The organism is Streptomyces sp. MUM 203J, assembly GCF_022414595.1.
Lineage (GTDB): Bacteria > Actinomycetota > Actinomycetes > Streptomycetales > Streptomycetaceae > Streptomyces.
On the sequence record NZ_JADWYO010000049.1, the window covers coordinates 1 to 48,418 of the forward strand.

The window sequence follows — 48,418 nt, forward strand, 5'->3', positions numbered from 1 at the left end:
GCCCGTGCGGGCCGACGGTTCGACCAGCCCGGCGAGCAGCGCCTGCCGCGCGGCGGCCAGCCCGCACAGGGCGGGGCGGTCGGCCGGGTTCTTGGCGAGCAGCGCGTGCACGGTCCGGGTCAGCTGACGCGGAGCGTCGGGCCGCATCTCACCCAGGTGGGCGGGCTGTTCGTGAACGTGCCGGTAGAGCACCTCCGCCGCGTCGGCGCCCGGGAACGGCGGCCGGCCGACGAGCGCCTCGTACAGGGTGCAGCCCAGCCCGTACAGGTCGGCGGACGGCCCCACCGGGTGCCGCAGGGCGACCTCGGGCGCGGTGTAGGCGGCGGTGCCCAGCGGGGCCCAGGCAGCCGGCGGGGTGTCGGGCGGGCCCGACGGCTGCCCGGCGTCCCGCCCGGCCAGGACGGCGATGCCGAAGTCCACGACCTTGACCGTGCCGTCCTCGGTGACCAGCAGGTTCGCGGGCTTGACGTCCCGGTGGACGACGCCCCGGCCGTGCGCGGCGGCGAGCGCCCGGGCCACCTGGGCGCCGAGGTCGGCGACCCGCTCCCAGCCGAGGACGCCCTGGGTCCGGATCAGCTCCGCCAGGCTCCATCCCTCCACCAGCTCCATGACCATGAAGGGCCGCCCGTCCGCCGCGTGCCCGAGGTCGTACAGCGCGGCGATGCCCGCGTGCGACAGGCCGGCCACCGTGTGGGCCTCGTCCCACGCCCGGCGCGCCGCGTCCGGGTCGCCGGGCGGAGCCGCGAGGACCTTGAGCGCGACCTGCCGCCCCAGGGCACTGTCCCAGGCGCGCCACACCTGGCCGGACCCGCCGCTGCCGAGGGGTTCCATCAGGCTGTACCGGTCCGCCAGCAGATCCTCTTGCACCACGAACTCCCACCTGCGCGCCCGCCAGAAGGACCACACTCTAGGCACGCACTGCGCCCCGGGCCGAAGCCGGTCGCGGAGGCGAGGGCCAGAGCGCGGGCAGGCATACGCACAGGGGCGGACGGACCGGAGCCGGTCGCTCCCCCGAGACCGCGGCACCGGCCCGCTCACACCGGCAGGCAGCGGGCGGAGAACGGCCGCACGAGGCCACGCACGGCGGGTACGGACACCCGCGGGTCTCCCCGCCCGGCCATGGCGGCGCGGTCGGCGGCGGTCATCAGCCCGGCGGCCTGACGCCGCATCCGGGTCGAGCACGGCATCGCCCATCTGAAGAACTGGCGAGCTCTCGCCCGCCACCTCGGCCGTCGCGAGCACATCAGCGACACCGTCCAGGCCGTCGCCGGCCTACTGTCCCACCAGCAGACCGCAGACCTGGACCCCCGACGACAGAGGTGAGCACCGGTCCCACCGAAGCCCTCGACGTCTCATCACTTACCGTGCACGAGCTCGTTAGTAGTGCTTCGTTACGTCGAGTGATCTCGCCTGGTGGTGGGCATCTCCCGGTCATGAGGCTTGGGGAGGTGGAACGGCTCCGGGGTGAGTTATCGGAGTTCGTTGCCGATGTTTTTGGGTCGCTTCCGCGGCGGGATCAGCGGCGGTGGGGCGGGTGCTATCTGCGGGGTCTGATGCTGGATGGGCGCCGGAAGTCGATCCAGCCGATGGCCGAGCGGCTGCCGGACGGGAACATGCAGGCCCTGCAGCAGTTCGTGAACCAGTCGCCGTGGGATCCGCTGCCGGTGCGGCGGCGGATCGCCGAGCGGCTGTGTGAGGTGATCACGCCCGAGGTGTGGGTGATCGACGATGTGTCGTTTCCCAAGTGCGGGACCCGATCGGTGGGGGTGGCCCGCCAGTACTGCGGGGCTCTGGGAAAGCGGTCGAACTGCCAGGTCGCGGTCAGCGTCCACGCGGCGACCGACACCGCTTCGTGCCCGTTGAACTGGCAGATCTACCTGCCCCGGGGAGTGGACCGACGATGCGGTCCGTTGCCGGGCGGCCGGAGTCCCTGCCGATGTCGGCCACCAGGAGAAATGGCGCTTGGCTCTCGACCTCCTCGACACGCTCGCCGACTGGAAGTTCATCCCGTCGGTGGTCGTGGCCGACGCGGGATACGGAGCGAGCACGCCCTTCCGCCTGGCGCTGGAGGACCGGGGCTTGTCCTATGTGGTCGCGCTGACGGGCAAGGAGGTCGCTCACGCGGAGGCTGTCGAACCGCACTGTCCGGCCTATGGGGGCTCGGACCGCCGACCCTGCCGCGTTACCGCACCCCGCCGCGGGCTCTGCCCGACCTCGCTGCCGACGTGCCGGCCTCCGACTTCTGCGAAGTCACCTGGCGTGAAGGCAGCAAGGGCCCGATGACCTCACGGTTCGCGGCGCTGTGGGTGCGGCCGGCTGGCAAGCAGGCCCTGCGGGCCGCGCAGGAAGCCGGCGGAGGGAACTACCAGTGGGACGGAGTGCTGCCGGTGCGAACCGTGCTGGTGGAGTGGCCCGCCGAGGAGACGGCCCCGACCGGCTACTGGATCTCGTATCTGCCGCCGGACACGCCCGTCGAGGACGTGGTGCGGTGGGCGAAGATGCGTTGGCGCATCGAACACGACTACCGCGAGCTCAAGCACGGCCTCGGCCTGGACCACTTCGAAGGCCGCACCTGGCGCGGCTGGCACCACCACGTCACCCTCGTCACCGCCGCCCAGGCCTTCCTCACCCTCAGGCGCCTCGACCCAAAAGCCCACACGCCGGCCTGACCCTCTACCAGGTCCTCGACACCCTCCAGTACCTGCTGCAGTGCTGGACCGGCACCTGCACCACCTGCGGCCGGCCCTTGCCCCGCAACAGAACCAGACTCAGAACCTAACGAAGCACTATTAGGCCATGCTGCGTAGATTTTCTACTACCAGCGGGGGATGGCGGCGCGCGGCGCTCAATCGCTAGCCTCCATGCAAAGCCAGTACCTCCGCTGGGTACCTGCCCCACTCCCGATCAGGGTGGGTGCCGCCCGTGAGGCGCATCTCTGGAAAGGAGTCGCAGAGGTGTGCGTCACGCGCGGCATCCGCCGTCGCCGTAGTCAGCGACACGGGAGAAGACATGCTCCGGATAAGTGGAATCACAACCCGCGTGATGGGGCTCCTCGGGGTCGGCAACACTCGCCCGGATACAGAAGGGGGTGGCGGAAATGCTCGCCACGAGACCGTAAAGCGGCCTCCGGGTCGAAGTGCATCTAAATTTAAACTTACTGGGACTATTGCTGCTGCATCCATCGCCCTTGGTCTTGTGTGGAATGCAGAAAGGGTGCTGCTCCACACGGAAGAGATCTACGACAGCGGCGGCCTGTGCGGATATGACGTAGTTCGCACGGTTGACTTCATCGACGACATCTGCACGGAACGTGAAGGGGAATCCGGACAAGTCTCTGCGTGAACCCTGCCTTGAGAGCGGCTTCGCCTGATCAACGAAGCTGTCGCGGCTTCGCCTGATCAACGAGGTTGTGAGCGGCCCGGCCAGATCAGCCGGGCCGTCTCTCGTTTTTGGACGACGGTGTCGTCGACTTCGTTGAGGACACGCAAGTCGAGATCGCAGCGAGTGTCACCAAGTCCCTGTGTATGAACTTCAGCAGCACCTTCGCCAGGTGTGCTCTGTCAATCACGGCCCCGCCATCACAGAGTTCCTGCCGCGCCGTCATCAACGCAGGTAGGTCTGCTGCCACTCCACGGAGGTCATGGTGAGGGCGGCTGCGGCAAGCTGCCGGGCGGAGGCGGTTCTGAGGCCGGCCAGGCTGGTGTCGATCCAGTTCTGGACGTTCTGGTGGCCCTGCTCGCGGTACTCGACGGCCTGGACGAGGCATTCGAGCTTGTCGGCGTCGTGAGCGACCAACACCTCCAGGCTGTCGCCGTTCTCGTACTCCTCGACGACCTCCTGGATGCCGGAGCGCACGGCGGGGTGGGCGGCGGCGAGCTGGTCGGCGGTGACCTGCTCGTTGGAGGCGGCGGTCAGGTAGCGGCGGCCGATGTGGGGGATGTCCCCGACCCTCGTCTCCTGTGTGTCGTGGAAGACACCCATCAGCGCCACCTTGGCCGGATCGGCGCCCTCCATCATCGCCAGCACCGCACCGATCAGGGCGACACGGAAGCTGTGCTCCGCGATGGACTCGGGGTCCTTGATCCCGGCGATCCACCAGCCCGACCGTGCGGCCCGCTTCAACATGCCCATCTCCAGCAGGTATCCGGCGGTCCCGGCGGCCTGCTCGGTGGTCGTCTCGTCGGCGATGGTGCCCTCCCGGTCCGTCAGATGCGGTCGCGGAGAAACTAGTGCACGCCGGCCACTCCGTGCCGGACGCACGACAAGGCCCGGCCGTCGTCGGTCCAGGCGCTGACGGGGCGGCCGTTCGGCACATCCACCGCGCCGGGCACTCGCCCGGGCGCCGGGGCACAACTGTGCCCCGGCCGCGTGGAGCGGCCGGGGCACGGAACCCGGAGTCAGCGCCGTACGAAGGCGCCGGACCTGGTAGGCCCTGTGGGACTCGAACCCACAACCAACGGATTAAAAGACCCCCCAAGATCATGACTACGGATGCTGGTGGATGTCGAGCGATCCTTGCTGCCCTGGTCAGAGCGGTCTGGGCCGGACCACGGTGCCACCTCGTCCAGCCCGTAACACCCCGTCCGCTCACGCATCGCTCACGCACGAGAGGCACTGATACTCCAGTGTGGTTTCGTGATCTTGCTGGTTGCGGCGGGGTGTGGAGACAGGATGGCTTTGTTCACGAGTCGTTTGAAGCCACCGGGACACTTGCCACGGCACCATCATCGAGACCTGCATCGACTCCTGCCGCCTGGCCACCGCCCGCACACGGGCCCGGCGGTGGGCGGAGGCCCTACACCCCTCCGGCGAACGGATTGCCGTGCCCGGGAAGCTGCCCGCCTGGCGGAATGTACCGTAGTCGCCCACTCTGATCGGTTACCGATGTGAACCCTGCGGCCTGCAGCCGTGCGACGTGCTTGGCTCTGTAGCGTCGGCCAGCGACGAGCCCGATGGGTACGAAGGCCATCAGCGCCGCCCAGACGATGCCGGCGATGACCGCGGCGGTGGTGTCCGCGCCGAGCTGGAAACCGAGGCCCACGGCCAACGCGCTGAAGCCGACACCCATGATTACCGCCAGCTGCTTCTCGGTGTACGTGGTGGCAAGGTCGAACGTGATGCGGGACTTGAGAAGCTCGACCTCGTTGGGCACGAGCGGCGGCAGCGCGACCCCGTCGCTCGCCTTCGGATAACGCGCCCAGTTCTGCTCGGCACGCGCCTGGGCCTGCGGGCTGGGGTCGGGCACGATCAGCATCACGAACCCGTTGCCCTGTGGCCCACCGCCCCGCCATGCGTCCGCGTACTCGTACCCGAACTGCTTGGCGAGAAAGGCAAGTCGGGCGAGTTTCTTCATGGAGGCCATGGCGCTGGTGACCTGAACGGGCTCCCCGCTCGCCATCTGCCGCAGCATCTTCCGCACATGCCGGTTACTCACCCGTCGCCTCCTCACGCACAATCCAGACAGTCTTCCACATCGGCATGCTCATGCTGGACAGGGACCGAACCGGATAGATCACGAAACCGCACTGGAGTACTAATGGGCTGACCGCCCCGTTCAGTGCGGTGGCGGTACCGGGTTCAGGGCGTTGCCGACGGTACAGCCGCCCTCTCCAGGCATCCGCTGGATCCGGGACGGCACCCACACCTCGGTGGCGCCAGGGCCCACACGGGCAAGAAGACAGTCCTGCGCGTCGAAGCCGTTGCCCTTTACCGACAGGAGAACGCCGACTCGGCCGCCGTCCGCCCTCACCTCGGTACGGATCGCCGGATGCAGGTCCAGGGCAGCGAGCGCATGGCGCACCTTGGCCTCATCCACCCGTCCGCCCTCCGGCACCTGGGGGAGTTTCGCGCGAAGCTCCTCGTACGGCAGCCGGGGCGGTTCGGGTGGCGGGGCGAAGGTCAACGGAGGGCCACCTGGGCAGTCCACGTCACGGGGATCCTCACGCCACTCCGACTTGGGCGACACCCGCACGGCGAAACAGCGCCGCACAGTGACCTCCTCGAGGTCGACCCATCGGTTGTACGCCGAGCCGGACGTGCGAACGACCACGTCGACGCCATCCCCGTCATGCGTCGAGGAACCCGTCACCCGCAGTACCTCCACCCCATCGATGCCGGAAGCGGAGCGCCCGACCTCCTCCGCCGTGCGCGGACGCTGTCCGTAGAGCCGCTCGCCGGCCTTTCTGGCCACCTCCCGTGCGACGTCCGTCGCCTCGCCCTCGGAGGACTGCACCACCCCGCAGGCGCCGGTGAACAGCAACAGCGGAGCGAGCAACAGCAGTCGGCGCATGCGGCTACTCTTCCGGCGCTGCGCGCGGCAGGCAACCGCTCGCGTACTCAGACCGGTGTGGGCGATCGCACTCAGCCGATACGGCGATCAGACATGGGCGCACCCCGTGAGGTTCCGGCGGCGGGCACACACCCCGAGCTCGGCCCTCAACGGGCGCGGCGAGGCCGCAAACCATCATCTTGGCGGCGGGCCGAACGTCGTCGAGGCGGCCGTGGAGCACGAGCCCCAGGCACAGGTCGATGGAACCAGACCCATGAGACGCCCCATTTCGCACGACGGTCATCGCCGCGATGATGTCCGGTTATGGAGGAACTGGTCGTCGCCCTGGTGGCTGCGGTGTTCGGGCTGGCCGGCACAGTCGTCGGTGCAGTTCTGTCGGCGCGGGCCGCGAAGAAGGGAGCCGTACTCAGCGCACAAGCCACCTTGCAGCAAGTTCGCGATCAAGCCACAGTCGATCAAGCCCACTGGCTTCGGCAACAGCGGCTTCAAGCGTACGAAGGTTTCTTGGCAACATGGGACGAGTGCCTTCGTCGCATCGACTCCGTGGGACTGCCAGGAGACTCCGGATCGTCGGGAATCAACCCGCTGAAAGAGGCTGTCGGCCGCATGACAGAGCGTGCTCGGAGAATCGACATCCTAGGACCGGCCGAGGTGGCCGGGGCGGCGGAAGAGCTCGCCATCAGCATTCGGCGTGACGTGGACATAGCCACCAAGCTGAAGACGCTCACCGAGTCAACGCTTCCGACAGCGACCGAACGCATGACCAACGGAACAACGCCAGCGATCGCAGCCGCTACGGAGGCCATGCAGGAGACCAAGAGGCATATGCGAGAGCTTGTGGCGGAGGCGCACGAAAGCGGTCGACCGCTCCATGAGGACCCGCGGGCGCCAGCGATATTCGAGAGCTTCGAACGAGCCCAGGAACTCGCCAACGCAGCAATCGCTCGCGCGAATGAGGACGGCGACGGGTTTTCCGCATTCCTTGACCAAGCGACTGTGATCGTCGATGAACTGAAGCGCAACCAGGAAGCCCGCGCGGGCATTCGCGAGCGGTTCACGACCGCCGCGAGGCACACGCTCGCTTCCGCAGCTCCATCCGCTCCATAGCAAGGTCGTTCTCGCGTGCGTGACCGCGACCTGCACGTGGGATCCCGCAGCCCTGCCTCGGATGACGAACCAGGGCTGCGCCCGTCTCCTATCGCAGGTAGGTCTGCTGCCACTCGACGGACGTCATGCTGAGGGCGGCTTCGGCAAGCTGCTGGGCCGAGGCGGTCTTGAGGTTGTTGAGGCTGGTGTCGATCCAGTTCTGGACGTTCTGGTGGCCCTGCTCGCGGTACTCGACGGCCTGGACGAGGCATTCGAGCTTGTCGGCGTCGTGAGCGACCAACACCTCCAGGCTGTCGCCGTTCTCGTACTCCTCGACGACCTCCTGGATGCCGGAGCGCACGGCGGGGTGGGCGGCGGCGAGCTGGTCGGCGGTGACCTGCTCGTTGGAGGCGGCGGTCAGATAGCGGCGGCCGATGTGGGGGATGTCCCCGACCCTCGTCTCCTGTGTGTCGTGGAAGACACCCATCAGCGCCACCTTGGCCGGATCGGCGCCCTCCATCATCGCCAGCACCGCACCGATCAGGGCGACACGGAAGCTGTGCTCCGCGATGGACTCGGGGTCCTTGATCCCGGCGATCCACCAGCCCGACCGTGCGGCCCGCTTCAACATGCCCATCTCCAGCAGATATCCGGCGGTCCCGGCGGCCTGCTCGGCGGTCGTCTCGTCGGCGATGGTGCCCTCCCGGTCCGTCAGATGCGGTCGCGGAGAACCTAGTGCACGCCGGCCGCTCCGCGCCGGACGCACGACAAGGCCCGGCCGTCGTCGGTCCAGGCACTGACGAGGCGGCCGTTCGGCACATCCACCGCGCCGGGCACGCACCCGGGCGCCCGGGCACAACTGTGCCCCGGCCGCATGGAGCGGCCGGGGCACGGAACCCGGAGTCAGCGCCGTACGACGGCGCCGGACCTGGTAGGCCCTGTGGGACTCGAACCCACAACCAACGGATTAAAAGTCCGCTGCTCTGCCAATTGAGCTAAGGGCCCGTGACGGGTCATCCCCGAGCATAGCCCGACGGGCGCGGTGAGCCGACCGGGTATCGGACCACGGGGCTCATCCGGCCAGGCCCGACAGGGGGACGGGCCCGGCCACGCACCGGGGTGTCGTGGGCGGGCCCGTCCGAAGGGCTATGGCGTGTCAGCCGTTGCGCTTCCAGCGCGGCTTGTCCTCACGGCGGCCGTAGGAGCCGGTGCCGGCGCCCCGGTGGTCGTCACGGCGGCCGTACGGGCGGTCGTGGCCGCCGCTGCGGTGGTCGCGGTTGAACGGGCGGTCCGCACGGCGGAAGCCGCCGCGGTCGCCGCTGCGGTCACCGCCGCGGGCGTCGCGGTCCCGGCGGTCACGGTTGAAGGGACGGTCGTCACGGCGGTCGTCGCGACGGTCGTCACGGCGGAAGCCACCGCGGTCACCGCGCTCGCCGCCACGGTCACCGCGGTCGTCACGGCGGTCACGGCGGTCGTACGAGGGGCGGTCGTCGCGACGGTCGTCACGACGGAAGCCACCACGATCGCCGCCACGGTCACCACGCTCGCCGCCACGGTCACGGCGGTCGTACGAGGGGCGGTCGTCGCGACGGTCGTCACGACGGAAGCCACCACGATCGCCGCCACGGTCACCACGCTCGCCGCCACGGTCACGGCGGTCGTCACGGCGGAAGCCGCCGCGCTCGCCGCCACGGTCACCGCGCTCGGCCCTCGGCTCGCGGTTCTCGCGGGGCTCACGGGCCGGGGCCTGCGCGGCCTCGCGCTCCGCCTGCTCCGCCGCCTCGGCGATCGCCTCGGCCGGGTCGGCGCCCCGCTCCACGGCAGCACGGGCCACCAGGCGGTCGGCCTCCTCGCGGAGTTCGGCCGCGCGGCGCTGCGCGCGCTCCAGCTGCTTGGTCAGGTCCGCGACCTCACGCTCGGCCTGCTTCGCGGCGTTGCCCGCCGAGTCGGCCTGGACCTCGGTCAGCGAACGGGCGCCGGTGATCTCCGCGACCTCCGGGTCGAACGCCCCGGCGCCGCCGACGATGTGGCGCGAGGCGTCGACGCCCGCGTCCTCCATCAGCCGGAAGATCTGGCGCCGCTGGTGCGGCAGGGCCAGCGACACGACCGTGCCGGAGCGGCCGGCGCGCGCGGTGCGGCCCGAGCGGTGCAGGTAGTCCTTGTGGTCCCCGGCCGGGTCCACGTTCAGGACCAGGTCGATGCCGTCCACGTGGATGCCGCGTGCGGCGACGTCCGTCGCGACGAGCACGTTCACGTACCCGTCCTTGAAGTCGGCCAGCGTCCGGGTGCGGGCGCCCTGCGTCATGCCGCCGTGCAGCGCGTCGGCCTTCACACCGGCGTCCCGCAGCTGCTCGGCGACGCGGTCGGCGCCCAGCTGGGTCCGCACGAAGATGATCGTGCGGCCCTTGCGCGCGGCGATCGCCGCGGTGACCGGGGCCTTGTCCTTCGGCTTCACGATCAGGATGTGGTGGCTCATGGTCGTGACCGCGCCCTGTGCCGCGTCGACCTCGTGGTTGACCGGGTCATTCAGGTAGCGCTTGACCAGGGTCGCGATCTCGTTCTCCATGGTCGCGGAGAAGAGCATCCGCTGACCGCCGGTCGGCACCTGGTCGAGCAGCTCGGTCACCTCGGGCAGGAAGCCCAGGTCGGCCATCTGGTCGGCCTCGTCGAGCACCGCGACCTTGACGTCGTCCAGGGAGCAGGCACCGCGGGTGATGATGTCGCGCAGTCGGCCCGGAGTGGCGACGAGGATGTCGACGCCGCGCTCCAGGGCGTAGATCTGGTTGCCCATCGACGTACCGCCGCAGACGACCTTCATCCGCAGGCCGAGCACGTCGCCGTACGGCTGGAGGGCGTCCGCGACCTGCATGGCCAGCTCACGGGTGGGGGTGAGGATGACGCCGCGCGGCTTCTTCTTCTCGGTGCGGCCACCGGCCAGCGTGGCCAGCAGCGGCAGGCCGAAGGAGAGGGTCTTGCCGGAGCCGGTACGGCCGCGGCCCAGGATGTCCTTGCCGGACAGGGCGTCCGGGATGGTCGCCGCCTGGATCGGGAAGGGCGTGGTCACGCCGTTCTGGGCGAGCTTCCGTACGACGCCCTCGGGCAGGCCCAGGTCCGCGAAGGTGACGGTCGGCTCGTCGGCCTCGACCGTCTCCTGGACGCCGGAGGCCTCCTCGATGGCCTCGTCGACGGCGACCGCGACGGCGGCTTCCTCGAGAACCTCGTCCTCGGACGTCAGGACAGGCTGGTCAGAACTGAAGATGGACATGCGAAATGCGAAACCTTCCGGAGTCTCGGCAGCACGCGCCCGTCAACTCCGTGTTTCGCTGAAGATTCGCAAATCGACCGCCTCTATGCGGTCAGCCACGGCAGGGGGAGAGTACGCGCCACACGCGGCGCTCTTCTGTCTTGGCGCCGGGCAAATGGGATCAAACGATCTACCACCATACGCACCCTCCCCCACTCAGCGCAAACCCGCATCCCGTGTTCCCAGTCACGCGGGCGCGACCTGCGGCGACGCCGCGGGCTCGCTCTGCTTGCCGGACCGGTCGCCGCGCAGGGCCTCGGTACGGGTGTCCGCCGACGGCGACGCGGAAGGCGGTTCCGACGGCTCGGGCTCCGGCGGCTCGGACGACGGGGACGGCGAGGGCTGCGGGGGCTCCGGCGGCGCGTCCGACGGAGACGGGGACGTGCCCGGCGTCGTCCTGTCCGGCGGCGTGGACGTCCCGTCGTCCCCGCCGCCGCTGCCGCCCTCGCCGCCGCTCCCGCCCGTGCCGTCGCCGCCGGGCCCCGCAGGCGGCTCCTGCCCTCCGGGGGAGGGCGAGGCGTCCGGCTCGGGCGCGGCCGACGGGGACGGGGAGGAGGACGGGGACGCCGACGCGCCGGGCGACGGGGAGGCGTCGTCACCGGGCGCGTCGTCCGACCCGCGCCGCCGTTCGTGGCCGCTGCGCGCCTCGTGGTGCCCGCCCGGGAGCGGAGCACCGGCGTCCGCCTCGGCCGCCGCCGCCCCGGACGGGTCCACCGACTCGCTCGGCAGGGGCCGCGAGCTGTCGTCGGACACACTCATACAGCCGCTGACGGAGCCTGCGGAGGCCATCACGGCCAGTGCGGTCACGGCCCATCGGACGGGGGCGGGCATTTGGCGCACGGGGGCACCTCCAGGCGGGGACACGGGATTTCCCTGCCCAACTCCCGCTCACCCGCAAGGGACACGCCCGGACCCCGGTCGGTCGCACAGCTCCCCGGAGGACACCGCGGGGCGGGTACCGCACCCGTCTGCGACAGCCGGGCCGAGCCGCCGCCGGGACGGACCGCGACCGGGGACAATGGGCGTGTGCTGGAGATGACGCGCGAGGCCTTCGAAGAGCTGGTGAGTGACGCCCTGGACCAGATCCCGCCGGAACTCGCGCGGGTCATGGACAACGTGGCCGTGTTCGTGGAGGACGAACCGTCCACGGACGACCCCGAGCTGCTCGGGCTCTACGAGGGGACGCCGCTCACCGAACGCGGCGAGTGGTACGCGGGCGTGCTGCCCGACCGCATCTCGATCTACATGGGCCCCACCCTCCGGTACTGCGCGACGCCCGAGGACGTGGTGCACGAGGTCGCCGTGACCGTGGTCCACGAGATCGCCCACCACTTCGGCATCGAGGACGAACGCCTGCACGAACTGGGCTGGGGCTGACCCCTCCGCCGCGGCGCTCCGCCGACGCGCCGCAGAGCCGCCCCGTACGGGCATAGCCGCGCCCCCGTACGGGCATACCGCCCCAATGGCCCGAGCCGTCGTCCGTGCCACGTACCGGCGCGTCACGCGCGCGCTGCGCCGCGCCGCCGCCCGCCTCACCCGCCCGGCCCTTCCGCCAGGTCCGGTACGGACCGGGGCCACCCCGCACCCCCTCGCACGGGCCCTCGGGCTGGCGGCCGTCGTGCTCGTCGGCGCCTGGCTGGGCCTGCTCGTCGTGGGCACCGTCCGCACCCCCGTCGGGCCCGTGGACACCGGCATGACCCTGCGCCCCTCCCTGAGCGGCGGCACCAAGATCGACGTCCCGCCTCTGGGTGCTCTCGAACTCGACTCCCACACCGCACCCATCCGCCTGGACGTCGACGTCCGCGAACTGGACGCCGCACGCGCGCAGGCGCTGGTCGAGCACCCCGAGCGGCTCTCCGGCCTGCAGGAGGAGATCACCCGGGACGTGGCGAACGGCACCCGCGAGCTGGCCATCCGCTCCTGTGTCGCCGTCGTCTCCGGGGCCACCGCCCTGGGCCTGGCCGTCTACCGGCGCCCCCGCCGGGCCCTCGCCGCCGGCGGCCTCGCGCTCGTGCTGCTGGCCGCGTCGGGCGGTCTCGCGTACGCCACCTGGAACCCGAGGTCCGTCCTGGAGCCGCGCTTCTCCGGACTGCTCAGCAGCGCCCCGTCCGTCGTCGGCAACGCCCGCTCCATCGTCACCGAGTTCGACGTGTACCAGAAGGAGTTGGCGCGGCTCGTCACCAACGTGACCAAGCTGTACGAGACCACCTCGACGCTCCCGGTCTACCAGCCCGACCCGGCCACGATCCGCGTGCTGCACGTCTCCGACATCCACCTGAACCCGCTCGCCTGGCATGTCATCAGCTCGCTCGTGGAGCAGTACCGCATCGACCTGATCATCGACACCGGCGACACCATGGACCACGGCACCGCCGCCGAGAACGCCTTCCTGGACCCGATCAGCGGACTGGGCGCCCCGTACGTGTGGGTGCGCGGCAACCACGACTCCACGGTCACCCAGAAGTACCTGGAGGGCCTGCGCAACGCGCACGTGCTGGACCAGGGCGGGGTGGTGACCGTCGCCGGGGTGCGGGTCGCGGGCATCGGCGACCCCCAGTACACGCCGGACCGGTCGGTGGTCCAGGCGGGAGACGACGCGGAGCGTGCGGCGGGGCGGGTGCTGGCGGAATCCCTGCGGGCGCAGGCGCGGGCGGGCACGCCGGTGGACATCGCGGTCGCCCACAACCCGATCGCCGCGCACCAGACGGACGGCCTGGTGCCGCTCGCCCTGGCGGGCCACATGCACCGGCGCATCAACGAGGTGATGGCGGAGGGCACCCGCCTGAAGATCGAGGGCTCCTCGGGCGGGGGCGGTCTGCGGGCACTCGAACAGGACCCGCCGGCGCTGGTGGAGGCGTCCTTGCTCTACCTCGACCGCGACACGCGGCGGCTCCAGGCGTGGGACGAGATCACGCTGGGAGGCCTGGGGCTGACGTCGGTGGAGGTGGCCCGCCATGTCCCCGACGAAGTCCTGCCCGGTACACCGGCACCGGACGCGAGCCTGAGCCCGACACCCGGTCCGAGCGCCGGTCCGAGTACCGGTCCCGGTCCCGGTCCGGGGTCTGTGGCTCCCTCCCCGTAAACCGTTTTGGCGAACCGTCCCCGCATCCCATATGCTTCTCACGTCCCCGACGCGCTGACGAGGCGCCCAGGCGGGCCCTTAGCCCTCATCGTCTAGTGGCCCAGGACGCCGCCCTTTCAAGGCGGTAGCACGGGTTCGAATCCCGTTGGGGGCACGCATTACCTTGTGCGAGACTAGTGCTCGCACGAAGCTTGGTCCTGTGGAGCAGTTAGGAGTGCTCGCCACCCTGTCAAGGTGGAGGCCGCGGGTTCAAATCCCGTCAGGACCGCTGAGGTTTCACGTGAAACCTCGTGGCTGGGTAGCTCAGTTGGTACGAGCGTCCGCCTGAAAAGCGGAAGGTCGCCGGTTCGACCCCGGCCCCAGCCACCAGCCGAAAGGCCCCGTCTCCGGACGGGGCCTTTCGCCGTTCGTGCCCATGGGTACACCGAACGGGGCCACGAGGACGTCCCCGGGCTTCCGCGGGACCTTGGACCACTCGATCAGCGACGCGTGGGCATGGACCTTCACCGTCACCCCGATGCCGCCGCACCCGGCGGCCTGCCGGACGAGGCACGGCGGCGCTCCGAGGCCGCGCCGCAGGCACACCGCCGAGCGCGCAGGCCCGCTCCGGGGCCTGCCGCTCCCGGTGGTCCAGCAGCGCCTCCGGCACGAGCCGCGGAAGCGGGACGGTCCGTACGGACGGCAGCGTCTTCGGCTGGACCAGCGTCAAGGCGCGCCGTCGGTCCGCTGAAGCGCCCGCTCCACAACCGGGGTGTCCCGGACCGGGTGCGCCGTCCCGCCGGACCGCCGGTGCCGGTGCTGTCCCCGTCGGCGTGCCGGTGTCCCTTCGGCGGAGACGCGGAGGGGGCGCCCCGCGGCGACGGCGGTAACGGGAGCCGCGATACGACGTGGAACCGGGCGGGCCGTCGTGAGGGGGTGAGCCCCCGGAGTGGCCCCGCCCCGCCCACGGGAGGGGAGAGCGGCGCCCGAGAGCCACGGCCCCGCCCGGGCCCCGCGCGGGGCCGGACACCCGGAACCCGGTCCCGGCCGGAGACCCATGGGCACGGGCCCAGCAGGGCAGGGATCACCGGCCCGACCGGCCCCCTGAGCGGGCAGGCCCCCGGGCGGGCCCCAGACCCGAGGCACGGCCCCGGACCGAGCCCCGGACCGGGGCTCGGTGCCTCAGTCGCGTGGGCGACGGCGCCGGCCCCGGGCTCCCAGCAGGAGCGTCGTGACCGCGACCGCACCCAGCAGGAGCGCCCAATCCGGGACCGCACGCCCCACCGACGCCGCCCATTGCTCCGCCGCGAACGTGGCGTCCACCGACAGGGGCCCCGGCAGCCCGGTCGCCCCGTCGAACGCCAGGAACAGCACGCCCAGCAGGATGAAGAACCCACCCGACACCAGGGACGTGGTGTGCAGCTCCCACCGGCGGCCGGCCCGGAGCACCCGTCCCCGCAGCCAGCGCCGCCGCCCAAGTTCGTACCGCTCCCACAGCAGCGCCAGCACGAACAGCGGCACCGCCATGCCCAGCGCGTACACCCCCAGCAGCAGACCCCCGTAGACGGGGCTCCCGCCCAGCGCGGCGACGGTCAGCACGCTGCCGAGGATCGGGCCCGCGCAGAACCCCGCGAGCCCGTACACCAGCCCCAGCGCGTACACGGACGCCGCGGTCGTCGGACGGATCCGGCCGCTCGCCTCCGCCAGCCGGCGCGGGGCGAAGCCGAGCCCCAGGATCTGCGCCACGCCCAGCGCGATGATCAGCCAGCCACCGAGCGCGACCAGCACCTCCCGATGTCCGTTGAAGAAGCCGCCCGCCAGCGAGCCCGCCGCACCCAGCGGCACGAGGGTCGTCGCGAGGCCGGCGTAGAAGATGCCCGTCCGGGCCACGAGCCGCGCCGCGCCGTCCGTCGAATAGGCGAAGAAGGCCGGGAGCAGCAGCGCACTGCACGGGCTCACCAGTGCCAGCAGCCCCCCGAGGAACGCCGCCAGATAACCGATGTCCGTCATCGCGCGCCCGCCGCGGGCGCCGGTGACGCGGACGCCCGCTGCGCCGCGTCCTCGATCGCCGCCCGGAAGGTCTCCAGCGGCTGCGCACCCGCGATCGGCCTGCCGTTGATCAGGAACGACGGTGTGGACGCCGCCCCCAGCCCGTACCCCTCCCGCTGGTCCCGCGACACCGCCTTCCGCGCGGCCTCGCCGTCGAGGTCACGGGTGAAGCGCGTGAGGTCCGCGACCCCCGCCTCCTCCGCCAGGTCCTTCAGCCGGTCCGCCCCGAAGCCCTTCTCCTTCGCCCCCTCCTCGTACGCCGCCCGGTGGAACTCCCAGAACCGGCCCTGCTGTCCCGCTGCCCAGGCGGCGCGCGCGGCCCGTTCGGACTCCTCCCCGAAGATCGGCATGTTGCGGAACTCGATGCGCAGCACACCCGCGTCGACGTACTGCTTCACCAGCTCGGGCTCCGTGTCCCGGGCGAACTTCCCGCAGTAGCCGCACTTGAAGTCGGCGTACTCGATCAGCACGACGGGCGCGTCCGCCCGCCCCTGGGCCAGCCCGTCCCCGTCGTCCCGCCGGGCGAGCTTCTCCAGCTCGGGGAAGACCCCTGACTCCGGCCCCGCGGAGGCGGCGGAGGCCGCCGAGGACGACGCCGGGGCATCCGGCTTCGTCGCCGCGTACGAGGCGAACGCGAGCAGCCCGGCGGCCATCGCCACCCCCGCCCCGATCAGATACGGGGAGGCGGACTTCTTCGCCGGAGACGGCTTCGCGGTGGACTTCTTCGGAGAGGACGACGACGTGGACGTGGGCATGACGGAACTCCTGAGCGTGTCAGTGCGGGAGACAGAGAACGAGAAGGACGAGCGGCGGCGGGGCCGGGCCGCTCGGCTACACGCGCAGGATCGACAGGTCCACGGGGGAGGGCGGTACGAGCGGGGGCGGCGCCCGCTCGGGCGTGATCGCCGTGACCGTCCCGGGACCGCACCCGGCGCCCGGCCCGGCCTTCGTGCCGTACGGGGCGGGCAGCAGCTCGCCCGCCGACATGCCGCGTGGCGGCGCCGCCGGGCTCAGGCCTCCCTCGTCGGACGGCGAGCCGTCGCCGCACCCGGGCGGAAGGTCCGCCGCCACGGCGACAGCCACCGCGTCAGCCGGTGCTCCGCCCACCGCCGGCACCGAGGCCGCCGCGGACGGCCGCACGCACATCAGCGCCACCACGACCGCGAGCACCGACAAGGCCGCCAGCACCGCCCCCGACACCGCCGCGCCACCGCGCCGGTCTCCGGTTCGGGGCATGATCAGGACCTTCCAGGTCGGGTTCGGGTGCGGCTGCCCGAAATGGTACGGGCAAATAGGTTCGCCACTCCCGAGCCGCGGGTGAGATCCTGGGTCACGGTATGTCTACTTCCTTCGCCGACCTGCAGACCCTGCTGGCCCAGGTCTCCCTGCGTGACGCCCACCGCCTCGGCCGCCGTCTCGAGGGCGCCCGCCGCATCCGCAAGCCCGAGGCCAGGCAGGCCGTCCTGGACGAGATCGCCGCAGAGGCGGCGAAGGCAGCCTCCCGTACCGCCGAGCGGGCCGCGAGGATGCCCGCGGTCACGTACCCGGAGCAGCTCCCGGTCAGCCAGAAGAAGGACGCGATCCTGGAGGCGATACGCGACCACCAGGTCGTGATCGTCGCCGGTGAGACGGGCTCCGGCAAGACGACGCAGATCCCCAAGATCTGCATGGAGCTGGGGCGCGGCGTGCGCGGCATGATCGGCCACACGCAGCCCCGCCGGATCGCCGCCCGGACCGTCGCGGAGCGTGTGGCGGAGGAACTCCGCACCCCTCTCGGGGAGACCGTCGGCTGGAAGGTCCGCTTCACGGACCAGGTGAACCCGGACGCGACGTTCGTGAAGCTGATGACGGACGGCATCCTGCTCGCGGAGATCCAGACGGACCGCGAGCTGCGCGCGTACGACACGATCATCATCGACGAGGCCCACGAGCGGTCCCTCAACATCGACTTCCTGCTCGGCTATCTCGCCCAGCTGCTGCCCAAGCGCCCCGACCTCAAGGTCGTCATCACCTCCGCGACGATCGACCCGGAGCGGTTCTCCCGCCACTTCGGGGACGCGCCGATCGTGGAGGTCAGCGGCCGGACGTACCCGGTGGAGGTGCGGTACCGGCCCCTGCTGGAAGAAGGCGAGCAGCACGGGGCCGAGGCCGACCGCGACCAGATCACCGCGATCTGTGACGCCGTCGACGAACTCCAGGCCGAGGGACCCGGCGACATCCTGGTCTTCCTCTCCGGCGAACGCGAGATCCGCGACACGGCGGACGCCCTGCTCAAGAAGAAGCTCCGCAACACCGAGGTGCTCCCCCTCTACGCCCGGCTCTCGCATGCCGAGCAGCACCGCGTGTTCCAGCCGCATCCCGGCCGCCGCATCGTCCTCGCCACCAACGTCGCCGAGACGTCCCTGACCGTCCCCGGCATCAAGTACGTGATCGATCCGGGCACCGCGCGGATCTCCCGCTACAGCCACCGCACCAAGGTGCAGCGGCTGCCGATCGAGCCGGTCAGCCAGGCCAGCGCCAACCAGCGCAAGGGCCGCTGCGGCCGGACCAGCGACGGCATCTGCATCCGCCTCTACTCCGAGGACGACTTCCTCGCCCGCCCGGAGTTCACGGACGCGGAGATCCTCCGCACGAACCTCGCCTCCGTCATCCTGCAGATGACCTCCGCCGGGCTGGGCGAGATCGAGAAGTTCCCCTTCATCGACGCACCCGACCACCGCAACATCCGCGACGGCGTCCAGCTCCTCCAGGAGCTGGGGGCGATCGACCCGGCCCAGAAGGATCCGAAGAAGCGGCTGACGCAGCTGGGCCGCAAGCTGGCCCAGCTGCCGGTCGACCCGCGCCTGGCCCGCATGGTGCTGGAGGCCGACAAGAACGCGTGCGTCCGGGAGGTCATGGTCATCGCGGCGGCGCTGTCCATCCAGGACCCGCGTGAGCGGCCGGCCGAGAAGCAGACACAGGCCGACCAGCAGCACGCCCGCTTCAAGGACGAGACCTCCGACTTCCTGGCCTTCATCAATCTGTGGCGGTACATCCGCGAGCAGCAGAAGGCCCTGTCCTCGTCGGCGTTCCGCCGGATGTGCAGGTCGGAGTACCTGAACTATCTGCGCATCCGCGAGTGGCAGGACATCTACAGCCAGCTCCGCACGGTCGCCAAGCAGATGGGCATACATCTGAGCGACCAGGACGCCGGTGACCAGCAGATCCACGTCTCGCTCCTCGCGGGTCTGCTCTCCCACGTCGGGATGAAGGACGTCAAGGAGGGGGCGAAGAACGAGTATCTGGGTGCGCGCGGCGCCAAGTTCGCGGTGTTCCCCGGCTCGGCGCTGTTCAAGAAGCCGCCGCGGTTCGTGATGTCGGCGGAGCTGGTGGAGACCTCCCGCCTCTGGGCGCGGGTCAACGCGAAGATCGAACCCGAGTGGATCGAGCCGCTGGCCGGTCACCTGCTGAAGCGGACGTACTCGGAGCCGCACTGGGAGAAGGACCAGGCAGCCGTCGTGGCGTACGAGAAGGTCACGCTCTACGGCGTGCCGATCGTCGCTCAGCGGAAGGTCAACTACGGGCGGATCGACCCGGAGATCTCCCGCGAGCTGTTCATCCGCAACGCCCTGGTGGAGGGCGACTGGCGCACCCACCACAAGTTCTTCGCGGACAACCGGAAGCTGCTCACCGAGGTCGAGGAGCTGGAGCACCGGGCGCGGCGCCGGGACATCCTCGTCGACGACGAGACGCTGTTCGACTTCTACGACCGGCGGGTGCCCGACCATGTCGTGTCGGGAGCGCACTTCGACTCCTGGTGGAAGCACAAGCGGCGGGAGACGCCCGACCTGCTCGACTTCGAGCGGGAGATGCTGATCAACGAGAAGGCGGGCGCGGTCACCAAGGCCGACTACCCGGACGCGTGGCGCCAGGGGTCGCTCAAGTTCCGTGTCACGTACCAGTTCGAGCCGGGCGCGGACGCGGACGGTGTGACCGTGCACATCCCGCTCCAGGTGCTGAACCAGGCCGTGGACGAGGGCTTCGACTGGCAGATCCCGGGCCTGCGGGAGGAGGTCGTGACGGAGCTGATCCGCTCCCTCCCGAAGCCGGTCCGCCGCAACTACGTCCCGGCGCCGAACTTCGCGCAGCGCTTCCTGGCCGCGGCCGCCCCGTCGGCCGAGCCTCTGACGGCGGTCCTGGCACGGGAGCTGCAGCGCATGGTGGGCGTGCCCGTGCAGGCCGGCGACTTCGACTGGTCCAAGGTCCCGGACCACCTGAAGGTGACCTTCCGGATCGTCGACGAGCGGCGCCGGAAGCTGGCCGAGGACAAGGACCTGGAGGCGCTGAAGCTGAGGCTGCGCCCGAAGGCCCGGCAGGCCCTGTCGAAGGCCGCGGCGGCCGCGACGGCGGGGCCTTCGGGGTCGGGGCAGTCCCTGGAGCGGACCGGGCTGACCGACTGGACGATCGGCGCGCTGACGCGGGTCTTCGAGACCAGGCGTGCCGGTCAGCCGGTCAAGGCGTACCCGGCGCTCGTCGACCAGGGCGAGACCGTCGCCGTAAGGCTCTTCGACACGGAGGCCGAGCAGGCGCAGGCGATGTGGAAGGGCACGCGCAGGCTCATCCTGCTCAACATCCCGGTGCACCCGGCGAAGTTCGCGTCCGACAAGCTGAGCAACCAGCAGAAGCTCGCCCTGTCCCGCAACCCGCACGGGTCGGTCCAGGCGCTGTTCGAGGACTGCGCGACGGCGGCGGCGGACCGGCTGATCGCGGACCACGGCGGCCCCGCGTGGGACGAGTCGTCGTTCCGGAAGCTGTACGACAGCGTGCGCGCCGACCTGGTCGACCTGACGGTCCGTACGATCGGCCAGGTCCAGCAGGTGCTGGCCGCCTGGCAGTCCTGCGAGCGGCGGCTGAAGGCCACGAACAGCCTGGCCCTGGTGAAGAACGTCGCGGATGTACGGGAGCAGCTGGCCGCGCTGATGCCCGCGGGTTTCGTGACGGCGACCGGGCTGCGGCGGCTGCCCGACCTGATGCGGTACCTGGTGGCGGTGGACCGTCGGCTCCAGCAGATGCCGACGTCCGTGCAGCGGGACACCACACGCATGGAGAAGGTCCATGAGATGCAGGACGAGTACGCGTGGCTGCTGGAGCAGTTGCCCAAGGGCCGTCCGGTCCCGCAGGAGGTCCTGGACATCCGCTGGATGATCGAGGAGCTGCGGGTCAGCTACTTCGCGCACGCGCTGGGCACGGCGTATCCGGTGTCGGACAAGAGGATCGTGAAGGCCGTCGACGCGGCGGCGCCGTGATGACGCGGTCGCCTTGGGTGAGGTCGACCGGGACGTCTGACCTGGGGTACAGTCTCTCTGCGCAGCCACGCAAGAGGCCGCGAAACCTGGTCCTGTGGAGCAGTTAGGAGTGCTCGCCACCCTGTCAAGGTGGAGGCCGCGGGTTCAAATCCCGTCAGGACCGCATCGCATACCGAGGGCCCGCATCATATGGTGCGGGCCCTCGGTCATGCCCGCGCAGATGAGCCGCCCCGGGGTCCGCACAGTGCGGCGCAGCATGGACGCACTCGGCAATTCCCGTCAGGACCGCACCAGATGGCGTCAGCCCGGCGCACCCGTGCCGCCGCCGCGGGCAGCCGCCCCTCCCCCGGGCGGACCTCCAGGACTAGAGGGAGGGCCGCCCCCGGCGGGAGCCGGGCCCCGTGGCCACCGGACCCGCACCCGGCCCGCACCACACGCCGCCACACCGGGCGAGGGCCCACACGGCTCTCCCGCACCTCCCTGCGGCAGACCGGATCGCCGCCCGCCGTCTTGACGCCGCCTCCCCCGCCCGGTACCCCATCAGCAGGGCATCCGCGCCCTTCACCGGAGGTGAACGCGCATGGCGGCAGCCACGGACAGGCACGAGACCCGCGCGCTTCTGCGCGCCCACCTCGCGGCGGCCTCCGGCCGCGCCCCCGGCTACCGCCACATCACCAGGCGCTGCGCCGTCTGCCGCCGTCTCCGTGAGCTGGCAGAGCTGAACGAGCTGGACGGCCTGTCGGCCGGCCTCGCGGACCTGGCCCCTCCCCCGGCACCCGGCGCCGACGTCCCGGAGCCCCGGCGGGGCCACCGGGAGGAACGGCCCAGTCTCCCTTGAACGGCCGCCTGCTGACGCCCCGCCAAGCAGGAGCACCTGCCCTCACAGGGCACCCTCACACTGTGACGGGAGTCACGGAACCTTTCTCAGAAAGCCCCCCGTTTACACCCTCCCTACAACGGGCGCATTTAATACGTGCAATTGCACCGCACCCCAAGCCCGCCCCCGGCGCCGTCCCACCGGCCCCCGGGAGTGCCCGCCGCGCATCCGCCCGGGCACAAAAAGATCGCGCCGGACCCGGCGGAGTCCGACGCGATCGCTGACACCGACCCGTTGGGGCGGGGGCGTCAGTAGAGCTGAAAAGACGGGCGTTCCGAGTTGGGGGACCCGGAGATGCCCGGCGAAACAGGGGGTGTTCAGGCTTTCGTTCAGGCCTCGCTGCGCTGCTGCGGGATGCCCGCCAGCAGGGCGCGGACCTCCGCCTCGCGGTACCGACGGTGACCGCCGAGCGTGCGGATGGACGTGAGCTTGCCCGCCTTGGCCCAGCGGGTCACCGTCTTCGGGTCCACGCGGAACATCGTGGCAACCTCGGCGGGGGTCAGCAGCGGCTCGGCATCAGGGGTGCGAGCGGTCATGAGCGGCCTCCTCGGGAGAACCGACGTTCTCGGTTCTTTCCTCTAAATTCTGCACCTTGACCCGCGTTGCCCGAAATGGCAGACGCGGGCCGAGTCGGTTATAGGACGAACGGCTTGTCCTCGGCACTACAACTACACCATCTGTCCAGCCACGTTCGGCCAAACCGACGGAATTGCCCTCTCAGGTGTCCATCAGCGGCGGAAGCCGATGGACCATGCCATAGCGGACAGTCACGTCACAGTGACGATCAGTCACAGAGCGATCAGGAGCCACCAGACCCCCCATAGCGTGCAATGCTGAGCCTTCCGCCCATAGTTGGACGGAAGGAGCCCTCCCCGGACTCCTTGTCCTATTTTGGCATGAGGTCGGGCGATCAGCGCAAGAGCCGCCGTAAGTGTGATCCATCACCCTTACGTAGACTTGACGCCCTTGTGGATACCTTGCCGCACTTGCCCCGTCAGTTGGCCGACTGAAGGTCCCGCACCGCGCGCCAGCGCTCCGCCAGCCGCCCGTACGCCACCCCCGCGGCCTCGCCGTCCCCGGAGCGCAGCGCGGCGATGCCCTCCGCGACGTCCGCCGCCGACCGGTCACCGGCCAGCTGCTCCGCCGACAGGGCGTGCACCAGGCCGCCGTAGTCGACTTCCACCAGCGAGCGCGGGTGGAACTCCTCCAGCCAGCGCCCCACATCTACCAAACCCTCGGTGAGCGGCCCCTCCTCCATGGCCTCGCGCAGGGTCTTCAGCGCCCGCGCCACCCGCCGCCTCGCCTCCACCATCGGCGTCCGGTACCGCAGCACCGGAGCCTTCCCGCCCCCGCCACCGCTTCCGGTCCCGTCCCCCGGAACGTACTCCCGCTCCTCATCCGCGAAGAGCACGAACCACCGCACCGGCACCTGCCACACCGCGCTCCGGATCCACGGCCGGGCGTCCGGGTTGACCTCCCGCCAGCGCTCGTGGTCCGCCGCCGTCTGCTCCCGGACCACCGGTGGCAGCGCCGCGTCCAGCACCGGCGACGGCAGCAGTCCCGGCAGCTCCTCCAACGCCAGCCACCCGCGCAACCGGGTCCGCCACGGGCACACCACCACCGTGCCGTCCAGCTCCGCCACGAACGCGTCACCGCTCTCGTGCACCGGCACCGGCACCGGCGGCGTCGGCAGCAGGTCGGCCAGGGAGCGGCGCAGCTCGTCCTGGGCCGTCGGGGTCTCCCCCCGCAGAGCCTGCTCCGCGTACTGCGCCCAGTGGCCCCGCTCGGGTTCCGGGAAGGCGTCGAGCGGCTCGTACACCCGCAGGTAGGAGGCGTAGGGGACGGCGAGGGAGGCGTGGGCCGGCATGCCGGAATCCTTCCACGCCCGGCCCCGCCCGTACTCCGGAGAGGTGATCCTGAGCACTGCGGGTTTCCTACGCCCAGGTAGGACTTACTCTCTCTGACGAACGGGTCGCCTCCCCACCCACAGGAGGGACCCGCAATCGCCGCTTCGTACTTGGGAGTCACCACCGTGACCGATGTGACTGACGGCGTCCTGCACACCCTGTTCCACTCGGAGCTGGGCGGCCACGAGCAAGTCGTGCTGTGCCAGGACCGCGCCTCCGGCCTGAAGGCCGTCATCGCCATCCACTCGACCGCCCTGGGCCCGGCCCTCGGCGGCACCCGCTTCTACGCGTACGCCTCCGAGGAAGACGCCGTCCGTGACGCGCTGAACCTGTCCCGGGGGATGTCGTACAAGAACGCCATGGCCGGCCTGGAGCACGGCGGCGGCAAGGCCGTGATCATCGGTGACCCGGACACGATCAAGTCCGAGGAACTCCTGCTCGCCTACGGCCGGTTCGTTGCCTCGCTCGGCGGCCGGTACGTCACCGCGTGCGACGTCGGCACCTATGTCGCGGACATGGACGTCGTCGCCCGCGAGTGCAGCTGGACCACGGGCCGCTCCCCCGAGAACGGCGGCGCCGGCGACTCGTCCGTGCTCACCGCCTTCGGTGTCTTCCAGGGCATGCGCGCCTCTGCCGAGCACATGTGGGGCGACCCGGCGCTGCGCGGCCGCAAGGTCGGCGTCGCGGGTGTCGGCAAGGTCGGCCACTACCTGGTGGAGCATCTGATCGAAGACGGCGCCGAGGTCGTGATCACGGATGTGCGGGAGGAGTCGGTGCGCCGGATCACCGACCGTTTCCCGCAGGTCACCGTGGCCGAGGACACCGACGCGCTGATCCGCACCGAGGGCCTGGACGTCTACGCGCCGTGCGCGCTGGGCGGCGCCCTCGACGACGGGACCGTCGCCGTGCTGACGGCGAAGGTCGTGTGCGGCGCGGCCAACAACCAGCTCGCGCACCCGGGTGTCGAGAAGGACCTCGCGGACCGCGGGATCCTCTACGCGCCCGACTACGTCGTCAACGCGGGCGGCGTGATCCAGGTCGCGGACGAACTGCACGGCTTCGACTTCGACCGGTGCAAGGCGAAGGCCACGAAGATCTTCGACACCACGCTGGAAATATTCGCACGTGCGAAGACGGACGGGATTCCGCCGGCCGCTGCGGCCGACCGGATCGCGGAGCAGCGGATGGCCGAGGCGCGCCGCGGGTAGCAGCGCGCGGCACCGCCCGGAGCGACCACCGAGCGGCGGACGACTGGCGGGATTCACACGCCCGTCGGGCACGCACCCTTGACAGGAGTGCCCGGCGGGCGGCACCGTGCGTCCGCGTCGGTACCTTTACGTGACCGTCTGCGTGACTCTCCGTCCTCGTGCGTTCGTACAGACATGCGTTCGCCCTCAGAGAGACAAGACTCACGCCGGTTCTGCGGGTCGGCCTCGAGAAGAGGTTAAAATCGCAGCTGACCAGCGAGGACGGGGCGCCTTGCCGGTTCGGCTCCGAGGCATGTCATGCGGGCGGCGTACCGTATGGCCGCGGAAGCAGGTACCGTTGAAGCCCTACGGGCCGGTCTCCTCATGGGGAGTCCGTCCCGAATCGTGAACGCGTGTCAAGACTCTGGGGCCGTCGAGCCCCGTCACCGAGGGGGTCGAGCCATGGGGCGCGGCCGGGCCAAGGCCAAGCAGACGAAGGTCGCCCGCCAGCTGAAGTACAACAGCGGTGGGACGGACCTCTCACGCCTGGCCGAAGAGCTGGGCGCATCGACTTCGAGTCAGCCTCCGAACGGGGAACCGTTCGAGGACGACGACGAGGAAGACGACCCGTACGCCCGCTACGCGGAGCTCTACAACACCGACGACGACGAGGACGAGGACAGCAACTCGTCTTCGAAGCGTCGCGGCGCTTGACGCTTTACCTTCCGAACCGGTCCGGGGCTATGCCCCGGACCGGTTTCTGTACTGCTCAGCTCGCGTAGTCGCCGGTCAGGGCGGCACCGCTGGTGCGCTCACCGCGCTCGGTGATCTCGCCGGCGACCCAGGCCTCGACACCCCTGTCCGCGAGGGTGGCCAGGGCCACGTCCACCGACCCGGCGGGCACGACGGCCATCATGCCGACGCCCATGTTCAGGGTCTTCTCCAGCTCCAGCCGCTCGACCCGCCCGGCCGTGCCGACCAGGTCGAAGACCGCGCCCGGAGTCCAGGTGGACCGGTCGATCTCCGCGTACAGGTGGTCCGGGACGACCCGGGCCAGGTTCGCCGCCAGACCGCCGCCGGTGATGTGGCTGAAAGCGTGCACGTCGGTGGTGCGGGTGAGCGCCAGGCAGTCCAGCGAGTAGATCTTGGTGGGCTCCAGCAGTTCCTCGCCCAGGGTGCGGCCCAGCTCGTCGACCCGCTGGTCGAGGGTCATGCCCGCGCGGTCGAACAGCACGTGGCGGACGAGTGAGTACCCGTTGGAGTGAAGGCCGGAGGAGGCCATCGCGACGACCACGTCACCCGTACGGATGCGATCGGGACCGAGCAGCCGGTCCGCCTCGACAGCACCGGTGCCGGCACCGGCCACGTCGAAGTCGTCCGGGCCGAGCAGCCCGGGGTGCTCGGCGGTCTCGCCGCCGACCAGGGCGCAGCCCGCGAGGACACAGCCCTCCGCGATGCCCTTGACGATGGCGGCGACGCGCTCGGGGTGGACCTTGCCGACGCAGATGTAGTCGGTCATGAAGAGCGGCTCGGCGCCGCAGACGACGATGTCGTCCATGACCATGGCGACCAGGTCGTGGCCGATCGTGTCGTACACGCCCATCTGGCGGGCGATGTCGACCTTGGTGCCGACGCCGTCCGTGGCGGAGGCCAGCAGCGGTCGCTCGAAGCGCTTGAGGGCGGAGGCGTCGAAGAGCCCGGCGAAGCCGCCGAGGCCACCGAGGACCTCGGGACGCCGGGCCTTCTTCACCCACTCCTTCATCAGCTCGACGGCGCGGTCGCCCGCCTCGATGTCGACGCCCGCGGCGGCGTAGCTGGCGCCGCCCTCGGCACTCGGGGTCTGAGACATGGGGTTCGGAGCTTTCGTGTCGTCCAGCCGGGTCGTGCGGCTGGGTGGCTGACTGCGGGCCGTACGGACCGCTCGGTGTCGTCGGGTCGGTCGGAGTCGGGAACGGTACGGGAACGGGGGAGGCCCGGGTATGGCGCCGGGGGCGCGGACACGCCCTTCGCTCCCGTGCCCGGGCCGGGCCGCCCAGGTCCGGGAGGACCGCCCTAGGGGCGGCGCAGCGCGTCGGCGGCGGCCGTGGCGGCGGTACCGGCGGCCAGCTCCGTCTCCAGCAGCTGCTTGCCGAGCAGCTCGGGGTCGGGAAGGTCCATGGGGTACTCGCCGTCGAAGCAGGCGCGGCACAGGTTCGGCTTGGCGATGGTGGTCGCCTCGATCATGCCGTCGATCGAGATGTACGACAGCGAGTCCGCGCCCAGCGACTTGCCGATCTCCTCCACGGACATGCCGTTGGCGATCAGCTCGGCGCGGGTGGCGAAGTCGATACCGAAGAAGCAGGGCCACTTCACGGGCGGCGAGGAGATCCGGACGTGGACCTCGGCGGCGCCCGCTTCGCGGAGCATCCGGACGAGTGCGCGCTGGGTGTTGCCGCGGACGATGGAGTCGTCGACCACGACCAGGCGCTTGCCCTGGATGACCTCCTTGAGCGGGTTCAGCTTGAGCCGGATGCCCAGCTGGCGGATGGTCTGGGACGGCTGGATGAAGGTCCGGCCGACATACGCGTTCTTGACGAGCCCGGCGCCGAACGGGATGCCGCTCGCCTCGGCGTAGCCGATGGCGGCGGGTGTGCCCGACTCCGGGGTCGGTATGACGAGGTCCGCCTCGGCCGGGGCCTCCTTGGCGAGCTTCCGTCCCATCTCCACCCGGGAGAGGTAGACGCTCCGGCCGGCGATCTCGGTGTCGGGGCGTGCGAGATAGACGTACTCGAAGACACAGCCCTTGGGCTTCGCTTCCGCGAATCGCGAGGTGCGAAGACCGTTCTCGTCGATGGCGATCATCTCGCCCGGCTCGATCTCCCGGACGAAGCTCGCGCCGACGATGTCGAGGGCGGCGGTCTCGGAGGCGGCCACCCAGCCGCGCTCCAGCCGGCCGAGCACCAGCGGGCGGATGCCCTGCGGGTCGCGGGCGGCGTACAGCGTGTGCTCGTCCATGAAGACGAGGGAGAAGGCGCCCTGGACGTCAGGGAGGACCTTCGCGGCGGCCTGCTCGACGGTGAGCGGCTTGCCGTCGGCATCGACCTGCCCGGCCAGCAGGGCCGTGACCAGGTCGGTGTCGTTGGTGGCCGCCACCTGGGTGGAGCGGCCGTTCTCCTTGGGGAGGTCGGCGACCATCTCCGCCAGCTGGGCGGTGTTCACCAGGTTGCCGTTGTGTCCGAGCGCGATCGACCCGTGGGCGGTGGCCCGGAACGTCGGCTGGGCGTTCTCCCAGACGGAGGCCCCCGTGGTCGAGTAGCGGGCGTGACCGACCGCGATATGACCCTGGAGAGAGGAGAGGGAGGTCTCGTCGAAGACCTGGGAGACCAGGCCCATGTCCTTGAAGACGAGGATCTGGGAGCCGTTGCTGACCGCGATTCCCGCGGATTCCTGACCCCGGTGTTGGAGGGCGTAGAGCCCGAAGTACGTGAGCTTTGCGACCTCTTCACCCGGCGCCCAGACCCCGAAGACGCCGCAAGCGTCCTGAGGGCCCTTCTCGCCGGGAAGCAGGTCGTGATTCAGTCGACCGTCACCACGTGGCACGCCACCGAGTGTAGGCGAGACCGAGCACTGGTCCGAATTGGGGACGCGACGCGGTTACGCCATGCGCCACCCCCGGAAAGCCCCTCACAGCCCCCGCTCCCCGCCCCGCCCCGCTCCCGGGCGGGGGACCCCCGAACCGCAGGTCCAGCCGTCCAGGCACCCCCTGGCGACGGCTGAGGCGTCCCGGATGACACGGAACCGCCGCCGGGCGACGCGCGGCCCGGCCCCCGGGATTCGCCCCCGGATGTGACCGACCTCGCACCCTCCCGGGCTCTGGACGGCCTGATTAGGCGGTTACCGACGGGTTGTCCCCTCTGCCCGGTGCTCGGGGGAGCGCACCGTCCGGGCGTGATCCGGGGTCCGGGGCGGTGCCCCCGTTCGGCGGAGCCGCACAGTGAGCACAGCCGGGAGGGGACGGGGAGGCGGAAGGGGCGGCGGCCTCAGCCGCCCGGGCGGTGAACCCCGTGCCGTCCCCGGCGGTGACCGTCAGCGTGTCGTTCCCGACGCGATAGGTGAGCGGCCCTCCGCGCAGGACGGCGAGAAGGTGCTCCTCCAGTTCCCCGCCAGGGCGGTCGCAGAGCTTGCGGGTGGTCGCGACAGGGCCGAACGTCAGTGTGTCCGGGCGGACGGTGACCGCAGCGGTGAAGGTGTTGCAGCCGAGGCCGCCGTGCGCGGAGCCGTCGGGACCGAGGGTCAGACGGGCCGGCCCGTCCGTGCCGACGGGCAGCGTGGAGGCCCCGCCTCCGGTCAGCAGGCCGTCCACCGTCCAGGTGGTGCCGAGGAGCGCGGCAGCAGGCCGCTCACTGAGCGCGACGGTGTCACCGTCCACCGTCGTGAGCGTGAGCCGGCTCCCGTCCAGCTCGGCCCGCAACGGCCCCCCGGTGAGCAGCGACGACAGCAGATCCTCGAACCGCTGCACCGCGCCCGCGCAGGCCCGCTCCGTCATGGACGGCTCCCCGAGCGTGATCCGGTCACCCCGCAGGCCGGCGTCCGCACCGAACCGGTTGCACCCGAGGAACCCCTCGGCCCTGCTCCGGGTGAACCGGACATGGGCGTCCGTCCGGTCGGGCGCGACGGTACCGGCCCCGCCGACGACGACACGGTCGACGGTCCAGCGGGTGTGGGTGAGAGGAAGGGGCGCGGGCTCGCCACCGCCGCCCGCGCCCGCGCCGCACGCGCCGAGACCGGACAGCACCAGGAGCGTGAGCAGTACGGCGGCCGTGTTCCGCTTCGGGATCCGCATGCCGTTCTGACGGAAGGAGCGGGGTGTCGGTTCCGCGCGGCGGCGCGTCGGTCAGCCGAGCACCGGCAGGTAGGCGGACAGGTCGGCGCGCTCGCCGCCGGCGGTGAGACGCGCCTGGTCGAGCGCCTCGCCCCAGCTCGTCCGGCCGGTGGCCAGCCGGGCCCAGGTCAGCGGGTCGGTCTCGACGACGTTCGGCGGAGTGCCCCGGGTGTGCCGGGGACCCTCCACGCACTGCACCACCGCGTACGGCGGAATCCGCAGCTCCACCGCCCCGCCCGGTGTCCGCGCGGCGAGCGCGTCCGCAAGCAGCCGGGTGCAGGCGGCGAGCGCCTGCCGGTCGTACGGGATGCCGAGCCCGGTCGCGGTGTTCAGGTCGTCGGTATGGACGACCAGCTCGACCGTGCGGGTGACGACGTAGTCGTCCAGGGACAGGGCACCCGCGCCGGTGGCGAGCAGCCGCGAGCCGGGGTGGGCGGCGAGGGCGGCGGTGTAACGCTCCTCCGCGGCGGCGAGGAGGGCGTCCGGGTCCGGGTGGCGCTCCGCGAGTTCGCGTGCGTGCGCGGCGATGTCCGGGGCGTCGGCGGCGATCGCGGGCGGCCAGTCGACCAGCGCGGCGGTCCGCTTCGCGGGTTCCGGCAGTGCGGTCAGCCGGACGACCGCGTCCAGGCTCATGCCGAGGTGGGCGACGACGTCCCGCACGGTCCAGGTCCCCAGCCGGGTGGGCAGCGCGAGCTGCTCCGGCGTCAGTGTCCGGGCGGCGTCCCGCACGTTGCGGAACTGTGCGAGGACGGCGGCGCGGGTCCTGCCGGGGTCGTAACTGCGGGCACGCGTCTTGGCCATGCGCCCGAGGCTACTGGGGCGGGCGTCCCGGCGGTTCCCTCCCCCCCGTACCACCGTGCGGCTCCGCCACAGGGCGGGGCGCCGGCCCCGGCTTCCCACCGGGTGGGGTCGGCCCCACGCCGGCGTGGGCGGCGCCGCCCACGTCTCCGGCCCCACATCCCCGTCCGCGCCCGGCCGTTCCGCGCGCCGGGACGCGGCCGCCGCGCTCCCGGTGGCCGCGTCCCGAACTCCCCGTCCACGCCCGCCGACCCGACGCCGTGGCCCCGCCCGGAGAGCATGCACCGCACCTGGGCCGCACGGACACCCGTGTCCCGGTACCCGGGTCTCCACCGTGCCGGAGCAGGGGGCGGCGGGGCGGCCGTGCTCCTGGCGGCCGTCTCGGCGGGACGCGACAGGGGCCGGTCCGCACGGATGCGGACCGGCCCCTGGAGCCGTACGGACTTCGCTCAGGCGAGCAGCGCCGGAATCGTCGCCTCGTGCGCCTCGCGCAGTTCGCCCAGCGTGATGCCGAACTCGCCCTGCACGTCGACGGAGTCGCCGTCCACGACACCGATACGGGTCGCGGGCAGGCCACGGGCGCCGCACATGTCGGTGAAGCGGAGTTCCTCACTGCGCGGGACGGCCACGACCGCGCGGCCGGCCGACTCGCTGAACAGGAAGGTGAACGCGTCGAGCCCGTCCGGGACGATCAGCCGGGCGCCCTGGCCGCCGCGCAGGCAGGACTCCACGACCGCCTGGACGAGGCCGCCGTCGGACAGGTCGTGCGCGGCGTCGATCATCCCGTCGCGGGACGCGGAGATCAGGATCTCCGCGAGCAGCTTCTCCCGGCCGAGGTCGACCTCGGGCGGCAGTCCGCCGAGGTGGTCGTGCACGACCTGGGACCAGGCCGAGCCGCCGAACTCCCCGCGGGTGTCGCCCAGCAGGTACAGCAACTGGCCCTGCTCCGCGAAGGCCATCGGCGTCCGGCGGGTCACGTCGTCGATCACGCCGAGCACCGCGACGACGGGCGTCGGGTGGATGGCCACGTCCCCGGTCTGGTTGTACAGCGACACGTTGCCGCCGGTCACCGGCGTGCCCAGCTCCAGGCAGGCGTCCGCGAGACCGCGCGTGGCCTCCGCGAACTGCCACATGACGCCCGGGTCCTCCGGCGAGCCGAAGTTCAGGCAGTCGGAGACGGCCAGCGGCTTCGCGCCGGTCGCGGCGACGTTGCGGTACGCCTCCGCCAGCGCGAGCTGCGCGCCCGCGTACGGGTCGAGCTTGGCGTACCGGCCGTTGCCGTCCGTGGCCATGGCCACGCCGAGGTCGGTCTCCTCGTCGATCCGGACGACACCCGCGTCCTCGGGCTGGGCGAGGATCGTGTTGCCCTGCACGAACCGGTCGTACTGGTCGGTGATCCATGCCTTGGAGGCCTGGTTCGGGGAGCCGACGACCCGCAGGACCTGCGCGCGCAGCTCGTCCGGCGTGGCCGGCCGGGGAAGCTTGGCGGCGTCGTCCGCCTGGAGCGCGTCCTGCCAGTCGGGCCGCTCGTAGGGCCGGTGGTAGGTCGGGCCCTCGTGGGCGACGGTGCCCGGGGGCACGTCCACGATCTGCTCGCCGTGCCAGAAGATCTCCAGCCGCTCGCCGTCGGTCACCTCACCGATGACGGTGGCGATGACGTCCCACTTCTCGCAGATCTCCATGAACCGGTCGACGTGCTGCGGCTCGACGATCGCGCACATGCGCTCCTGCGACTCGCTCATGAGGATCTCCTCGGGCGAGAGCGTCGCGTCACGCAGCGGTACGGAGTCCAGCTCGATGCGCATACCGCCGGTACCGGCCGAGGCCAGCTCGCTGGTCGCACAGGACAGACCGGCGCCGCCGAGGTCCTGGATGCCCGCGACGAGCTTCTCCTTGAAGACCTCGAGGGTGCACTCGATGAGGAGCTTCTCCTGGAACGGGTCACCGACCTGGACGGCGGGCCGCTTGGCGGGCTTCGAGTCGTCGAAGGTCTCCGAGGCCAGCACGGACACGCCGCCGATGCCGTCGCCGCCGGTGCGGGCGCCGTACAGGATGACCTTGTTGCCGGGGCCGGAGGCCTTGGCGAGGTGGATGTCCTCGTGCTTCATCACGCCGATGCAGCCGGCGTTGACCAGCGGGTTGCCCTGGTAGCAGGAGTCGAAGACGACCTCGCCGCCGATGTTCGGCAGGCCCAGGCAGTTGCCGTAGCCGCCGATGCCCGCGACGACGCCCGGGAGGACGCGCTTGGTGTCGGGGTGGTCGGCGGCGCCGAACCGCAGCGGGTCGACGACCGCGACCGGGCGGGCGCCCATGGCGAGGATGTCGCGGACGATGCCGCCGACGCCGGTGGCCGCACCCTGGTAGGGCTCGATGTAGGAGGGGTGGTTGTGCGACTCGACCTTGAAGGTCACCGCGTAACCCTGGCCGACGTCGACGACACCGGCGTTCTCTCCGATGCCGACGAGCATGGCGTCGGACTGCGGGGCCTTCTCACCGAACTGCTTGAGGTGGACCTTGCTGCTCTTGTACGAGCAGTGCTCGGACCACATGACGGAGTACATGGCCAGCTCGGCGCCGGTGGGCCGACGGCCCAGGATCTCCCGGATCCGCTCGTACTCGTCCTTCTTCAGGCCGAGTTCGGACCACGGCTGCTCGACGTCGGGTGTCTCGTTCGCGTGCTTGACGGTGTCGAGGCTCATGCTGCGTCCTTTGGTTCCCTCGCTTCGCCCGCTCACGGGGAGACCAGCTTCTTGAGGATCGAGGTGAAGAATCCGAGGCCGTCGGTGCGGCCCGTGCCGACCAGCGGCTCCACGGCGTGTTCGGGGTGCGGCATCAGGCCGACGACGTTTCCGGCGGCGTTGGTGATGCCCGCGATGTCGCGCAGCGAGCCGTTGGGGTTCATGTCCAGGTAGCGGAAGGCGACCCGGCCCTCGGCCTCCAGCTCGTCGAGCGTGCGCTCGTCGGCGGTGTACCGGCCGTCCATGTTCTTCAGCGGGACCTGGATCTCCTGGCCCTGCTCGTAGTCGGCGGTCCAGGCGGTGTCCGCGTTCTCCACCCGCAGCCTCTGGTCGCGGCAGATGAAGTGGAGGTGGTTGTTCCGCAGCATCGCGCCGGGCAGCAGGTGCGCCTCGGTGAGGATCTGGAAGCCGTTGCAGATGCCGAGGACCGGCATGCCCGCCCTGGCCTGCTCGATGATCGTGTCCATCACCGGCGAGAAGCGGGAGATGGCCCCGGCGCGCAGGTAATCGCCGTAGGAGAAGCCGCCCGCGAGGACGACCGCGTCGACCTGCTTCAGGTCCTTGTCACGGTGCCAGAGCGAGACGGGCTCGGCGCCCGCCAGCCGGGCCGCGCGCAGCGCGTCCTGGTCGTCGAGCGTCCCGGGGAAGGTGACGACTCCGATGCGAGCGGTCACGCCTCCTCCACCTTGACGACGAAGTCCTCGATGACGGTGTTGGCGAGGAAGGTCTCGGCCATCTCGTGGATGCGGGCGAGGGCGGCGTCGTCGACGGGTCCCTCCACATCCAGTTCGAAGCGCTTCCCCTGGCGGACGTCCGCGATCCCCTCGAAGCCGAGGCGGGGCAGTGCACGCTGCACCGCCTGCCCCTGCGGGTCGAGGATCTCCGGCTTGAGCATGACGTCGACTACGACGCGTGCCACTGGCACTCCCGGTGGTGTGTTGCGTGGGCGGTTCCCTCAGCGTACCTGCCTACAAATTCTACGCGAGTAGATTTCCAGAGGATCCCACAAATGACGGAGTTGATCACCCCAGGATGCCGACGGCGCGACCCCGCCCGGACGGTCGCGGGATTGTTTTCGGGATTTCCGAGACCCCGGGGGACACGCCCTGGCAATTACCAGGGCTTCCCAATACGGCAACAGCGCTGTACAAAGGATTCCAGAGGGCGAAAGATTTCCCCTCCATGCCCGTTAATCCGGTATCGCCGCACGTCACAACCCTCTCGGTACGAACACCACGGACGCCCGGGAACGTGACGGAACACACAGCCCGAGGCGGCGGAACCGCAGGAAAGGACCGATATCCGTGGCGCAGCGCGTAGTGGTCACACTCTCCGACGACATCGATGGCGGAGAAGCGACGGAAACGGTCAGGTTCGGACTCGACGGTAAGACGTACGAGATCGACCTCAATGACGCGAACGCAAAGAGACTGCGGGAGCTGCTCGCGCCTTACGTGGCGGCGGGCCGCAAGAAGTCGGGCGCTGCCGCCTCGGGGCGGCGGCAGCCGTACCGGCACACGTCCCTGGCCCCGGATCCGGCGGCCGTGCGGGCCTGGGCGCAGTCCAACAAGCTGGACGTGCCGGCCCGGGGGCGGATCCCGAAGCGGATCTACGAGGCGTTCCACGCGGCCCACTGACACGGCGGCGGGAGCCCGGCCGCCCTCTCCCGGCCGGGTCTCCGGGGGCGGAGTTGCGCAGCACCCCCCTTGATCGGCTAGAGTCTGGAGCACGCCGAGGGGCGAGGCCGAAAAGCCCACCTCACGGAGCGTGCGGGTGTAGTTCAGTAGTAGAACATCCCCCTTCCAGGGGGAAGGCGCAGTGTGCGATTCCTGTCACCCGCTCCACATCACATGCCGACCACTCCGGTGGATCAGGTACAGTGGTGTCCGCACCGCTGGTGAAAGCCAAGCGGTCGCACTGCGGACGTGGCTCAGTTGGTAGAGCATCACCTTGCCAAGGTGAGGGTCGCGAGTTCGAATCTCGTCGTCCGCTCAGAGAATGAAGGCCCCGGTCATTGACCGGGGCCTTCATCGTTTTCCCTTTCTCTCATGACATTTGTCATCGCGTATCGCTGACAGTCCGCTCTGCCCGGCACCGCGTCCCACCGGAACGCTGGAGGCATGACCGACGAGACCAGACGGACCGGCGACGGCCACGCGATCCGGGCCGAAGAGCTGCGGCGCAGCTACCACGGGGGCTTCGAGGCGGTGTCCGGAATCGGATTCTCCGTGGAATACGGAGAGATCTTCGCGCTGCTCGGCACGAACGGCGCAGGCAAGACCTCGACGGTGGAACTCCTGGAGGGCCTGGCCCGGCCGGACGGCGGCCGGGTGAGGGTGCTCGGCCACGACCCGTACCGGGAGCGGTCGCGGGTGCGGCCCCGCACGGGCGTGATGCTCCAGGAGGGCGGCCTCCCCTCGGAGCTCACCGCCGCGGAGACCCTGCGCATGTGGGCGGGCTGCACGAGCGGGGCACGGCCGGTGGGGGAAGCACTGGACATGGTCGGCCTCGCCGGGCGCGCAGGGGTCCGCGTCAAGCAGCTGTCGGGCGGCGAGCGGCGGCGGCTCGATCTGGCGCTGGCGCTGCTGGGGCGGCCCGAGGTGCTGTTCCTCGACGAGCCGACGACCGGGCTGGACGCGGAGGGCCGCCGGGACACCTGGGCGCTGGTGCGGAGCCTGCTGGAGTGCGGCACGACCGTCTTGCTGACCACGCACTACCTGGAGGAGGCGGAGACGCTCGCGGACCGGCTGGCGATCATGCATGCCGGGCGGATCGTGGTCACGGGCACGCCCGCCGAGGTGACCGCGTCCCGCCCGGCACGCATCCGCTTCACGCTGCCGCCCGGCGTACCGGCCGCGCGGCTGCCGCTGTCGCTGCGGGCGGCGCAGCCGGAGGGCGAGGGGCGGGTCGAGATCCGGACGTACGACCTCCAGGACGCCCTCAGCCGTCTCCTTCGGTGGGCCGGGGAGGAGACCGTACGGCTGGAAGGGCTGGACGCGCGGTCGGCGTCGCTGGAGGAGGCGTTCCTGGAGATGGCGGAGTCGGGCGCGGACCCGGAGACGGTGGGGGTGTGAGGCCATGACGACACGGACACAGACGCGGCCGGCGACGACGACGGGCGCGCTTGGTGAGGACCGGGCCGGGCCGGCGAGCACGGCGGCGGCACGGCTGGGCGCGCTCGCGCGGGCCGAGCTGACGCTGCTCGTACGGAACCGGACGGCGCTGTTCGTGGCGGGCGCGATGCCGCTGCTGATGACCGGTTCGATCCGGGCGACGCTCGACGAGGTCGGACTGGGGAGGACCGGCCTGACCGTGGCCGAGGCGGCGATGACCGGCGGGCTCGGCATGATGCTGGTCATCGTGGTGTACGTGAACCTCGTCGCGGCGTACACGGCACGGCGCGAGGAGCTGGTGCTGAAGCGGTTGCGCACCGGCGAGGTGTCCGACCTGGAGGTCCTGTCCGGCACCGCGCTGCCGTCGGCGGTGCTGGCGGTGGGCCAGTGCGCGATCATGGTGGTGGCGGCGGTGGCGTTCCTGGACGTCCGGGCGCCGCAGCGGCCCGAACTGCTGGTCGGCGGACTGCTGCTGGGACTCGTGATGCTGGTGGCGCTGGCAGCGGTCACCTCGGGGATGACCCGGACGGTGGAGAGCGCGCAGATCACGACGCTGCCGCTGTTCCTGGTGTCGGCGCTGGGCTCGGGGCTGTTCGTCCCGCTGGAGGTGTTCCCGGAGCGGGTGGCGTCGGTGTGCGAACTGCTGCCGTTGACCGGGGTCATGACGCTGCTTCGGGCGGGCTGGCTCGGGGGCGGCGACACCGCCGGGCTGACCGGTGCGGGGGTGACGGCGCTGGTCTGGACGGGGCTGGCGCTGTACGCGGCGAGGCGCTGGTTCCGCTGGGAGCCGCGCCGCTGAGGAGACGGGCCGTCGAGGAGACGGGCCGTCACCAGGCCGCTGGCGCGGGCCGCGTCCGGTGGGGGAGGGTGGGCGTTTCGACCCGCGCAGGGGGAGGACGGGGGAACATGGCCGGGCTGACGGGCTGGTGGAGCCGCAGGAGCCACCCGGAGAAGGTGGAGCTGTACACCCGCTGGACGTTCCACGGACTGTGCGGGACCGAGGTGCTGCTGTCGGTCCCGTCGGCCCTGGCCATCGCGCTCGGGGCACGGGCCGGGGCCGGGGCGGTCGGCGGATGGCTGCTGCTGCTCGCGCTGGCCCACCCCGTGCTGGTCGGGGTGCTCTGCGCCCAGGCGCTCAGCTGGCAGTTGGGGCGGCGGTCCCGGCCGGGGCGGCTGGCCGTGGCGGTGGCGGTGACCTCCGCGGCGGGCTGCGTCGGCGTGGCCGCCGTACAGCTGTGGGGCGCCCCGGCGGACGCGCAGTTCACGGGGCCGCTCATGGTCGGGTTCAGCGCCTGGGGGGTCGGGGGACTGGCGCTGTGCGTGCTGCAGGCGCGGCGGATGCTGGCGCTGGGGCTGGCCGCCCCGGCGGGGGTGGGGCTGCTGTGCCTGGCGCTGAGGGTGCCGGTGCCGGAGACGGTCGCGTCCACGGTGGGCGCGGGTTTCGGGTCCCTGGTGTTCGCGGCGACCAGCGGGTTCTCGGGCTGGCTGCTGCGGGCGGTGTGGGAGCTGGACGCGGCACACCGGCTCCAGGCACGGCTGGCCGTCGCGGAGGAACGACTGCGGTTCGCACGGGACCTGCACGATGTGATGGGCCGGAACCTGTCGGTGATCGCCCTGAAGAGCGAGCTTGCGGTGCAGCTGGTCCGGCGGGGCTCGGCGGAACGGGCGGAGGAGCAGATGGCCGAGGTGCAGCGCATCGCGCAGGACTCGCAGCGGGAGGTGCGGGAGGTGGTGCGCGGCTACCGCGAGGCGGACCTGCACACGGAACTGGAGGGCGCGCGGGGCGTCCTGGCCGCCGCGGGCATCCGCTGCCGCATCACGACCGGCCCCGCCGATCTGGACCTGACGGCCCCGGTACGCGCGGCCCTCGGCTGGGTCGTCCGCGAGGCCACCACCAACACCCTCCGCCACGGCGACGCCCGCATGTGCACGCTGACCCTGACGGCCCCCGAGGGCGCCGCCCAGGTGATCCTCACGGTCGAGAACGACGGCGCCGCACCTCCCGAGGGCACGGACACCACCGGCCCGTCCGCCGCGTGCTCCGCAGCCGCCGCACCCGCGGGGCCCCGGAGCACGGACACCCCGGGTACTGCCCCGGTCGCGTCCGACACGCCCCTGAGGAACACGGCCCCCGGGGCCGTGCCGGTCTCAGGCGCAGCCGCAGGCGTCCCTCACCCGCGCATCGCGGACGGCAGCGAGGCCGCCCCCGGCACGGACTGCGCAGACACGGCCGGTACCGGCTCGGCGATCGTCGGCACTGCCGCCGCGGGAACGTCCGCCACCGGCACAGCAGCCACCGCCCCCGACCCCACCCCGGGAACGGCCGTCGCAGGTGGGGACGCTCCCCCCACCGCCGCCTCCCGTCCAGCAGGCACCGACGCGCCGGGAACGACCGGGGCGGACGCCGCCAGCCCGACGAGCGCCCTCGCCGCAGCCACCGGCGCCGCCTCAGCCGTCCTTCCCGGAGGCACCGCCACCCCGGCCCCCACCGACGGCACAGCCGCTGTCAGCCCCGTGGCCGCCCCGGACACGGGCACCCTTCGTGCACGCGCCTTCGGAACGGCGGGCACCGGCGGCCCCACCGTCCGCGACGGCGCGGGCACGCCCGGCACGACCGCCGCCGCCGGTCCCCCGTCCGCCCCGCGCCCAAGCACCCTCGGCACGGCCGAGGCCGCCCCCGGAAGCGGCCTGGCCGGATTGCGGGAGCGGCTGGCCGTCGTGGGCGGGACCCTGGAGGCGGGGCCGTTGCCCGGGGGCCGGTTCCTGGTCACCGCCCGGGTGCCGCTGGCACGGAGAGCCGAGCCCCGCAGGGAGCCGCCCCCGGCCCGTGCGGCCGCCGCACCGGGCGAGGTGGCCCGGTGACCGGTCAGGACCCGCGCCCCGCCGCCGTCCGCGTCCTCCTGGCCGACGACGAGCATCTGATCCGCGGCGCGCTCGCCGCCCTTCTCGGACTGGAGGACGACATCGAGGTCGTCGCGGAGGCCGCGTCCGGCCCGGAGGCGGTCGCCATGGCCCGGGCGCACCGGCCGGACGTCGCCGTCCTGGACCTCCAGATGCCGGGCACCGACGGTGTGAGGGTGGCCACATCCCTGCGCGCCGAACTCCCGGGCTGCCGCACCATGATCGTGACCGGCCACGGCCGCCCCGGCCACCTCAAGCGAGCCCTCGCGGCGGGCGCCCGGGGCTTCGTCCCGAAGACCGTCAGCGCCCAGCGGCTGGCCGAGATCATCCGTGCCGTCCATGCCGGAAGCCGCTACGTGGACCCGGAGTTGGCGGCCGACGCGATCGCCTCCGGCGACTCCCCGCTCACCGTGCGGGAAGCCGAACTGCTGGAACTCGCGGCGGACGGCGCACCCGTCGCGGAGATCGCCCAGCGGGCGTCCCTCTCCCCCGGGACGGTCCGGAACTACCTCTCCTCCGCCGTCTCGAAACTGGGTGCCGAGAACCGTCATACGGCAGTACGTCTCGCACGCGACCGCGGTTGGGTATAGTAGGTGCCGCGCCACGGCGCATGCGGACGTAGCTCAGTTGGTAGAGCGCAACCTTGCCAAGGTTGAGGTCGCGAGTTCGAGCCTCGTCGTCCGCTCGGGATCGAAGGCCCCGGTCATCACGACCGGGGCCTTCGGCGTTCCAGGTCGGCATGACCGACGGTCCCGCCCGCCCTCCGGGGCGGACGGGACCGGACGGCGGGGCTACTGCCAGCCCGTGCCCGTCAGCAACTCGTACGCCTCGACGTACTTGGCCCGCGTCGCGTCCACGATCTCCGGGGGCAGCGCCGGCGGCGGCTGCTCGCTCTTCCGGTCCCAGCCGGAGGCCGGGGAGGTCAGCCAGTCCCGCACGAACTGCTTGTCGTACGAGGGCTGCGGACGGCCCGGCTGCCACTCAGCGACCGGCCAGAAACGGGAGGAGTCCGGCGTCAGCACCTCGTCGGCGATGATCAGCCCGCCGTCCTCGTCGCGGCCGAACTCGAACTTGGTGTCGGCCAGGATGATGCCCCGGTCACGGGCGATGTCCCGGGCCCGGCTGTACACGGCGAGGGTCGTCTGACGCAGCTGTGCCGCGGTCTCCGCGCCGACCTGGCGGGCGACCTCCTCGTACGAGACGTTCTCGTCGTGGTCCCCGACCGCCGCCTTCGTCGCGGGCGTGAAGATCGGCGCGGGAAGCTCGGAGCCGTCCACGAGCCCCTCGGGAAGGGCGAGTCCGCAGACCGTGCGGGCCTCGTCGTACTCGACGAGGCCGGAGCCGGTGAGATAGCCGCGGGCCACGCACTCGACCGGGATCATCCGCAGCGACTTGCAGACCAGAGCGCGGCCCGCCCAGTCGGCGGGCGCCCCGGCGGGCAGCTCGGTCGACACGACGTGGTTGGGCACCAGGTCCGCGAGCTGGTCGAACCACCACAGGGACAGCTGGGTGAGCACCCGGCCCTTGTCCGGGATCTCGGTGGGCAGCACCCAGTCGTAAGCGGAGACGCGGTCGCTGGCGACCATCACGAGGTCGCCCGTCTCGCTGTTCCGGTACAGCTCCCGCACCTTGCCGGTGTGGAGATGCACCAGGCCCGGCACCTGAACGGGCTCGGGCTTTTCTACGAATCCGGACACGGTTCCTCCCCGTGATTCTGTCCAATGCCTGCGATTCTCCCGCACGGCGGCGGGAGACCGGAGGCCGGGGCGGTGAGCGGCGGGCGCAGAGAGGTTCTAGTCCCGTTTGCAGATCCGGTCCAGGAGGTTGGCCGTGGCGCGCTGGATACGGGGATCGACATGACCCGGCCGGTCCAGGGCGGGCGACCAGGCGAAGGTGCCGGAGGCGAAGACGAGCGCGCCGGACGGGGCGCGGTACAGGGACGTCTCCTGGTGGCGTACGGCTCCGTCGGCGTCCCGGTAGGGCGAGTGGGCGAGCAGGATGCGGCGCCGGTGCTCGGGCAGCGCGGTGCGGGGGAAGTACCGGTCGGCCTCCCCGGCGACGAGCCCCGGCAGTTCGTCGCCCTCGCCCGCCCCGGTGGCCTCCCACAGCCAGTGTTCCGCGTTCCGTACGACGAGGGGGTGCGGGTCCGGGACCCGGCCGGCGTACTGGATGCCGAGCAGCTGCTGCTCCGGCCGTTCGACCTCCCGCCACAGGGCCGGTTTCCCCGGGCCCTGGCGTTTTCGGCAGGTGAGGAGCCGGTCGGGGGCGCCGGCCGGGGACGGGGCCAGCTCGACCTGCCAGTACATGGTGTTGGCGGACAGGAAGACGAGGGACGTGCCGCTGTCGCGCGCGTGCTCGACGGCACGGCGGAGCGGGGCCGACCAGTACTCGTCGTGGCCGGGGAAGACGAGCCCCCGGTAGCGGGTGGGGTCGACGCGCCCGGCGTGCAGGTCGCTGGCGTCGGCGTAGGCGAGGTCGTAGCCGTAGCGCTCGGCCCAGCGGATGGCGTCGTAGGCGTGCCCGATGTGCAGCGGCAGTCCCTGTCCGGCGTAGGGCCGGTCGAAGGAGAGGGTGACGGCGGCCTCGTCCTCGCCGAGCAGCCGGCCGTCCCGGTCCCAGGAGTGGTAGAGACTGGCCCCGGTGCGGCCGTCCTCGGGGTAGAGGTTGTACGCCTGCCAGGTCAGGTCGGGCAGCACGAGCAGCAGGTCGGCGGGGTGCCCGTCCCGGACGGTGAACGGGATGTGGGACCGGTGCCCGTCGACGGTGGTGAGCACGGCGACGTACGCGCCGGTCGTCCAGTACGAGGGGATGGGCAGCCGCCAGGACAGCCACCAGTGGTGACACGAGACCGTCCGGCCCGCGGTGCCCGCGGCGAGCGGGGGTGGCTGGACGATGCCGGACAGCCGGGGACTGGTGGTGATCTTGGCGGCGCCGTCGCCCCCGTAGTGGCCGATCCGGTAGATGTCGACCGAGAACTGCTGCGGCGGGTTCACCGTCACGTGGAAGTCGACGGCCTCGCCCGGAGCGACGGCACCGGGCGAGGCGAACCCCTTGACCTGGAGCCGCTCGTCGTCGGCGGGCCGGGGCCGGCCGCCGTCGCGGTGCCCGTCACGAGTGGCGGGCGGCTCGGCGTACCAGGCCAGGAGCCGCCCGTCCTCCCCGACGTACTGTTCGGGCCCGCGCAGCCAGGGCAGCGGGCCCTGGCCGAACGGATCGTTCACGGCATGGGCCAGCGCCCCGGACTCCCACCGCGGCCGTACCTTCTCCGCCCCCATGCTGTCGCCCCTCCCTCAACTCCCCCGCTTCCGCTCGCCGGACGCCGTTCAGCGCCACACCCCAGCACATCACAGAACGCATGCGGTCCGTCACCGCTCATCGCGAATTGGCTGCCATGGTTCGGGTCCCCCCGGCGTGCAGGGGCGGGCTCCCCCTCCTTCTTCGAGCAGGGGGCGCCTCGCCGCCCCCAGGGCGCGGCAAGAGGCCGGGTGTGCTCCTGCCGCTGGTCAGCGGGGCTGTTGCGTGGGCCGTGTCAGGCCCGTACAGGTGTGCCGGCCGGGGCACCGGGCCCGGCGGTCACGTGACGTGGGCCGGGCCCACGGGCGCGCGAGGCCGACTTGGATGATCCGGCGCCCGGTCCGTGTTCGTTCCCGGCCGGGGCGGCCGTGGTGCGGGCAGCTGTGGTGGGGGGCGGCAGAATCGGGCGGCCGCCCCGCCGAGAGTACGGCCGCGGGTCTGCTCACTGCCGCGGCCGGTGAGACCTGGACCGGTCGACGGCCCGGCGCCGGATCCATCCGTCCTCGACCGCGCATCGGGCGGGTCGCGGGCTTCGGGCCGGGGTCAGGGCGCCGACGGTCACGCAGTTCCCCGCAGGTCGCCCGTCGGCTTCACACGGTTCTGCCCCCGCCGGGCCCGATGCGGCGGTCGGCTCGGACGACCACCCGCGTGGGCACGGCGTCCGCACGTCCGTAGGCGAGCACCTGGGCGAGGACCTCGCGGAACAGGACGACGTCCTCGGCCGGTGCTTCGATGACGGCCTCGATCTCTCCGTCACTCAACCGCAGGTCCTCCAGTGCTTCAGGGCGGAGCGAGACGCGGAGGGCGTCGCCGGTCAGAACGGCTTCGCACACAGCCATAAGCGGTGCCCTGCCCGGCTGTGACCAGGCAGTGTGTGTCCATGCCCGAGGTGGCCTCCTGATCGTCCGGGTCTCCCTCGCCCGCCATGAACATCAGGATGAATCCGCTTCCGCCCTCTCCCTCGGCGAGAGCCGCTTCGGTGAAACACCCATCTGGGGCCGATCTCTGTCGTGGCGGCACGAGCAGTGAACCGGTACGTCATGGCGGGTTCTCTCAGTGAGTCCGGCTGGGCGGGACGCAAGGGCAGGGCGTCGGCGTTCTGCCTCCGGACGACGGTGCCCATGACGTGGGTGACGCAGGAGGGCCTTCCGGGTCCGGCGCGGACGTCGCGGCCCGCACCGAACCCGGAAGGCCCGCACCCGTTCGAGATGCCTCGGCCGAGACCTGACTCCGGCCCCGGCCGCGACCGCGACAGCCCGAGGCGACAGCCCGGCCACCGGACCCGCCGTCCCGCAGCGAGGTCAGGCGAGCCGCACCGGCTTCTCGGGGCGGACCCCCACCGCGGAGAGCCACTCCCGCAACGGCCCCACGTCCCCGTCCTCGACCAGCGTCAGCACCCCGCCCGCCACATCGGCCCGCCGCGTCCCGCCCCTGTCCCCGTCGCCGTCGGGCACCAGCAGCGTCGGACCGTCCAGCCAGTCGAGGCCGGGCACCGCACCCGCCGTGTCGACGGCGGCGCAGCACACCATGGCCGTCACATGGTCGGCCAGCAGATCACGCCCCGTGCGCGGCGGCTGCAACGGCACCAGCGGCAGCTCGTCGCCGCCCCGTACCGGCTCGGCCTCCTGCGCCGCGTCCTCACGGGCGACCTCCGCGGTGAGCACCGCAGCGAGCCGGTCACCGTCCGGCGCCCCGGCCAGACGTTCGAGGACGCGCGCGAGTGTCGGCCCTTCAGGTCCCTCGACCGGCCCGTCCGCCCCGGACACTCCAGCCGACCCAGCACCCTCAGACACACCGGCCGGCCCAGGCGGTTCAGCAGCCCCAGCCCCCTCCGGCGCCCCGGCCTTCTCGGAGACTCCGGCCTGGTCGGAGGCCGCGGCGCCCTCGGGCACTCCAGGCACCGTGACCCCACCGGAGCCCACCGCCCGCCCGGCCCCCTCAGCCATCACCGAACCCGCACCGTCCCGCTGCTCCGCCACCGCGTCCAGCACCCGCTGCAGCCTCGCCGCCTCCGTACGCCACTTCCGGTCGACGACCTCCTCCGGGTAACGCTCCCAGTCCACCGGCGCCCAGTCTGGCCCCGTCTCAGCCGGGCCGCCGTGGAACAGCCGGGCCGCCAGCAGCGAGGTGGCCTCGTCCACCAGCCCCGGCTCCTCCAGCAGGTCACACGCGGGCCGCTCCGCCAGCCGGGAGGTGAACCCCTCGGCCAGCCGGTCGCGCCGCGACAGTTCCGTGAGCGCCGACACCACTCCGGCGTCCAGCCGGGACGGCCAGCGGCCCATGCGCCAGGCGGGCAGCGCGACCCGGGTCAGCAGCCGGTCCCAGCCGGCGTAGGCAAGGCCTACCTGCTCCTGCGCGACGATGCGCAGCCCGTAGTCCACCGTCTGGGCCCGCTCCGACGCCGCCACGGCGACACCCCGCTCCATCTCGGCCGCGTGGCCCCGCGCCGCCGTCAGCAACGGCCGGGCCACCGCACCGACGGCCCGCGCCCCCAGGCGCCGTACCGCCCCGATCCCGGGCTGGTCCGCCAGGGCCACCGCCGCGTCCAGCCCTCGTACGAAGCGGCGGGCCGCCGCTATGTCGGGGTGCGCGGAAGCGCTCGTCCCCGCCACGACCGGCGCGAGCACGGCACGCAGCTCACCGACCCGCATCCACCACAGGAACGGGGACCCGATGACCAGCACGGGAGCGGCCTCCGCCGCACCCCCGGGCCCGGCTATTCGCGGCCCTCCGGCCGCACCGGGCATCCGGGCGGACCGGTGCGCCGGATGCGTGCGGTCCTCCAGCCAGCTGTCGCAGTCGGGCGTGAGCGCTATGGCCGAGGGCGCGGGCACGGAGAGCCTGGCCGCGAGGTCCCGCACCATGCGGTACAGGTCGGGGGCGGAGGCCTCCGCGATCTCCACCGTCGGGGTCAGGGCGGGCCGCGCCCGGACGATCACCGCGGCGACACCCGCGGCGGCCAGCAGGACGAACAGCGCGACGCCGGTCATGACCCAGCGGGCGATGTCCCACCCGCCGCCGGTCAGATGTCCACTCGCTCCACCGGAGATCAGGATCACGGCGGCAGCGGCGGGCAGCAGGGCGACAGCCAGACCCCGGCCCCGCACCCTCAGCACGGCCAGAGCTCCCGCACGCGCGGCCCGCGCACCCCGTTCGTCACCCATGGGAGTCACATCCCCCACGGCATCCGAGGCCCGGGAGGCGGGAGCGGAGCCGCCCGGAAAGGACGATGTCAGGGCACCGGCCGGAGCGGGCTCCCCGCTCCTTCCCGGCCCCATGGGCTCCCCGCGACCCCCCGGGCCTCCCGAACCCTCCGAGGTCGCGGCGGGCCCGGTGTTCTGCGAGGAGCCGTGAGCCGCGGAGTGCGGAGCCGTCGGCGGACCGGGCGCCTGAGTGGCTCCCGAAGCCCCCGCGCAGCCGACGGGCCCCAGGGCAGCGCCCGGTGAACCGGGAGCCGAAGGACCCGGCGCCTCCGAGGCCCCGGCGGAGGCCGGAGCCGCCGTGGAGTCCCGAGCGCCTTCGCTTCCCGTGGCCTCCGGTGGATCCGGGACCTCCCGATGGTCCGAGGCGTCCGGGAACTCCCCGGGTTCGAAGCCCTCCCGGGGCCTTGAGCGCCCTTGAGACTCCTGAGATCCCCGTGAGTCCTCGGACTCCTTGGAGTCCCGAGTCTCCTGGGACTCCAAGGACCCCCGGGACTCGGAGTCCCGTCGGGAACCCATGGCACTCACGCCCTTGCGGGAACCGGAACCGAACACAGCCGTACGTCACCCCCTCCAGCCCTGTGGCGGGCGGCCCTGTGGGAGCCCGCTGCCCTGCGGCGGTATTGCTCACTCCCCCACTGTGACATCCACCACTGACATCGCAATGCCGGTGGGCCAAGTGCCGGAACGCCTGCGCGGCACCCTAGTTGGGGCGTCGGCAGGCGTCATCCGGATGGGTGAGCCGTCACCCGATGGAATGGCTTTGGCGGTGATGGGGACGACCGGGCGAGGCCGGGAGTTCACCGATGACGTTGCGGCGAGGCCCTTACTCCCCTGCCGCCTTCCGGGCGATGTCCGTGCGGTGGTGGGAACCCTCCAGCCGGATCCGCCCGACCGCCGCGTACGCACGGGAACGGGCCTGCGCGAGGTCCTCACCCGTCGCGGTGACCGACAGGACGCGACCGCCAGCGCTCAACACCCGCTCCCCGTCCCGCTTCGTCCCGGCGTGCAGGACGTACGCGTGCGGGGCGTCGACGTCCACGACCTCGTCCAGGCCTCCGATCGCGTCGCCGGTGCGCGGCGCGGCCGGGTAGTTCTCCGCCGCGACGACCACGGTCACGGCCGCCTCGTCACGCCAGTTCAGCGGGGGCTCGGCGTCCAGTGTGCCCTGGGCGGCGTTCAGCAGGACGCTCGCCAGCGGGGTGCGCAGCCGGGCGAGCACCACCTGGGTCTCGGGGTCGCCGAACCGCGCGTTGAACTCGATGACCCGTACCCCACGGCTGGTGATCGCGAGACCCGCGTACAGCAGGCCGGAGAACGGCGTGCCGCGGCGGTGCAGTTCGTCGACGGTCGGCTGGAGGACGGTGTCCATGACCTCGTCGACCAGCTTCGGGTCGGCCCACGGCAGCGGCGAGTAGGCGCCCATGCCACCGGTGTTGGGGCCCTCGTCGCCGTCGTACGCGCGCTTGAAGTCCTGGGCGGGGCTCAGCGGCAGCACGGTCGTGCCGTCGGTGATGGCGAAGAGGGAGACCTCGGGCCCGTCCAGATACTCCTCGATGACGACCCGCCCCGTGACCCCCGAGGACCCGGGCGGTGCCGCCACGCACGAGAGCGCGTGCGCGCGGGCCTGCTCGACGTCGTCGGTGACGACGACGCCCTTGCCCGCCGCGAGCCCGTCGTCCTTGACGACGTACGGGGCGCCGAAGGCGTCGAGCGCCTCGTCGATCTCCTCGGGCGTGGTGCAGACATAGCTCCGGGCGGTGGGCACTCCGGCGGAGGCCATGACGTCCTTGGCGAACGCCTTGGAGCCCTCCAGCTGCGCGGCCTCCCCGGAGGGGCCGAAGCACGGGATGCCCGCGGCGCGCACGGCGTCCGCGACCCCGGCGACCAGCGGGGCCTCGGGGCCGATGACGACGAGGCCGGCCTCCAGGTCGCGGGCCAGAGCGGTCACGGCGGTGCCGTCGAGGGCGTCCACCTGGTGGAGTTCCGCCACCTCCGCGATTCCGGCGTTGCCGGGCGCGCAGTGCAGAGCGGTGACGTCGGGATCGAGAGAGAGGGAGCGGCACAGGGCGTGTTCGCGGGCGCCGCCGCCGATGACGAGGACCTTCACGCCAGCCAGGGTAGCCCGGAGCACGGCTCGCCTTTTGTGCGGGCCGCCGACACGGCCCGCCCTACTCGTTCGTGTATTCGTCCAGGACGGTGGCGCCGAGTTCCCGCACGATCAGCTCGTGGCTGGACAGCGCCGACTCGACCAGATCGGGGTCGTCCTCTTCCGGTACGTCGTCCTCCGGAGCGACCGGCGGCGGCGCGGGCGCCGGAGGCGGGGGAGACGGAGGCGCGACGGCTCCCCCGCCGGAGCCGGGCGCCCCACCGGCCGGTGCGGGTGCCGGAGCGCCCGACGCCGAGCACGCCCGCCGACACAGACGGCACGAGCTCTTCGACCAACAGCCACACCGGGACGTACCCGT

At 71.9% G+C, this 48,418-nt stretch carries 37 protein-coding genes, 8 tRNA genes and 2 pseudogenes; 20 read left to right on the forward strand and 27 right to left on the reverse strand.

Annotated features, from left to right (window positions below; all coding sequences use genetic code 11):
* The coding region (locus I3F58_RS21765) for a serine/threonine-protein kinase (RefSeq protein ID WP_240110350.1) at window positions 1–870 on the reverse strand (870 nt) is incomplete at its 3' end.
* A gap of 164 nt (window positions 871–1,034) precedes the next feature.
* Window positions 1,035–1,187 carry a hypothetical protein gene (locus tag I3F58_RS21770; RefSeq protein ID WP_240110351.1) on the reverse strand — a complete coding sequence of 51 codons (153 nt, stop codon included), beginning with the start codon at window positions 1,185–1,187 and terminating at the stop codon, window positions 1,035–1,037.
* Window positions 1,188–1,433: 246 nt separating this feature from the next.
* Between I3F58_RS21770 and I3F58_RS21775 the strand changes: the two are divergent.
* Window positions 1,434–2,669 (forward strand): annotated as a pseudogene (locus tag I3F58_RS21775) (IS701 family transposase).
* Window positions 2,670–3,603: 934 nt separating this feature from the next.
* On the opposite strand, the gene I3F58_RS21780 reads toward I3F58_RS21775, so the two are convergent.
* From I3F58_RS21780 to I3F58_RS21790, 3 genes are all read right to left on the reverse strand, one after another.
* Window positions 3,604–4,131 (reverse strand): HD family hydrolase, encoded by a 528-nt coding sequence (locus tag I3F58_RS21780; RefSeq protein WP_240110382.1) that lies wholly within the window; start codon window positions 4,129–4,131, stop codon window positions 3,604–3,606.
* 664 nt (window positions 4,132–4,795) lie between these two features.
* On the reverse strand, window positions 4,796–5,434 hold the full coding sequence (locus tag I3F58_RS21785; RefSeq protein ID WP_240110352.1) for a hypothetical protein: 639 nt from the start codon (window positions 5,432–5,434) through the stop codon (window positions 4,796–4,798).
* 120 nt (window positions 5,435–5,554) lie between these two features.
* Window positions 5,555–6,289 carry a translation initiation factor IF-2 gene (locus I3F58_RS21790; RefSeq protein WP_240110353.1) on the reverse strand — a complete coding sequence of 245 codons (735 nt, stop codon included), beginning with the start codon at window positions 6,287–6,289 and terminating at the stop codon, window positions 5,555–5,557.
* Window positions 6,290–6,592: 303 nt separating this feature from the next.
* Between I3F58_RS21790 and I3F58_RS21795 the strand changes: the two genes are divergently transcribed.
* The gene (locus tag I3F58_RS21795; protein ID WP_240110354.1) at window positions 6,593–7,396 is read left to right on the forward strand and encodes a hypothetical protein; all 804 of its coding nucleotides are present in this window, start codon (window positions 6,593–6,595) and stop codon (window positions 7,394–7,396) included.
* 88 nt (window positions 7,397–7,484) lie between these two features.
* Here the strand turns inward: I3F58_RS21795 and I3F58_RS21800 are convergent, their stop codons facing one another.
* The 4 genes from I3F58_RS21800 to I3F58_RS21815 all read right to left on the reverse strand — a co-directional run bounded on the left by I3F58_RS21800 (window position 7,485) and on the right by I3F58_RS21815 (window position 11,438).
* Window positions 7,485–8,012, reverse strand: a complete 528-nt coding sequence (locus I3F58_RS21800; RefSeq protein WP_240110383.1) for an HD family hydrolase — start codon at window positions 8,010–8,012, stop codon at window positions 7,485–7,487.
* A 292-nt stretch (window positions 8,013–8,304) separates the two neighbouring features.
* Window positions 8,305–8,380: transfer RNA gene (locus tag I3F58_RS21805), tRNA-Lys, on the reverse strand.
* Window positions 8,381–8,531: 151 nt separating this feature from the next.
* On the reverse strand, window positions 8,532–10,640 hold the full coding sequence (locus I3F58_RS21810; protein ID WP_240110355.1) for a DEAD/DEAH box helicase: 2,109 nt from the start codon (window positions 10,638–10,640) through the stop codon (window positions 8,532–8,534).
* Between the two features lie 225 nt (window positions 10,641–10,865).
* Window positions 10,866–11,438, reverse strand: a complete 573-nt coding sequence (locus tag I3F58_RS21815) for a hypothetical protein (protein ID WP_240110356.1) — start codon at window positions 11,436–11,438, stop codon at window positions 10,866–10,868.
* A 267-nt stretch (window positions 11,439–11,705) separates the two neighbouring features.
* Between I3F58_RS21815 and I3F58_RS21820 the strand changes: the two genes are divergently transcribed.
* From I3F58_RS21820 to I3F58_RS21840, 5 genes are all read left to right on the forward strand, one after another.
* Window positions 11,706–12,056 (forward strand): metallopeptidase family protein, encoded by a 351-nt coding sequence (locus I3F58_RS21820; protein WP_240110357.1) that lies wholly within the window; start codon window positions 11,706–11,708, stop codon window positions 12,054–12,056.
* 85 nt (window positions 12,057–12,141) lie between these two features.
* On the forward strand, window positions 12,142–13,761 hold the full coding sequence (locus I3F58_RS21825) for a metallophosphoesterase (RefSeq protein WP_240110358.1): 1,620 nt from the start codon (window positions 12,142–12,144) through the stop codon (window positions 13,759–13,761).
* An 81-nt stretch (window positions 13,762–13,842) separates the two neighbouring features.
* Window positions 13,843–13,915: transfer RNA gene (locus I3F58_RS21830), tRNA-Glu, on the forward strand.
* A gap of 39 nt (window positions 13,916–13,954) precedes the next feature.
* Window positions 13,955–14,029 (forward strand) — tRNA-Asp (locus I3F58_RS21835).
* A gap of 24 nt (window positions 14,030–14,053) precedes the next feature.
* Window positions 14,054–14,130 (forward strand) — tRNA-Phe (locus tag I3F58_RS21840).
* Between the two features lie 792 nt (window positions 14,131–14,922).
* Here the strand turns inward: I3F58_RS21840 and I3F58_RS21845 are convergent.
* The 3 genes from I3F58_RS21845 to I3F58_RS21855 form a co-directional block, all read right to left on the reverse strand.
* Window positions 14,923–15,750: a cytochrome c biogenesis CcdA family protein gene (locus I3F58_RS21845; RefSeq protein WP_240110359.1), complete on the reverse strand. Its 828-nt coding sequence runs from the start codon at window positions 15,748–15,750 to the stop codon at window positions 14,923–14,925.
* Complete coding sequence (locus I3F58_RS21850) at window positions 15,747–16,544, reverse strand: DsbA family protein (protein WP_240110360.1); 798 nt, start codon at window positions 16,542–16,544, stop codon at window positions 15,747–15,749. Before I3F58_RS21850 ends, I3F58_RS21845 begins: the two co-directional genes overlap by 4 nt.
* A 76-nt stretch (window positions 16,545–16,620) precedes the next feature.
* Window positions 16,621–17,025, reverse strand: coding sequence for a hypothetical protein (locus I3F58_RS21855; RefSeq protein ID WP_240110361.1), 405 nt, complete (start codon window positions 17,023–17,025; stop codon window positions 16,621–16,623).
* Window positions 17,026–17,126: 101 nt separating this feature from the next.
* Here I3F58_RS21855 and hrpA point away from each other — a divergent pair, with 101 nt between their 5' ends.
* The 3 genes from hrpA to I3F58_RS21870 all read left to right on the forward strand — a co-directional run bounded on the left by hrpA (window position 17,127) and on the right by I3F58_RS21870 (window position 21,912).
* Complete coding sequence (gene hrpA, locus I3F58_RS21860; protein WP_240110362.1) at window positions 17,127–21,074, forward strand: ATP-dependent RNA helicase HrpA; 3,948 nt, start codon at window positions 17,127–17,129, stop codon at window positions 21,072–21,074.
* An 88-nt stretch (window positions 21,075–21,162) separates the two neighbouring features.
* Window positions 21,163–21,237: transfer RNA gene (locus I3F58_RS21865), tRNA-Asp, on the forward strand.
* A gap of 417 nt (window positions 21,238–21,654) precedes the next feature.
* The gene (locus I3F58_RS21870) at window positions 21,655–21,912 is read left to right on the forward strand and encodes a DUF6274 family protein (RefSeq protein ID WP_240110363.1); all 258 of its coding nucleotides are present in this window, start codon (window positions 21,655–21,657) and stop codon (window positions 21,910–21,912) included.
* A gap of 368 nt (window positions 21,913–22,280) precedes the next feature.
* Here I3F58_RS21870 and bldC read toward each other — a convergent pair whose 3' ends face one another.
* The gene (gene bldC, locus I3F58_RS21875; protein WP_003949541.1) at window positions 22,281–22,487 is read right to left on the reverse strand and encodes a developmental transcriptional regulator BldC; all 207 of its coding nucleotides are present in this window, start codon (window positions 22,485–22,487) and stop codon (window positions 22,281–22,283) included.
* A gap of 458 nt (window positions 22,488–22,945) precedes the next feature.
* Window positions 22,946–23,818, reverse strand: a complete 873-nt coding sequence (locus tag I3F58_RS21880) for a hypothetical protein (protein WP_240110364.1) — start codon at window positions 23,816–23,818, stop codon at window positions 22,946–22,948.
* Between the two features lie 165 nt (window positions 23,819–23,983).
* Here I3F58_RS21880 and I3F58_RS21885 point away from each other — a divergent pair, with 165 nt between their 5' ends.
* Window positions 23,984–25,066 (forward strand): Glu/Leu/Phe/Val dehydrogenase dimerization domain-containing protein, encoded by a 1,083-nt coding sequence (locus I3F58_RS21885; RefSeq protein ID WP_240110365.1) that lies wholly within the window; start codon window positions 23,984–23,986, stop codon window positions 25,064–25,066.
* Window positions 25,067–25,507: 441 nt separating this feature from the next.
* Window positions 25,508–25,759: a DUF3073 domain-containing protein gene (locus I3F58_RS21890; RefSeq protein ID WP_240110366.1), complete on the forward strand. Its 252-nt coding sequence runs from the start codon at window positions 25,508–25,510 to the stop codon at window positions 25,757–25,759.
* A gap of 55 nt (window positions 25,760–25,814) precedes the next feature.
* Here the strand turns inward: I3F58_RS21890 and purM are convergent, their stop codons facing one another.
* The 7 genes from purM to purS form a co-directional block, all read right to left on the reverse strand.
* On the reverse strand, window positions 25,815–26,894 hold the full coding sequence (gene purM / locus I3F58_RS21895) for a phosphoribosylformylglycinamidine cyclo-ligase (protein WP_240110367.1): 1,080 nt from the start codon (window positions 26,892–26,894) through the stop codon (window positions 25,815–25,817).
* Between the two features lie 203 nt (window positions 26,895–27,097).
* Window positions 27,098–28,624, reverse strand: coding sequence for an amidophosphoribosyltransferase (purF, locus tag I3F58_RS21900; RefSeq protein WP_240110368.1), 1,527 nt, complete (start codon window positions 28,622–28,624; stop codon window positions 27,098–27,100).
* Between the two features lie 286 nt (window positions 28,625–28,910).
* A complete protein-coding gene (locus I3F58_RS21905; RefSeq protein ID WP_240110369.1) occupies window positions 28,911–29,867 on the reverse strand; it encodes an META domain-containing protein in 957 nt (318 codons plus the stop codon).
* A 51-nt stretch (window positions 29,868–29,918) separates the two neighbouring features.
* Window positions 29,919–30,707 carry a maleylpyruvate isomerase family mycothiol-dependent enzyme gene (locus tag I3F58_RS21910; RefSeq protein WP_240110370.1) on the reverse strand — a complete coding sequence of 263 codons (789 nt, stop codon included), beginning with the start codon at window positions 30,705–30,707 and terminating at the stop codon, window positions 29,919–29,921.
* Window positions 30,708–31,153: 446 nt separating this feature from the next.
* Complete coding sequence (purL, locus tag I3F58_RS21915) at window positions 31,154–33,403, reverse strand: phosphoribosylformylglycinamidine synthase subunit PurL (RefSeq protein WP_240110371.1); 2,250 nt, start codon at window positions 33,401–33,403, stop codon at window positions 31,154–31,156.
* 32 nt (window positions 33,404–33,435) lie between these two features.
* A complete protein-coding gene (gene purQ, locus I3F58_RS21920; RefSeq protein ID WP_240110372.1) occupies window positions 33,436–34,116 on the reverse strand; it encodes a phosphoribosylformylglycinamidine synthase subunit PurQ in 681 nt (226 codons plus the stop codon).
* A complete protein-coding gene (gene purS / locus I3F58_RS21925; protein WP_023587565.1) occupies window positions 34,113–34,361 on the reverse strand; it encodes a phosphoribosylformylglycinamidine synthase subunit PurS in 249 nt (82 codons plus the stop codon). Before purS ends, purQ begins: the two co-directional genes overlap by 4 nt.
* 385 nt (window positions 34,362–34,746) lie before the next feature.
* Between purS and I3F58_RS21930 the strand changes: the two genes are divergently transcribed.
* The 8 genes from I3F58_RS21930 (at window position 34,747) to I3F58_RS21970 (ending at window position 40,141) form a co-directional block, all read left to right on the forward strand.
* Window positions 34,747–35,079 carry an Lsr2 family protein gene (locus I3F58_RS21930; RefSeq protein WP_240110373.1) on the forward strand — a complete coding sequence of 111 codons (333 nt, stop codon included), beginning with the start codon at window positions 34,747–34,749 and terminating at the stop codon, window positions 35,077–35,079.
* Between the two features lie 132 nt (window positions 35,080–35,211).
* Window positions 35,212–35,286: transfer RNA gene (locus I3F58_RS21935), tRNA-Gly, on the forward strand.
* A 75-nt stretch (window positions 35,287–35,361) separates the two neighbouring features.
* Window positions 35,362–35,434, forward strand: a tRNA-Gly gene (locus I3F58_RS21940).
* Between the two features lie 128 nt (window positions 35,435–35,562).
* The gene (locus I3F58_RS21945) at window positions 35,563–36,516 is read left to right on the forward strand and encodes an ABC transporter ATP-binding protein (protein ID WP_240110374.1); all 954 of its coding nucleotides are present in this window, start codon (window positions 35,563–35,565) and stop codon (window positions 36,514–36,516) included.
* A 4-nt stretch (window positions 36,517–36,520) separates the two neighbouring features.
* A complete protein-coding gene (locus I3F58_RS21950) occupies window positions 36,521–37,354 on the forward strand; it encodes an ABC transporter permease (protein WP_240110375.1) in 834 nt (277 codons plus the stop codon).
* Between the two features lie 107 nt (window positions 37,355–37,461).
* The gene (locus tag I3F58_RS29885) at window positions 37,462–39,417 is read left to right on the forward strand and encodes a histidine kinase (RefSeq protein ID WP_374208019.1); all 1,956 of its coding nucleotides are present in this window, start codon (window positions 37,462–37,464) and stop codon (window positions 39,415–39,417) included.
* The gene (locus I3F58_RS21965; RefSeq protein ID WP_240110376.1) at window positions 39,414–40,046 is read left to right on the forward strand and encodes a response regulator transcription factor; all 633 of its coding nucleotides are present in this window, start codon (window positions 39,414–39,416) and stop codon (window positions 40,044–40,046) included. Before I3F58_RS29885 ends, I3F58_RS21965 begins: the two co-directional genes overlap by 4 nt.
* A 22-nt stretch (window positions 40,047–40,068) precedes the next feature.
* Window positions 40,069–40,141, forward strand: a tRNA-Gly gene (locus tag I3F58_RS21970).
* Window positions 40,142–40,247: 106 nt separating this feature from the next.
* Here I3F58_RS21970 and I3F58_RS21975 read toward each other — a convergent pair.
* The 6 genes and pseudogenes from I3F58_RS21975 to I3F58_RS22000 form a co-directional block, all read right to left on the reverse strand.
* Window positions 40,248–41,153: a phosphoribosylaminoimidazolesuccinocarboxamide synthase gene (locus I3F58_RS21975; RefSeq protein ID WP_240110377.1), complete on the reverse strand. Its 906-nt coding sequence runs from the start codon at window positions 41,151–41,153 to the stop codon at window positions 40,248–40,250.
* Window positions 41,154–41,249: 96 nt separating this feature from the next.
* A complete protein-coding gene (locus tag I3F58_RS21980; RefSeq protein WP_240110378.1) occupies window positions 41,250–42,731 on the reverse strand; it encodes a N,N-dimethylformamidase beta subunit family domain-containing protein in 1,482 nt (493 codons plus the stop codon).
* 609 nt (window positions 42,732–43,340) lie between these two features.
* On the reverse strand, window positions 43,341–43,511 hold the full coding sequence (locus tag I3F58_RS21985; protein ID WP_240110379.1) for a hypothetical protein: 171 nt from the start codon (window positions 43,509–43,511) through the stop codon (window positions 43,341–43,343).
* A gap of 540 nt (window positions 43,512–44,051) precedes the next feature.
* Window positions 44,052–45,914: a hypothetical protein gene (locus I3F58_RS21990; protein WP_240110380.1), complete on the reverse strand. Its 1,863-nt coding sequence runs from the start codon at window positions 45,912–45,914 to the stop codon at window positions 44,052–44,054.
* Window positions 45,915–46,776: 862 nt separating this feature from the next.
* Window positions 46,777–48,060: a phosphoribosylamine--glycine ligase gene (purD, locus tag I3F58_RS21995; protein ID WP_240110381.1), complete on the reverse strand. Its 1,284-nt coding sequence runs from the start codon at window positions 48,058–48,060 to the stop codon at window positions 46,777–46,779.
* 61 nt (window positions 48,061–48,121) lie between these two features.
* Window positions 48,122–48,418: pseudogene (locus I3F58_RS22000) on the reverse strand (hypothetical protein); the annotation flags it as partial.

Excerpts from the sequence above, each read along its gene's own strand:
- I3F58_RS21770 (WP_240110351.1), bottom strand. The coding sequence starts at position 1,187 with ATGCCGTGCTCGACCCGGATGCGGCGTCAGGCCGCCGGGCTGATGACC.
- I3F58_RS21780 (WP_240110382.1), bottom strand. The coding sequence starts at position 4,131 with ATGGGCATGTTGAAGCGGGCCGCACGGTCGGGCTGGTGGATCGCCGGG.
- I3F58_RS21790 (WP_240110353.1), bottom strand. The coding sequence starts at position 6,289 with ATGCGCCGACTGCTGTTGCTCGCTCCGCTGTTGCTGTTCACCGGCGCC.
- I3F58_RS21795 (WP_240110354.1), top strand. The coding sequence starts at position 6,593 with ATGGAGGAACTGGTCGTCGCCCTGGTGGCTGCGGTGTTCGGGCTGGCC.
- I3F58_RS21800 (WP_240110383.1), bottom strand. The coding sequence starts at position 8,012 with ATGGGCATGTTGAAGCGGGCCGCACGGTCGGGCTGGTGGATCGCCGGG.
- I3F58_RS21810 (WP_240110355.1), bottom strand. The coding sequence starts at position 10,640 with ATGTCCATCTTCAGTTCTGACCAGCCTGTCCTGACGTCCGAGGACGAG.
- I3F58_RS21815 (WP_240110356.1), bottom strand. The coding sequence starts at position 11,438 with ATGAGTGTGTCCGACGACAGCTCGCGGCCCCTGCCGAGCGAGTCGGTG.
- I3F58_RS21825 (WP_240110358.1), top strand. The coding sequence starts at position 12,142 with ATGGCCCGAGCCGTCGTCCGTGCCACGTACCGGCGCGTCACGCGCGCG.
- I3F58_RS21845 (WP_240110359.1), bottom strand. The coding sequence starts at position 15,750 with ATGACGGACATCGGTTATCTGGCGGCGTTCCTCGGGGGGCTGCTGGCA.
- I3F58_RS21850 (WP_240110360.1), bottom strand. The coding sequence starts at position 16,544 with ATGCCCACGTCCACGTCGTCGTCCTCTCCGAAGAAGTCCACCGCGAAG.
- I3F58_RS21855 (WP_240110361.1), bottom strand. The coding sequence starts at position 17,025 with ATGCCCCGAACCGGAGACCGGCGCGGTGGCGCGGCGGTGTCGGGGGCG.
- hrpA (WP_240110362.1), top strand. The coding sequence starts at position 17,127 with ATGTCTACTTCCTTCGCCGACCTGCAGACCCTGCTGGCCCAGGTCTCC.
- I3F58_RS21870 (WP_240110363.1), top strand. The coding sequence starts at position 21,655 with ATGGCGGCAGCCACGGACAGGCACGAGACCCGCGCGCTTCTGCGCGCC.
- bldC (WP_003949541.1), bottom strand. The coding sequence starts at position 22,487 with ATGACCGCTCGCACCCCTGATGCCGAGCCGCTGCTGACCCCCGCCGAG.
- I3F58_RS21880 (WP_240110364.1), bottom strand. The coding sequence starts at position 23,818 with ATGCCGGCCCACGCCTCCCTCGCCGTCCCCTACGCCTCCTACCTGCGG.
- I3F58_RS21890 (WP_240110366.1), top strand. The coding sequence starts at position 25,508 with ATGGGGCGCGGCCGGGCCAAGGCCAAGCAGACGAAGGTCGCCCGCCAG.
- purM (WP_240110367.1), bottom strand. The coding sequence starts at position 26,894 with ATGTCTCAGACCCCGAGTGCCGAGGGCGGCGCCAGCTACGCCGCCGCG.
- I3F58_RS21905 (WP_240110369.1), bottom strand. The coding sequence starts at position 29,867 with ATGCGGATCCCGAAGCGGAACACGGCCGCCGTACTGCTCACGCTCCTG.
- I3F58_RS21910 (WP_240110370.1), bottom strand. The coding sequence starts at position 30,707 with ATGGCCAAGACGCGTGCCCGCAGTTACGACCCCGGCAGGACCCGCGCC.
- purL (WP_240110371.1), bottom strand. The coding sequence starts at position 33,403 with ATGAGCCTCGACACCGTCAAGCACGCGAACGAGACACCCGACGTCGAG.
- I3F58_RS21945 (WP_240110374.1), top strand. The coding sequence starts at position 35,563 with ATGACCGACGAGACCAGACGGACCGGCGACGGCCACGCGATCCGGGCC.
- I3F58_RS21950 (WP_240110375.1), top strand. The coding sequence starts at position 36,521 with ATGACGACACGGACACAGACGCGGCCGGCGACGACGACGGGCGCGCTT.
- I3F58_RS29885 (WP_374208019.1), top strand. The coding sequence starts at position 37,462 with ATGGCCGGGCTGACGGGCTGGTGGAGCCGCAGGAGCCACCCGGAGAAG.
- I3F58_RS21980 (WP_240110378.1), bottom strand. The coding sequence starts at position 42,731 with ATGGGGGCGGAGAAGGTACGGCCGCGGTGGGAGTCCGGGGCGCTGGCC.
- I3F58_RS21990 (WP_240110380.1), bottom strand. The coding sequence starts at position 45,914 with ATGGGTGACGAACGGGGTGCGCGGGCCGCGCGTGCGGGAGCTCTGGCC.